At 46.0% G+C, this 57,090-nt stretch carries 59 protein-coding genes, 1 tRNA gene, 4 pseudogenes and 1 riboswitch (1 of these 65 only partly in view); of the genes and pseudogenes, 29 read left to right on the top strand and 35 right to left on the bottom strand.

The window, feature by feature from the left end; genetic code table 11:
• From pqiA to rmf, 4 genes are all read left to right on the top strand, one after another.
• Positions 1-36, top strand: partial view of a membrane integrity-associated transporter subunit PqiA gene (pqiA, locus tag OGW44_RS16015; RefSeq protein WP_019076412.1) — the end only. The gene continues 1,212 nt to the left of window position 1, outside the view; the window shows 36 of its 1,248 coding nt (coding positions 1,213-1,248); the start codon falls outside the window, past its left edge; the stop codon is at positions 34-36.
• A 4-nt stretch (positions 37-40) separates the two neighbouring features.
• Complete coding sequence (gene pqiB, locus OGW44_RS16010; RefSeq protein ID WP_003836843.1) at positions 41-1,681, top strand: intermembrane transport protein PqiB; 1,641 nt, start codon at positions 41-43, stop codon at positions 1,679-1,681.
• A complete protein-coding gene (gene pqiC / locus OGW44_RS16005) occupies positions 1,678-2,241 on the top strand; it encodes a membrane integrity-associated transporter subunit PqiC (RefSeq protein WP_016152478.1) in 564 nt (187 codons plus the stop codon). Before pqiB ends, pqiC begins: the two co-directional genes overlap by 4 nt.
• A 258-nt stretch (positions 2,242-2,499) precedes the next feature.
• A complete protein-coding gene (rmf, locus tag OGW44_RS16000; RefSeq protein ID WP_003035871.1) occupies positions 2,500-2,667 on the top strand; it encodes a ribosome modulation factor in 168 nt (55 codons plus the stop codon).
• A gap of 107 nt (positions 2,668-2,774) precedes the next feature.
• On the opposite strand, the gene fabA is transcribed toward rmf, so the two are convergent.
• Both fabA and OGW44_RS15990 read right to left on the bottom strand, forming a co-directional pair.
• A complete protein-coding gene (fabA, locus tag OGW44_RS15995) occupies positions 2,775-3,293 on the bottom strand; it encodes a bifunctional 3-hydroxydecanoyl-ACP dehydratase/trans-2-decenoyl-ACP isomerase (RefSeq protein WP_003035875.1) in 519 nt (172 codons plus the stop codon).
• A 68-nt stretch (positions 3,294-3,361) separates the two neighbouring features.
• Positions 3,362-5,122, bottom strand: a complete 1,761-nt coding sequence (locus tag OGW44_RS15990) for an AAA family ATPase (protein WP_185654330.1) — start codon at positions 5,120-5,122, stop codon at positions 3,362-3,364.
• A 185-nt stretch (positions 5,123-5,307) separates the two neighbouring features.
• Here OGW44_RS15990 and matP point away from each other — a divergent pair, with 185 nt between their 5' ends.
• Positions 5,308-5,760, top strand: a complete 453-nt coding sequence (gene matP, locus OGW44_RS15985; RefSeq protein WP_016152480.1) for a macrodomain Ter protein MatP — start codon at positions 5,308-5,310, stop codon at positions 5,758-5,760.
• 98 nt (positions 5,761-5,858) lie between these two features.
• On the opposite strand, the gene ompA is transcribed toward matP, so the two are convergent.
• Complete coding sequence (ompA, locus tag OGW44_RS15980) at positions 5,859-6,917, bottom strand: porin OmpA (RefSeq protein ID WP_016156137.1); 1,059 nt, start codon at positions 6,915-6,917, stop codon at positions 5,859-5,861.
• 357 nt (positions 6,918-7,274) lie between these two features.
• Positions 7,275-7,784 (bottom strand): SOS-induced cell division inhibitor SulA, encoded by a 510-nt coding sequence (sulA, locus tag OGW44_RS15975; RefSeq protein WP_019076414.1) that lies wholly within the window; start codon positions 7,782-7,784, stop codon positions 7,275-7,277.
• 217 nt (positions 7,785-8,001) lie between these two features.
• On the opposite strand from sulA, the gene OGW44_RS15970 reads away from it, so the two are divergent.
• The gene (locus OGW44_RS15970) at positions 8,002-8,616 is read left to right on the top strand and encodes a TfoX/Sxy family DNA transformation protein (RefSeq protein WP_047501141.1); all 615 of its coding nucleotides are present in this window, start codon (positions 8,002-8,004) and stop codon (positions 8,614-8,616) included.
• Here OGW44_RS15970 and yccS read toward each other — a convergent pair.
• Positions 8,594-10,747, bottom strand: a complete 2,154-nt coding sequence (gene yccS / locus OGW44_RS15965) for a YccS family putative transporter (protein ID WP_049283246.1) — start codon at positions 10,745-10,747, stop codon at positions 8,594-8,596. The two genes, OGW44_RS15970 and yccS, sit on opposite strands and share 23 nt — an antisense overlap.
• Positions 10,748-10,765: 18 nt before the next feature.
• Positions 10,766-11,212, bottom strand: coding sequence for a YccF domain-containing protein (locus OGW44_RS15960; protein ID WP_016152485.1), 447 nt, complete (start codon positions 11,210-11,212; stop codon positions 10,766-10,768).
• 125 nt (positions 11,213-11,337) lie between these two features.
• On the opposite strand from OGW44_RS15960, the gene helD reads away from it, so the two are divergent.
• Positions 11,338-13,392, top strand: coding sequence for a DNA helicase IV (helD, locus tag OGW44_RS15955; protein ID WP_185654331.1), 2,055 nt, complete (start codon positions 11,338-11,340; stop codon positions 13,390-13,392).
• A gap of 32 nt (positions 13,393-13,424) precedes the next feature.
• On the opposite strand, the gene mgsA is transcribed toward helD, so the two are convergent.
• Together mgsA and csgI are read right to left on the bottom strand one after the other, a co-directional pair.
• A complete protein-coding gene (gene mgsA, locus OGW44_RS15950) occupies positions 13,425-13,883 on the bottom strand; it encodes a methylglyoxal synthase (RefSeq protein ID WP_016152487.1) in 459 nt (152 codons plus the stop codon).
• A gap of 93 nt (positions 13,884-13,976) precedes the next feature.
• Positions 13,977-14,639 carry a curli synthesis inhibitor gene (csgI, locus tag OGW44_RS15945; protein ID WP_016152488.1) on the bottom strand — a complete coding sequence of 221 codons (663 nt, stop codon included), beginning with the start codon at positions 14,637-14,639 and terminating at the stop codon, positions 13,977-13,979.
• Positions 14,640-14,810: 171 nt separating this feature from the next.
• Between csgI and OGW44_RS15940 the strand changes: the two genes are divergently transcribed.
• Entirely contained in the window at positions 14,811-15,224 is a 414-nt protein-coding gene (locus OGW44_RS15940; RefSeq protein WP_016152489.1) for a CoA-binding protein, read from the top strand.
• A gap of 67 nt (positions 15,225-15,291) precedes the next feature.
• Here OGW44_RS15940 and hspQ read toward each other — a convergent pair whose 3' ends face one another.
• The gene (hspQ, locus tag OGW44_RS15935; protein ID WP_016152490.1) at positions 15,292-15,609 is read right to left on the bottom strand and encodes a heat shock protein HspQ; all 318 of its coding nucleotides are present in this window, start codon (positions 15,607-15,609) and stop codon (positions 15,292-15,294) included.
• A 57-nt stretch (positions 15,610-15,666) separates the two neighbouring features.
• Positions 15,667-16,878 carry a 23S rRNA (cytosine(1962)-C(5))-methyltransferase RlmI gene (gene rlmI, locus OGW44_RS15930; protein ID WP_047414158.1) on the bottom strand — a complete coding sequence of 404 codons (1,212 nt, stop codon included), beginning with the start codon at positions 16,876-16,878 and terminating at the stop codon, positions 15,667-15,669.
• Between the two features lie 113 nt (positions 16,879-16,991).
• Between rlmI and OGW44_RS15925 the strand changes: the two are divergent.
• Together OGW44_RS15925 and yccX are read left to right on the top strand one after the other, a co-directional pair.
• A pseudogene (locus OGW44_RS15925) lies at positions 16,992-17,138 on the top strand (AraC family transcriptional regulator); the annotation flags it as partial.
• A gap of 34 nt (positions 17,139-17,172) precedes the next feature.
• Positions 17,173-17,454, top strand: coding sequence for an acylphosphatase (gene yccX, locus OGW44_RS15920; RefSeq protein WP_016152492.1), 282 nt, complete (start codon positions 17,173-17,175; stop codon positions 17,452-17,454).
• Here yccX and tusE read toward each other — a convergent pair.
• The 6 genes from tusE to OGW44_RS15890 all read right to left on the bottom strand — a co-directional run bounded on the left by tusE (position 17,451) and on the right by OGW44_RS15890 (position 23,685).
• Entirely contained in the window at positions 17,451-17,780 is a 330-nt protein-coding gene (gene tusE / locus OGW44_RS15915; RefSeq protein ID WP_016152493.1) for a sulfurtransferase TusE, read from the bottom strand. The two genes, yccX and tusE, sit on opposite strands and share 4 nt — an antisense overlap.
• Positions 17,781-17,849: 69 nt before the next feature.
• Positions 17,850-18,401, bottom strand: a complete 552-nt coding sequence (locus OGW44_RS15910) for a LuxR C-terminal-related transcriptional regulator (RefSeq protein WP_016156140.1) — start codon at positions 18,399-18,401, stop codon at positions 17,850-17,852.
• 10 nt (positions 18,402-18,411) lie between these two features.
• Positions 18,412-19,569 carry a CblD like pilus biogenesis initiator family protein gene (locus OGW44_RS15905; protein ID WP_016156141.1) on the bottom strand — a complete coding sequence of 386 codons (1,158 nt, stop codon included), beginning with the start codon at positions 19,567-19,569 and terminating at the stop codon, positions 18,412-18,414.
• A 1-nt stretch (position 19,570) separates the two neighbouring features.
• Complete coding sequence (locus OGW44_RS15900) at positions 19,571-22,288, bottom strand: TcfC E-set like domain-containing protein (RefSeq protein ID WP_185654332.1); 2,718 nt, start codon at positions 22,286-22,288, stop codon at positions 19,571-19,573.
• 72 nt (positions 22,289-22,360) lie between these two features.
• Positions 22,361-22,867 carry a CS1 type fimbrial major subunit gene (locus tag OGW44_RS15895; protein WP_016152497.1) on the bottom strand — a complete coding sequence of 169 codons (507 nt, stop codon included), beginning with the start codon at positions 22,865-22,867 and terminating at the stop codon, positions 22,361-22,363.
• A 74-nt stretch (positions 22,868-22,941) separates the two neighbouring features.
• Positions 22,942-23,685 (bottom strand): fimbrial protein, encoded by a 744-nt coding sequence (locus tag OGW44_RS15890; protein ID WP_185654333.1) that lies wholly within the window; start codon positions 23,683-23,685, stop codon positions 22,942-22,944.
• Between the two features lie 308 nt (positions 23,686-23,993).
• Here OGW44_RS15890 and OGW44_RS15885 point away from each other — a divergent pair, with 308 nt between their 5' ends.
• Both OGW44_RS15885 and OGW44_RS15880 read left to right on the top strand, forming a co-directional pair.
• Positions 23,994-24,749, top strand: coding sequence for a winged helix-turn-helix domain-containing protein (locus OGW44_RS15885; protein ID WP_185654334.1), 756 nt, complete (start codon positions 23,994-23,996; stop codon positions 24,747-24,749).
• Complete coding sequence (locus OGW44_RS15880; protein WP_019076424.1) at positions 24,746-25,222, top strand: hypothetical protein; 477 nt, start codon at positions 24,746-24,748, stop codon at positions 25,220-25,222. The genes OGW44_RS15885 and OGW44_RS15880 overlap by 4 nt, the downstream gene beginning before the upstream one ends.
• A 56-nt stretch (positions 25,223-25,278) precedes the next feature.
• On the opposite strand, the gene yccA is transcribed toward OGW44_RS15880, so the two are convergent.
• Complete coding sequence (yccA, locus tag OGW44_RS15875) at positions 25,279-25,938, bottom strand: FtsH protease modulator YccA (RefSeq protein ID WP_016152501.1); 660 nt, start codon at positions 25,936-25,938, stop codon at positions 25,279-25,281.
• A gap of 270 nt (positions 25,939-26,208) precedes the next feature.
• Here yccA and OGW44_RS15870 point away from each other — a divergent pair, with 270 nt between their 5' ends.
• The 9 genes from OGW44_RS15870 to OGW44_RS15830 all read left to right on the top strand — a co-directional run bounded on the left by OGW44_RS15870 (position 26,209) and on the right by OGW44_RS15830 (position 32,068).
• Complete coding sequence (locus OGW44_RS15870) at positions 26,209-27,837, top strand: ABC transporter substrate-binding protein (RefSeq protein WP_185654335.1); 1,629 nt, start codon at positions 26,209-26,211, stop codon at positions 27,835-27,837.
• 142 nt (positions 27,838-27,979) lie between these two features.
• A tRNA-Ser gene (locus OGW44_RS15865) sits at positions 27,980-28,067 on the top strand.
• Between the two features lie 360 nt (positions 28,068-28,427).
• Entirely contained in the window at positions 28,428-29,273 is an 846-nt protein-coding gene (locus tag OGW44_RS15860; protein WP_185654336.1) for a DUF6387 family protein, read from the top strand.
• A 207-nt stretch (positions 29,274-29,480) separates the two neighbouring features.
• Complete coding sequence (locus OGW44_RS15855) at positions 29,481-29,699, top strand: helix-turn-helix transcriptional regulator (RefSeq protein WP_185654337.1); 219 nt, start codon at positions 29,481-29,483, stop codon at positions 29,697-29,699.
• 78 nt (positions 29,700-29,777) lie between these two features.
• Positions 29,778-30,068 carry a hypothetical protein gene (locus OGW44_RS15850; RefSeq protein ID WP_185654338.1) on the top strand — a complete coding sequence of 97 codons (291 nt, stop codon included), beginning with the start codon at positions 29,778-29,780 and terminating at the stop codon, positions 30,066-30,068.
• Positions 30,069-30,120: 52 nt separating this feature from the next.
• The gene (locus tag OGW44_RS15845; RefSeq protein WP_185654339.1) at positions 30,121-30,417 is read left to right on the top strand and encodes a hypothetical protein; all 297 of its coding nucleotides are present in this window, start codon (positions 30,121-30,123) and stop codon (positions 30,415-30,417) included.
• Between the two features lie 142 nt (positions 30,418-30,559).
• Positions 30,560-30,802 (top strand): H-NS family histone-like protein, encoded by a 243-nt coding sequence (locus OGW44_RS15840; protein ID WP_064345159.1) that lies wholly within the window; start codon positions 30,560-30,562, stop codon positions 30,800-30,802.
• Between the two features lie 49 nt (positions 30,803-30,851).
• On the top strand, positions 30,852-31,256 hold the full coding sequence (locus OGW44_RS15835; protein ID WP_185654340.1) for a thioredoxin domain-containing protein: 405 nt from the start codon (positions 30,852-30,854) through the stop codon (positions 31,254-31,256).
• 227 nt (positions 31,257-31,483) lie between these two features.
• Entirely contained in the window at positions 31,484-32,068 is a 585-nt protein-coding gene (locus tag OGW44_RS15830) for a hypothetical protein (RefSeq protein WP_260490213.1), read from the top strand.
• A gap of 193 nt (positions 32,069-32,261) precedes the next feature.
• Here OGW44_RS15830 and OGW44_RS15825 read toward each other — a convergent pair whose 3' ends face one another.
• The 3 genes from OGW44_RS15825 to OGW44_RS15815 all read right to left on the bottom strand — a co-directional run bounded on the left by OGW44_RS15825 (position 32,262) and on the right by OGW44_RS15815 (position 34,049).
• Positions 32,262-32,666, bottom strand: coding sequence for an H-NS family histone-like protein (locus OGW44_RS15825; RefSeq protein ID WP_185654342.1), 405 nt, complete (start codon positions 32,664-32,666; stop codon positions 32,262-32,264).
• Between the two features lie 160 nt (positions 32,667-32,826).
• Positions 32,827-33,294, bottom strand: coding sequence for a DUF4756 family protein (locus OGW44_RS15820; RefSeq protein ID WP_185654343.1), 468 nt, complete (start codon positions 33,292-33,294; stop codon positions 32,827-32,829).
• An 86-nt stretch (positions 33,295-33,380) separates the two neighbouring features.
• On the bottom strand, positions 33,381-34,049 hold the full coding sequence (locus OGW44_RS15815) for a DNA-binding protein (RefSeq protein WP_185654344.1): 669 nt from the start codon (positions 34,047-34,049) through the stop codon (positions 33,381-33,383).
• A gap of 1,472 nt (positions 34,050-35,521) precedes the next feature.
• On the opposite strand from OGW44_RS15815, the pseudogene OGW44_RS15805 reads away from it, so the two are divergent.
• The 3 genes and pseudogenes from OGW44_RS15805 to OGW44_RS15795 form a co-directional block, all read left to right on the top strand.
• Positions 35,522-36,361, top strand: a pseudogene (locus OGW44_RS15805) (hypothetical protein); the annotation flags it as partial.
• Between the two features lie 280 nt (positions 36,362-36,641).
• Entirely contained in the window at positions 36,642-38,078 is a 1,437-nt protein-coding gene (locus OGW44_RS15800; protein ID WP_185654345.1) for an SIR2 family protein, read from the top strand.
• A 16-nt stretch (positions 38,079-38,094) separates the two neighbouring features.
• Entirely contained in the window at positions 38,095-38,706 is a 612-nt protein-coding gene (locus OGW44_RS15795; RefSeq protein ID WP_072071808.1) for a TIR domain-containing protein, read from the top strand.
• A 41-nt stretch (positions 38,707-38,747) separates the two neighbouring features.
• Here OGW44_RS15795 and OGW44_RS15790 read toward each other — a convergent pair whose 3' ends face one another.
• Both OGW44_RS15790 and OGW44_RS15785 read right to left on the bottom strand, forming a co-directional pair.
• Positions 38,748-39,125, bottom strand: coding sequence for an SEN1984 family lipoprotein (locus OGW44_RS15790; RefSeq protein WP_185654346.1), 378 nt, complete (start codon positions 39,123-39,125; stop codon positions 38,748-38,750).
• 38 nt (positions 39,126-39,163) lie between these two features.
• Positions 39,164-39,637 (bottom strand): DUF4755 domain-containing protein, encoded by a 474-nt coding sequence (locus OGW44_RS15785; protein WP_117344139.1) that lies wholly within the window; start codon positions 39,635-39,637, stop codon positions 39,164-39,166.
• 462 nt (positions 39,638-40,099) lie between these two features.
• Between OGW44_RS15785 and OGW44_RS15780 the strand changes: the two genes are divergently transcribed.
• Together OGW44_RS15780 and OGW44_RS15775 are read left to right on the top strand one after the other, a co-directional pair.
• Positions 40,100-40,669 carry an SEN1982 family lipoprotein gene (locus OGW44_RS15780; RefSeq protein WP_185654347.1) on the top strand — a complete coding sequence of 190 codons (570 nt, stop codon included), beginning with the start codon at positions 40,100-40,102 and terminating at the stop codon, positions 40,667-40,669.
• 72 nt (positions 40,670-40,741) lie between these two features.
• Entirely contained in the window at positions 40,742-41,401 is a 660-nt protein-coding gene (locus tag OGW44_RS15775; protein ID WP_185654348.1) for a hypothetical protein, read from the top strand.
• A gap of 62 nt (positions 41,402-41,463) precedes the next feature.
• On the opposite strand, the gene OGW44_RS15770 is transcribed toward OGW44_RS15775, so the two are convergent.
• Both OGW44_RS15770 and mobQ read right to left on the bottom strand, forming a co-directional pair.
• Positions 41,464-42,141, bottom strand: a complete 678-nt coding sequence (locus OGW44_RS15770) for an abortive infection system antitoxin AbiGi family protein (protein WP_117344135.1) — start codon at positions 42,139-42,141, stop codon at positions 41,464-41,466.
• A 108-nt stretch (positions 42,142-42,249) separates the two neighbouring features.
• Positions 42,250-43,758, bottom strand: coding sequence for a MobQ family relaxase (mobQ, locus tag OGW44_RS15765; RefSeq protein ID WP_185654349.1), 1,509 nt, complete (start codon positions 43,756-43,758; stop codon positions 42,250-42,252).
• A 646-nt stretch (positions 43,759-44,404) separates the two neighbouring features.
• Here mobQ and OGW44_RS15760 point away from each other — a divergent pair.
• From OGW44_RS15760 to pilV, 3 genes and pseudogenes are all read left to right on the top strand, one after another.
• Complete coding sequence (locus tag OGW44_RS15760) at positions 44,405-44,710, top strand: conjugal transfer protein TraD (protein ID WP_185654350.1); 306 nt, start codon at positions 44,405-44,407, stop codon at positions 44,708-44,710.
• A 372-nt stretch (positions 44,711-45,082) separates the two neighbouring features.
• Positions 45,083-45,640 (top strand): type IV pilus major subunit protein BfpA, encoded by a 558-nt coding sequence (gene bfpA / locus OGW44_RS15755; RefSeq protein ID WP_185654351.1) that lies wholly within the window; start codon positions 45,083-45,085, stop codon positions 45,638-45,640.
• Positions 45,641-45,694: 54 nt separating this feature from the next.
• Positions 45,695-46,799: pseudogene (gene pilV, locus OGW44_RS15750) on the top strand (shufflon system plasmid conjugative transfer pilus tip adhesin PilV).
• A 95-nt stretch (positions 46,800-46,894) separates the two neighbouring features.
• Here pilV and OGW44_RS15745 read toward each other — a convergent pair.
• The 11 genes and pseudogenes from OGW44_RS15745 to OGW44_RS15695 all read right to left on the bottom strand — a co-directional run bounded on the left by OGW44_RS15745 (position 46,895) and on the right by OGW44_RS15695 (position 56,570).
• Positions 46,895-47,755 carry a hypothetical protein gene (locus OGW44_RS15745; RefSeq protein ID WP_024009106.1) on the bottom strand — a complete coding sequence of 287 codons (861 nt, stop codon included), beginning with the start codon at positions 47,753-47,755 and terminating at the stop codon, positions 46,895-46,897.
• Positions 47,756-48,014: 259 nt separating this feature from the next.
• A complete protein-coding gene (locus OGW44_RS15740; protein ID WP_024009105.1) occupies positions 48,015-48,392 on the bottom strand; it encodes a DUF1878 family protein in 378 nt (125 codons plus the stop codon).
• On the bottom strand, positions 48,389-48,856 hold the full coding sequence (locus tag OGW44_RS15735; RefSeq protein WP_185654352.1) for a hypothetical protein: 468 nt from the start codon (positions 48,854-48,856) through the stop codon (positions 48,389-48,391). The genes OGW44_RS15740 and OGW44_RS15735 overlap by 4 nt, the downstream gene beginning before the upstream one ends.
• A gap of 167 nt (positions 48,857-49,023) precedes the next feature.
• The gene (locus OGW44_RS15730; RefSeq protein ID WP_185654353.1) at positions 49,024-50,244 is read right to left on the bottom strand and encodes a tyrosine-type recombinase/integrase; all 1,221 of its coding nucleotides are present in this window, start codon (positions 50,242-50,244) and stop codon (positions 49,024-49,026) included.
• 326 nt (positions 50,245-50,570) lie between these two features.
• The gene (locus OGW44_RS15725) at positions 50,571-51,374 is read right to left on the bottom strand and encodes a cytochrome c1 (RefSeq protein ID WP_016156145.1); all 804 of its coding nucleotides are present in this window, start codon (positions 51,372-51,374) and stop codon (positions 50,571-50,573) included.
• A 2-nt stretch (positions 51,375-51,376) separates the two neighbouring features.
• Positions 51,377-52,537, bottom strand: a pseudogene (locus tag OGW44_RS15720) (cytochrome b).
• A gap of 1 nt (position 52,538) precedes the next feature.
• Complete coding sequence (petA, locus tag OGW44_RS15715) at positions 52,539-53,090, bottom strand: ubiquinol-cytochrome c reductase iron-sulfur subunit (RefSeq protein WP_016156147.1); 552 nt, start codon at positions 53,088-53,090, stop codon at positions 52,539-52,541.
• A gap of 27 nt (positions 53,091-53,117) precedes the next feature.
• Positions 53,118-53,558 carry a pseudoazurin gene (locus OGW44_RS15710; protein WP_016156148.1) on the bottom strand — a complete coding sequence of 147 codons (441 nt, stop codon included), beginning with the start codon at positions 53,556-53,558 and terminating at the stop codon, positions 53,118-53,120.
• 10 nt (positions 53,559-53,568) lie between these two features.
• The gene (locus OGW44_RS15705) at positions 53,569-54,384 is read right to left on the bottom strand and encodes an ABC transporter ATP-binding protein (RefSeq protein WP_016156149.1); all 816 of its coding nucleotides are present in this window, start codon (positions 54,382-54,384) and stop codon (positions 53,569-53,571) included.
• Positions 54,381-55,448 (bottom strand): FecCD family ABC transporter permease, encoded by a 1,068-nt coding sequence (locus OGW44_RS15700; RefSeq protein ID WP_016156150.1) that lies wholly within the window; start codon positions 55,446-55,448, stop codon positions 54,381-54,383. Before OGW44_RS15700 ends, OGW44_RS15705 begins: the two co-directional genes overlap by 4 nt.
• A gap of 66 nt (positions 55,449-55,514) precedes the next feature.
• On the bottom strand, positions 55,515-56,570 hold the full coding sequence (locus OGW44_RS15695; RefSeq protein WP_016152563.1) for an ABC transporter substrate-binding protein: 1,056 nt from the start codon (positions 56,568-56,570) through the stop codon (positions 55,515-55,517).
• Between the two features lie 221 nt (positions 56,571-56,791).
• A riboswitch (cobalamin riboswitch) is annotated at positions 56,792-57,015 on the bottom strand.
• Positions 57,016-57,090: the final 75 nt, after the last annotated feature.

Here is a 57,090-nt window from a genome sequence, read left to right as displayed (position 1 = left end):
TCGTGGGACCGTGAACCAGATCATGAGGAGTCCTGACAGCATGGAATCTAAAAGTGGGGAAGCCAAAGTGCAAAAGGTAAAAAATTGGTCGCCCGTGTGGATATTCCCTATAGTCACTGCCCTCATTGGCGCGTGGGTCCTGTTTTATCACTACAGTCATCAGGGGCCACAAGTCACGCTGATTACCACCAATGCCGAAGGTATTGAAGGGGGCAAAACGACGATTAAGAGCCGCAGCGTGGATGTCGGTATCGTCGAGAGCGCAACCCTGACTGATGATTTGACCCATGTGGAAATTAAAGCTCGTCTTAACTCCGGAATGGAAAAGCTGCTGCATAAAGATTCTGTCTTTTGGGTGGTGAAGCCGCAGGTTGGACGTGAAGGTATCAGTGGGCTCGGCACGCTATTGTCCGGGGCTTATATTGAACTGCAGCCTGGCAATAAAGGCAGCAAGCTGGAAAATTACCAACTGCTGGATTCACCGCCGCTGGCGCCGCCAGATGCGAAAGGGATCCGTGTGATTCTGGACAGCAAAAAAGCCGGTCAGTTGAGCCCGGGCGACCCGGTTCTGTTCCGTGGTTATCGTGTAGGTTCGGTTGAAACCAGCACATTTGATGCGCAAAAGCGTACGATTAGCTATCAGCTATTTATCAATGCGCCTAACGATCGTCTGGTGACCAGCAATGTGCGTTTCTGGAAGGACAGTGGGATCGCCGTGGATCTTACTTCGGCAGGTATGCGCGTGGAAATGGGATCTCTCTCCACGCTGTTTGGCGGTGGCGTAAGTTTTGATGTGCCAGAAGGGCTGGAACAAGGCGAACCGGTCGCACAACAGTCTGCGTTTAATCTTTATGACGACCAAAAAAGTATTCAGGATTCACTGTATACCGATCATATTGATTACCTGATGTTCTTTAAAGATTCAATTCGTGGCCTGCAGCCTGGCGCGCCACTGGAATTCCGTGGCATCCGTTTGGGTACGGTAAGCAAAGTACCTTTCTTCTCACCGAATATGCGTCAGGTCTTCAACAATGATTACCGCATTCCGGTGTTGGTACGTATCGAACCAGAACGTCTGAAGGCACAGCTGGGAGAAGATACTGATGTTGGCGCTCATCTGGCAGAATTGCTTAAACGCGGATTACGGGCATCGCTGAAAACCGGGAACCTGGTGACTGGCGCTCTGTATGTCGATCTCGACTTCTACCCGAAAGAACCGCCGATTACCGGTGTGCGCGAATTTAACGGTTATCAAATTATTCCGACCGTGAGCGGTGGTCTGGCGCAGATCCAGCAGCGACTGATGGAAGCGCTGGATAAGATTAACAATCTGCCGTTGAACCCGATGATTGAGCAGGCGACCAATACGTTGTCGGAAAGCCAGCGTACGATGAAGCATCTGCAAACCACGCTGGACAACATGAATAAGATCACGTCCAGTCAGTCGATGCAGGATCTTCCGGCGGATATGCAGAACACGCTGCGCGAACTGAACCGTAGTATGCAGGGCTTCCAGCCGGGGTCCGCCGCCTACAACAAGATGGTGGCGGATATGCAGCGTCTTGATCAGGTACTGCGAGAACTGCAACCGGTACTGAAAACGTTGAACGATAAGAGCAATGCGCTGGTATTTGAAGCGAAGGACAAAAAAGATCCAGAGCCGAAGAGGGCGAAACAATGAAAAAGTGGCTAGTGGCGATGATGGCGGTCTGGCTGACGTCATGCAGCTCCAGCGGAGAAAATAAAAGCTATTACCAGCTTCCTATCGCGCAAGGGGGCGTACAGAGCTCAGCTAACCAGGGTAACCGTCTGCTGTGGGTTGAACAGATTGCGGTCCCGGACTATCTGGCGGGTAATGGGGTGGTTTACCAGACCAGCGATGTGCAATATGTGATAGCGAATAATAATCTCTGGGCCAGCCCATTAGATCAGCAATTGCGCAATACCCTGGTTACGAACCTCAGTATGCAGTTGCCTGGCTGGGTTGTCGCTTCGCAGCCGCTGGGAAGCACTCAGGACACGTTGAACGTTACCGTGACCGGCTTCCACGGTCGGTACGATGGTAAGGTCATCGTGAGCGGTGAATGGCTGCTGAATCACCAGGGGCAGTTGATCAAGCGTCCATTCCACATTGAAGCTGTACAGACTAAAGACGGCTACGATGAGATGGTGAAGGTTCTGGCCAACGCCTGGAGCCAGGAAGCGACGGCAATGGCTCAAGAGCTGAAACGCATCCCTTAAGCTTAAATAATTGTAAATTATGCCGCCCCTGGTTCATTGCCCGGGGCGGTTTTTTTTATTTTTTTAGCCGTGGAGATAGCTGTTCTGACAGACTATTTTTGTACAAATGATTTTGCGGGTAGCTCACAAATATGACACTGGCGTGAATTTTGCGCATTGACGAGCCTGATGTTTAGGGGTATTCGTTTTAGTGTGATTGCACACTTAGTAATCACTGTTTTCTTTTCCACCAGACCCAAAAGATGAGGGAAACGAGGCATGAAGAGACAAAAACGAGATCGCCTGGAACGGGCACATCAACGTGGATATCAGGCCGGCATTGCCGGACGCTCAAAAGAAATGTGTCCCTATCAGACGCTGAATCAGAGGTCATACTGGCTGGGAGGCTGGCGAGAAGCCATGGGGGATAGGGTTTTAATGGCCTGATTCTGTCTCTTTAGATAAAAGAAACCTCCGCAGAGCGGAGGTTTCGCCTTTTTGCCCACCAGACAAGACGAATAAACGTTAATGTCTGGCGGCTACGCTGACCTGGATTAGAACGCCGAAGTGTCCTGGAACAGACCCACTTTCAGATCGTTTGCGGTATAGATTAGACGACCATCAACCAGCACTTCACCATCAGCCAGGCCCATGATCAGGCGACGATTAACGATGCGTTTGAAGTGAATGCGGTAAGTCACTTTCTTCGCAGTCGGCAGAACCTGGCCGGTGAATTTAACTTCGCCTACGCCCAGCGCGCGGCCTTTACCTTCGCCGCCCAGCCAGCCGAGATAGAATCCAACCAGCTGCCACATGGCATCCAGACCCAGGCAGCCCGGCATTACCGGATCGCCGATAAAGTGGCATCCGAAGAACCACAGGTCCGGGTTGATATCCAGTTCTGCTTCAACATAACCTTTGTCAAAGTTGCCGCCGGTTTCGGTCATCTTGATGACACGGTCCATCATCAGCATGCTTGGTGCAGGCAGTTGTGGCCCTTTTGCGCCAAACAGCTCACCGCGACCAGAGGCAAGAAGGTCTTCTTTTGTATAGGATTCGCGTTTATCTACCATGTTCTCTGTAAGCCTTATTTTATTGAAGCACGCAGGATAGCTAACACGTGTACGCTGAACAAGTCCGATCAGTTCGGAATAATCCAGTTCAGCCAACGTAGCGGCCAGGGAAAACGGTGACGACCTTCCTGCTGCGTTGCCGTAGCAATACGCTCCTGGATAGTTTGCATCAGCGTTGTCTGGCCTTCACCATCCCACACCAGATTTAATAACAGTGGCAGCGCATCGGTCACGTCGTCCACCGCCCAGATAGTGAATTTTTCTTCTTCTACGGCCTGTAGCAGAGCGGGCTGCAGGCTCAGGTGTCTGACATTCGCTGAAGGAATGATAACGCCCTGTGTGCCTGTCAGCTCACGCTGCTGACAGATGGCGAAGAAGCCTTCAATTTTCTCGTTCAGACCACCAACAGGTTGTGCCCGACCAAACTGATCGACAGAACCGGTAATGGCGATGCTTTGATTAACAGGAACGTCGGCGAGGGCGCTAATCAATGCGCAAAGTTCTGCCATGGACGCGCTGTCGCCGTCCACTTCGCTGTAGGATTGCTCAAAGGTCAGCGAGGCAGAGAAGGGGATTTGCTGTTCAAGCTGGAGTTCCGACATCAGGAACGCCTGCATAATCATCATACCCTTCGCATGAATATTTCCGCCAAGCTCGGCTTTGCGCTCAATATCCGTAAATTCGCCGTCGCCAATATGAACCACACAGCTGATACGAGAAGGCTCACCAAACGCGCGGGGGTGACCAGGAAATTCAATCACCGACAGGGCGTTGATTTGGCCAATACGCTCGCCTTCCGTCTCGATCAGGATCTGTTCCTGCAGGATCTCATCCTGCATTCGTTCGGCGAGGAAACCTTCCCGCCATTCACGCTGGGTTAGCATCAGGCTGAACTGCTCAGCGTTGCAGGTTTCGCCCTCGCATAACGGGGCCACTTCTTTGAACTGCCGGGTGATCCACAGCGGGTTAAGCGGCAATGTATCCTGTTCGCCGGTATAACGAACGGCTTCACGGATCAGCACTTGCCATGCATCAGGGGCCGGGTAGGGCAAATTGTTGCGCGTAGCGGTATGTGTTACCCACTGACACCACTGCGTCATGGTTTCGGCATCCACTATCTGCAGATTATCTTCAAACTCGCTATAAATAGCCTGCTCAGCCAGCTCCGGCTCCATGTCCTGGAAGTCTGCCAGTGATTCACGTTCACCAACTAATACCACTTTGAGTTTAAGCGGCATAGGTGGAACGGAGACAGGCAGCGGGCGAGACTCATCAAAAGCTACCCAGTCAAAACGATCGTGGCTGACAATGGCTTTCAGGCGCATCCACAGCAGCGGTTGGGCCAGTAGCGTGCGCAACGAAATAACCAGCACACCACCGTTGGCCTGATGCACAAGGCCTGGCTGTAGGGTAATTTCGCCATTGAACTGACGCAGACAGCCAAACAGTTGTTCGGCTTCAACCCAGTCAGCGCAGACTACCTGGGTTAATGTCGCAAAATTGTCTTCTGCTGTCTCAGCTGTACGATAGCGGATAGTGTGACCGGAGATATCATAATGACCTCCGGTGAGACTTCCGGCATCCGAGTGCAGAGGCCGCGCGGCCTGTGCAATAAGGTTGATGTACTCAAGCTCTTCCGGTGCTTTTACCAGCATGAACGAAGACGTCGTCCAGTGCTGAAGAAGCTGCTCCAGCGCAAATTGTAAACGTGGCTGAGTATCACTAAGTAAGGTATCGGTGTCGTCAGTGACGTGCGGCTGTGCAAATACTTCCTGATAACTATCGGTGTCAGGAACCAGATCACGCCATGCAAGTTTCGTAATGGTCAAAGTTGATGTTTTTTAGTCTGTTGTAAAAAACGAGATTATACCGTAACCATCATCACTGCACACGTGGAAAGCGCTGTGAAACGAATGCGATGACGCGCGACAGTTCACAGGCTGGATATTCTTTTCTTCAGATGCCGAAAAAGCTGATATTCTGATAAGAGTTACACGGTAACATTGAGATCGCAATGAAATATCAACAACTTGAAAACCTTGAAAGCGGCTGGAAATGGAAGTATCTGGTGAAGAAGCATCGTGAGGGGGAATTAATCACCCGTTACGTAGAGGCCAGCGCTGCCGAAGAAGCCGTTGATTTGTTGCTAACCCTCGAAAATGAACCGGTTCGGGTCAATACCTGGATTGAAGAACACATGAACTCTGCGCTGCTAAATCGTATGAAACAAACCATACGGGCGAGGCGTAAGCGGCACTTTAACGCGGAGCATCAGCATACGCGAAAGAAATCTATCGATCTGGAATTTATGGTCTGGCAGCGCTTAGCGGGGCTTGCGCAGCGGCGCGGCAAAACGCTTTCTGAAACCATTGTGCAACTGATTGAAGACGCAGAGCATAAAGAGAAGTACGCGAATAAAATGTCGACATTGAAGCAGGATTTACAGGCGCTGCTGGGAAAAGAATAACCACAGAATGGCTAAATGTGTTGTGTACAGGCGTGCTTTGATTGATAAAAAGTGAAAAAAAAACCCCGCAAAGCGGGGTTTTTTCATAAGACAATAACTTAAGCCTGAGGCTGAGTTACAACGTCTTTGATACCTTTAACTTCGATCTCAACACGACGATCCGGAGCCAGGCAGTCGATCAGTGCAGCGCGAGCTTTCACGTTGTCACAGGTGTTGCCAGTAACTGGGTTGGATTCGCCCATGCCACGTGCAGAGATTTTGTCAGAAGGAATACCTTTAGAGATCAGGTAATCAACAACGGACTGAGCACGTTTCTCGGACAGACCCTGGTTGTAAGCGTCAGAACCGATGCGGTCAGTGAAGCCCAGAACCACTACGGAACCGTCTTTCGGATCCAGGTTGCTCAGCTGGCTGTACATCTGATCCAGAGCCTGCTGGCCTTCTGGTTTCAGAGTTGCTTTGTTGAAGTTGAACAGAACGTCAGACTTCAGAGTGAAGTGTTTGGTCTGTACTTCTGGAGCCGGAGCCGGAGCAACAACTACTGGAGCTGCTTCTTCCTGCTGACCGAAACGGTAGGAAACACCAACGCTCAACAGACCGTTATCCGGACGACCGCCAACGGTGTTCGCGTCACCGATGTTGTTGGTCCACTGGTATTCCAGACGGGTAGCGATTTCAGGAGTAATTGCATACTCTACGCCACCTGCGAATACTGGGGAAACACCAGTGTCGTGGTCTTTGAAGCCTTCGTTGTTTTTAGCGTCTGCACGCCAAACCATACCACCCAGACGGGTATAAACGTCCAGATCGTCAGTGATTGGGTAACCCAGTTTAGCGGTCAGCTGAACGCCCTGAGCTTTGAAAGCGCCATTATTGTGGGTAGCATCGGTGGCGCCTTTGTACGGCATACGACCTAACCAGTCGTAACCCATTTCGAAACCAACGTACGGGTTAACCTGGTAACCACCGAATGCACCAGCACCCAGTTGGCTTTCGTGGGTAGGACCGGAGTTGTTGATCTGGTTGTTGCCAATATCATGGTACTGAGACCAGCCCAGTTTAGCACCAGTGTACCAGGTGTTATCTTTCGGAGCGGCCTGCGCCACGGTAGCGAAACCAGCCAGTGCCACTGCAATTGCGATAGCTGTCTTTTTCATTTTTTGCGCCTCGTTATCATCCAAAATTCGCCATGAATATCTCCGAAGAGAGATAACACGGTTAAATCCTTCACCCGGGGACCAGTTCAATAGTTACTCTACCGATATCTGCGGCTTATGCCGAGCACCCCTGGCGATGTAAAGTCTACAACGTAGTTGAAAACTTACAAGTGTGAAGTCCGTCAGGCATATGAAAAAAAAAGGCTTGTGTACACAATATTTAACATTTATAGATGAATAAATGTACTGAAGATTTCCTGAAAACCGCTTCAGACAGGCCTTCAGCCGGAAAACGCGTTACAGCTCAATGGCAAATTAAAACATGAAAAAAAATTCCAGGATAAATCCTAATTTTACTCAATGATACAAATTCGAGTGAATTTTTAGCCCGGAATGCTGTCTCCCCGCAAGTGACTGAGCGCGAACAGGACGCATGATAAACCCCATCGCATTACCTTCATCTGCCGCTTTTACCAGTTCGGCATGTTCATCTTCGGTTAATTCTTCCGTCAACCAGCCGATGACGACGCTGTAGTTACCTGTGCGCAGCGCACGAACCATCGATTCCAGCGTATTGCAGGGGGAGAGCTGGCTGATTTGCATGACTTTGGTCAATGGAAGCCCGGCCGACTGCACCCACTCACGGCTTAATTTTTGCTGAGGCGTCAGCCACAGCTGCCAGCGTGATTGTTGCCCTAACTGTTGCAGCAGGGGAAGCAGCAGGAGCTGCGTCATCATGGGCTGGTCCTCGCGATAGACCACTTCACTGATAAGCCCAGCGGTAGCGTTCTCTGCTGAAACGCGCGCAATGCTGCTCGATGCGGAAGAGAACGACGAAGAACGATTTGCATAACCTGAAGTGTACATAATCAATCCAGCCCTATGAGTTACTGTATGGATATACAGTAACTCTGCCATCAATAAAGATCAACCTTATTTTCGGAAACAGGTTCGCAATTTTTAGTCATCATCACGGGAAAAATAAAATTCATCTTGCCCCATACGCATAAGTTGCCTATTTTCGTCATTAACGGATCTGCTACTGCAAATTATTTGCTTACGTTATGATTTAAAAGGATTTTTTATGAAAGAAAAGTCTTATGCAAGAATCTATAAATCACAAGAATATCTGGCTTCTCTGGGAACAATTCACTACCGCTCACTGTTTGGCAGCTATAGTCTGACGGTTGGTGATACGGTCTTTGCCATGGTTGCCAGCGGTGAGTTATATCTTCGCGCCTGTGAGCAGAGCGCCCAGTACTGTGTAAAAAATTCTCCTGTCTGGCTAACATTTATCAAACGCGGACGTCCGGTTGTACTCAATTATTACCAGGTGAACGATACCCTGTGGCAGAACCAGCAGCAGTTAGTGTCGCTATCACAATTTTCACTCGATGCAGCCGTTAAGGAAAAACAGAGTCGCTTTGCACAACATCGCCTGCGGGAATTACCGAATATGACGTTTCATCTGGAGACCTTGCTAAATGAAGCAGGAATTAAGGATGAGGGGACATTGCGATCGCTGGGAGCTCAGATGTGCTGGTTGAAACTTCGGCAAAATAACCCTGCCTTAACGGTAAAAATACTCTATGCCCTTGAAGGGGCGGTTGACGGGGTGCATGAAGCCGCGCTCCCGGCGACGCGTCGCCAGGAGCTGGTGGAGTGGGTGAGTTCTCTTACGCCGGAACCGGGGTATTAGATGGCAGCACGGCAATTTGTTGCTGTAATCGCCGAATCTCCGGGAGCAGGGCAATCAGTAACCCAACTTGCTGTACGACCAGCGGCTCTTTACTGTCCGGACGTGGCTCGAGATGCTGAATTCGCTGCTTCAGATCTTCCAGCGCCTGGTATACGCGCTGCTCATCAGCAGGTTGATGATGAAGCGCATCATCTACATAGCAGACGGCATCATCCAGCAATGCCAGGACGTCAGGATTGGTTAACTGCTCGCGATGTGCGCCGAGGGCGGAAATATAGCTGGTAAACGTATGGTTAAGACACAGCAAGCGGAACGCCGTTTCGCGTGTTTGGGCCGTGACATCCGGTTCACTCGACATGTTCGACACCACCGAAGCAAGTTCCGCATCACGATTGTGCGCGTCACGGCGGGCGATACGGTATGCCAGACGATTATCACGCCCCTGATGATATTGTTCGAGAATAGCATCAAGATAACGACAGTTAGCGTCAGTGGCCCGTTCAATCACTCGCGGCAGATTCCGAAAACGCCAGTCTGGCCAGACAAAACTGACAGCAGCCCAGGCGATGGCACAGCCGATCAACGTATCGATGACGCGCGGAAGTGCAACCTCAAAACCTTCACCGAGCAGGTTAAAGCACAGCAGCACCAGCAGCGTGATAAACATGGTGGCATGCGCGTACTGGACGTTACGAAAGGCAAAAAACAACACGCCGGTGATCACCAGAAGGATCAATTGCCCTTCGAGAGAAGGTACAAACCACAGGATCGGTAACCCAATGGCGATCCCGACTAATGTGCCGATAATCCTTAGTGCCAGACGATGTCGGGTGGCGTTGTAGTTTGGCTGGCAGACAAACAGACTGGTCAACAGGATCCAGTACCCGTGGTTCATTCCGGTTATCTGGATAATGGCATAGCCGACGCAGAGCACCAGCGACATGCGAACAGCATGACGAAACAGGGCGGACTCAGGCGTGAAATTACGGCTCAGACGCAACCAGATATCACTGAACCCATGCGGGCTGTCATCGGCAAGCTGATTTTCAGACTCATTGCGCGAAAGTACCTGAGCCTGTTCGGACTCAATGGTAGCCAACTGGGCATCAATGGCCCGCAGGTTTGACAGCAAAAATCCCAACGTGTTGAGCAGGTCTGCAGGCTCACCACTCGCGCGCATGCGCTCAAGTGCAGCATCAATATGGGTGAAGACGCGCTCAAAGTGCGGATCGTGCTGATAAGGCGTGCGTAATAAAATACAGCGAGACAGTTGCGAACACGCTTGCCCCTGCATCGACATCAGGCGCTGGAAGCGAAACATCACGTCGCTGTGGCGGAAATGGTCGCGCAGCGTTTGGTACTGAATATGCGAGGAGCTTGCGCGTTCGTGAATATCCTGCGCCACAAAATAGTAATGTAGCGTGCGACGTGTTCCTCGCTGTCCGCGGTCGCCGCGCAGGCGGGTCAGCAGTGACACCTTTGTCTGGTTTAGGGTCGCCATCAGTTGCCCATTCGCAAGAGCCAAATCATACAGCGGCGCCTGGCTTTCATCTTCTATGTCGGGATCAAAAAGACGCGATTTCAGTTCCAGATAGTGCGCTAACTGTTCATAGCTACGCGCCAGATTGTCCTGCAACGGGCGAATAGGGAACAGAAGATGTCCGGTCAGGGTTAACAGGTTGTACCAAATGGCGCCCGCGAGCAGCAGGATTGGCTGCTGATACCACTGATCGTAAAGCGAGGTGCCGAGCATCGTGTAAATGGCGATCAGCAACGCGCCAAAGGCGATGGTTGCATAGCGCTGCCCTAATCCCCCCAGCAGTATAAAGCCGCTGGTGGAAAGCGTTAACCCAAGGGCAAACAGCCATGGCCATGGGAAGAGCAGTTCGACCGAGGCCGAGGCAATGAAAAAGCACACCAGCGTGATGATCAAATTGCGCAGGCGACCTGCAAGACGATCGTCCAGGTCAGTAAGCGCGGCTGCGACCATACCCAGCGTGAGCGGGATGGTCAGCTTAACGTCACCCAGCCACCAGGGCAGCGCTGTTGTGCCGCAAAGCGCGATAAAAATCCGCACGTAGTACAGCCAGGTGCTGTTCCAGGTATAGCGTTTGAGCAGAGGACTTAACATAAAGGCCATCGGTCCTGATTATTCGAAGCGACGACGCGCGTTGGCTTCACGCGCTGCGCGAGCAACTTCAACTGACACTACCCGGCGACCCACCGGCCACAGTGCAATCGCCGCGATTTTGAAATTCGCAATGCCAACCGGGATACCAATAATCGTAATGCACTGGGCAATACCGGAGACAATGTGCATCAGGCACAACCACCAGCCGAAGAAAATCAGCCAGAAAATATTGAGCACGGTGCCTCCGGTATTCAACAGGACGTTTTTGCCCGCTGGATTAAGCTCATCGACATGAATCGCTTCGTTACCGTAGGGAAACAGCGAGAGTCGGGTAATTTCCCAGCATGAGCGGGTCAGGGGGAGAGTAAAAATCAGCACAATACTGACCAGCGTAGCCAGTAACCAGGCTAAGGTGGTGGCGAATCCCCCGAGCACAAAATTTAAAATATTCAGAACAGTACGCATAAACCCTCGGTTAACTCTGGTTTTCTGTGAGTTCGGCAATTGTAACGTTTTTTTGGGCTGGAGCACGTTTTCTCTGGCGGTTACACTGATAAGCAAACCTCTTCGTGTGGATCCGCTTGAGTCTTATGGAACTGAAAGCAACTTCTCTTGGAAAACGTCTGGCACAACACCCTTACGATCGGGCCGTTATTCTCAATGCCGGGATTAAGGTTTCCGGCGATCGTCACGAGTATCTTATTCCCTTCAATCAGTTACTGGCTATTCATTGTAAACGCGGCCTGGTATGGGGTGAGCTGGAGTTTGTGCTCCCGGATGATAAGGTGGTACGTCTTCACGGTACTGAATGGGCAGAAACCCAGCGCTTCCATCACCATTTGAATTCGCTCTGGCAGCAGTGGAGTCAGGAAATGAGCGACGTCGCTGCGGGAGTTTTACAGCAGCAGTTGGAGGCGATCGCCACCCGTACCAGTGAGAATAAATGGCTGACGCGCGAACAGACGTCAGGGCTACAGCAGCAGATCCGCCGCGCCTTTGCCGCATTGCCGCTCCCGATCAACCGGCTGGAAGAATTTGAAAATTGCCGTGAGGCGTTACGTCAATGCCAGGCATGGTTGAAGGACATTGAAGCTTGTCGCTTACAGCACAACCAGGCGTATACCGATGCCATGCTGGAAGAACATGCCGAATTTTTCCAGCAAATTGAGTCCTCGCCGCTGAATCCGGCCCAGGCGCGGGCGGTGGTGAACGGCGAACAATCATTACTGGTTCTTGCGGGGGCCGGAAGCGGCAAAACATCCGTATTGGTCGCCCGTGCGGGCTGGCTACTTGCGCGAGGGGAAGCGGCGGCCGAACAAATCCTGCTGCTGGCGTTTGGACGCAAAGCGGCCCAGGAGATGGACGATCGCATCCGTGAACGTCTGCATACGGAAGAGATCACCGCGAGGACGTTTCATTCACTGGCGTTGCACATTATTTCGCAGGGGAGCAAAAAAGTCCCGACGGTTAGCAAGCTGGAAAATGATGTTGCCGCGCGTAGCAAACTTTTTATCACGACCTGGCGTCAACAGTGCAGTGAGAAAAAGGCACAGGCCAAAGGCTGGCGGCAATGGTTAGAAGAAGAGATGCAGTGGTCTGTACCCGAAGGTAACTTCTGGGATGACGAAAAATTACAGCGCCGGCTGGCTTCCCGGCTGGATCGTTGGGTTAGCCTGATGCGAATGCATGGCGGAGCGCAGGCTGATATGATCGCCAATGCTCCGGAGGAGATTCGCGATCTGTTCAGTAAACGCATTAAGCTGATGTCTCCCCTGCTCAAGGCCTGGAAGGGCGCCCTGAAGGATGAGAATGCCGTCGATTTTTCCGGGTTGATTCATCAGGCCATTGTCATTCTGGAAAAAGGCCGGTTTATCAGTCCGTGGAAACACATTCTGGTCGACGAATTTCAGGACATTTCTCCTCAGCGTGCCGCCCTGTTAGCCGCACTGCGCAAGCAAAACTCACACACTACACTGTTTGCCGTAGGGGATGACTGGCAGGCAATTTACCGGTTCAGCGGAGCACAGCTTTCGTTGACCACCGCATTCCAGCAAAACTTCGGCGAGGGCGACCGTTGTAATCTGGATACGACTTACCGTTTTAATAGCCGCATTGGTGAAGTCGCAAACCAGTTTATCCAGCAAAACCCTCATCAGCTTACGAAACCGCTCAACAGTCTGATGGCAGGCGATAAAAAAGCTGTCACGTTGCTCGATGAAAGCCAGCTGGATCTGCTACTGGATAAGCTGTCGGGATTTGTGAAGGCAGAAGAGAGAATTCTGGTGCTGGCGCGATACCATCATCTGAAACCTGCCAGTCTGGAGAAAGCAGCTACCCGTTGGCCTAAGCTACAGCTGGATTTCATGACTATCCATGCCAGTAAGGGACAGCAGGCAGATTACGTTATTGTTGTGGGGCTTCATGATGGGAATGACGGTTTTCCCGCCCCGGCCCGCGAGTCGATTATGGAAGAGGCGTTGCTTCCGGCGGTGGAGGATTTCCCGGATGCTGAAGAGAGACGCTTGCTGTATGTGGCGCTAACGCGGGCACGGCATCGGGTATGGCTGCTGTTTAATAAAGAAACACCGTCGTGCTTTGTTGATGAGCTTAAACAACTGGATGTTCCGGTAGCAAGAAAACCCTGAATAGCAGGCGGCAATTGCCGCCTGCCCGGTGTTTATTTGAGGCGCTCTGCCAGATAGCGGGCGTAATCTGGGATCAAGATGTCCGTTGCATCGTTGAAGTTTGGCGACTGGATAATAAAATCGGCGGTCGACACGTTGGTGGCAACCGGAATGTTCCATACCGTCGCCAGACGCAGCAGGGCTTTGACATCAGGATCGTGAGGTACGGCGTTAAGCGGGTCCCAGAAGAAAATCAGCACATCAATTTTCCCTTCTGAAATCAGCGCACCCACCTGCTGGTCACCCCCCATCGGACCGCTCAGCATGGCGTTGACGTCCATTCCCGTTGCGCGTTGGATTAAGTTTCCCGTCGTGCCTGTGGCGTACAGAACGTGCTTTTCCAGCAACGGCTGGTGGCGTTCCACCCAGCTCATCAACATCTTTTTACAGTGATCGTGTGCAACCAGCGCAATATGTTTACGCGCTGGCAATGTGCGAGTTGTTAATTCCATAGTACAGCTCCCAAGTTAACCTGGTTACAGAGTACTGGAAGCTCTTGATGCTGCAAGAGAAAGACAAAAAAAATGCGTATGCGAACATAAATGTCATGAAGGAGGCTGTTTCTGAGCCCATTGCAAAAAGTTACTTCGCGTTTGCGCGTCGGCCTGCTGGTACCAATATTTTAAACGCTGTTCGGTCAGCGTTTGCGACTGAGGCGGCACGCGATCCAGTTCAGATACCCCGGAAAGCAGCGAGCTGTCATCGGCCATCATCGTAGCAAACTGCGGTAATGACGCATGTTTAGCCGCTTTGTTATAGCGTTCAGTTTCCATTTCATAATTCACGATTTTTGCTGTGGATGTGATTGACAGAATATCCAGCTTGACGGGGATAGGCATGGAGTCCCCATCCAGCAATTCCACGCGTGGAGCGTCATCAAAATGCGCTGTATCCCGCTCATTGTTCAGACGCGGGAGGTGAAAATTAACCTGGCTGACGAGTTGTGTATCAAAGCTGATGACCAGCGGAGGCGAAATATACAGACGTTCTTCGTGGCTGGACAAGCGAATGGTTTTTTCTACGCGAAATACGAGCTGGTGGCGACCATTTTCCAGCTCGATACTGTCGGCGCCACGCAGTAATGAGCTGGAGACTTTTTTTCCGTCCAGCACCAAAAGGTCAATATCATTAGACAGGCGTAATGAGGTAGCAAAAACGGTTACCGGCAAACACAGGGCAATTAAGGCTGTCACAATGCCGGCTTTCATAGGTTTCTCCTGTCCAGAAAATAGCTGCAAACATGTATCTAAATTTTTCGATAATCACGTTTACTAACATATAGACATATTTTTGAGTTTAGCTCTCATACGCCAGTATGGGATGAATGGTTGCGGGGCCAGGTTTGTCGTACACTTTGTTAAACAGCCTGGAGGAAAACGATGAAAGAGACCGATATTGCTGGCATTTTGACATCTACCCGCACGATTGCATTGGTTGGCGCAAGCGATAAACCCGATCGCCCAAGCTATCGCGTGATGAAGTATTTACTCGATCAGGGCTATCACGTTATTCCCGTTTCACCGAAGGTTGCCGGGAAAATGCTGCTGGGGCAGCAGGGCTATGCAACGCTGGCGGATGTGCCAGAGAAAGTGGATATGGTCGATGTCTTCCGTAATTCTGAAGCGGCGTGGGGCGTCGCTCAGGAGGCTATCGCCATTGGCGCGAAGACGCTATGGATGCAGCTTGGCGTAATTAACGAGCAGGCGGCCGTGCTGGCGCGTGATGCGGGGCTGACGGTGGTGATGGATCGTTGCCCGGCGATTGAGATCCCGCGACTGGGACTGGCGAAGTAAAGTTTGACTGTCGCCGGATGAAACGCACAGGCCCGATAAGCGAAGCGCCATCGGGCCTGTGTTAGTATCAATTACGCAGGCGCGGAGCCTGAAGCTGTTTACGGATTGTGCGCGCCAGTTCATCCATTGATGGTTGCTCCGGATGTTCTTCCTGTAGCTCGCTACTCAGTTGCGCTTCGGCCAGATACGTATGCACTGGCAGACCATTATCGTCTTCCATCACCACGTGATACCAGGGAGCGGCGCGAAGTTCGCTGTTAACCGCCAACTCATCGGCTGACGGCTCATCAAGCGAATATTCCGGGTCGATATCCACGACCACTCCGAGGTAACCTAACAGGGAATGGCGGACCTGCTGGCCGATACCGAATTTGCTGGCAATCATAGTCACCTCCCGGGAAATAGATACCCTCTATGTAAGGGTAATATTCCACTTTTCAAGTTACATGATGCGACAGGCAAACCCTTTCAGATACAGCCCTTCCGGGTAGGTAGCGATCACCGGATGATCGGCGGCCTGACGGAACTGCTCTATAAATTGTACATCACGACCAGCATCTATTGCGGCATCAGCGATGATTTTCTGAAATAAATCGGTCGTCATCAGCCCGGAGCAGGAAAATGTCAGCAGTACGCCGCCTGGGTTCAGCAACTGAATAGCCAGCATATTGATGTCCTTATAACCGCGGCAGGCACCCATCAACTGGCTTTTGTTTTCGACAAATTTCGGCGGATCCATCACGATGACATCAAATTTCTCACCGCGATCGCGATAGGCGCGCAGCAGTTTGAACACATCATCTCGCACGAACTCGGCTTTACTCAGATCCAGCTTGTTCAGTTCCACGTTCTGGCGGGCAATATCGAGTGCTTCCTGAGAGGTGTCGACGCTGACCACCTGACGGCATCCGCCCATTAATGCTGAGACCGCAAAGCCGCCGGTATAGGAGAAACAGTTCAGGACACGCTGGTTTTCCACATAACGACGCGTCGCCAGGCGGCTATCGCGTTGATCGAGGTAATAGCCGGTTTTGTGACCGTGCTGAATATCAACCAGCAGCTTCATCCCGTGTTCTTCGATAGGCAGCAGAGCAGGCGGCAGTTCGCCCGTGACGGGCCCTTGGGTCAGCGCCATACCTTCTTTTTTACGCACGGCCACATCGCTACGGTCATAAATAGCGCAGTCCGGGAAAACAATTTGCAGAGCACTAATCAGCGCGGCGCGTTGGTATTCAGCCCCCGCGCTGAGCAACTGCAATACCAGGAAGTTGCCGAAGCGGTCAATAGTGACACCCGGCAGGCCGTCGGATTCTCCGGCGATCAGACGGTAGCTGTCCAGACCGTCCTTTTTCGCCAGCCAGTCACGCCATGTCAGCGCCTTCTGCAGACGACGGGTAAAGAAATCAATGTCGATGGATTCAGACTTATCGAAGCTCCAGACGCGCGCACGGATCTGCGACGCCGGAGAGAACGCACCGCGCGCTAACCATTTCCCCTGGTGGTCAACAATATCAACGGTTTCACCGAGGTTGGCTTTACCTTCCATACGTGCGACAGCACCGGAAAATACCCATGGATGGCGGCGAAGTAATGATTTTTCGCGCCCCTTGGCTAACACTAAACGAGGATAATGTGGAATTGTAGATTCAGTCATGCGGAGCAACCTCTCACAAACAGTGACGCGGGTTGGATGAAAGTACCAACCTGAAACCATTAAAATAAAATGGCGCGTAGAGTAGCACAGATGGTGAGGTCAATCATCAGCGTCTGGCGCTACTGCATGATGGTATGGCGGGACCTCTGCTTATCGAGCGACGGTTTAATCTCACTGAACAGGTGCGACAACTTATTCTGTTATCCCCTGCTAATCTATGGACAGATCAGGAGATTGCCGGTCATCTGTCCATCGGTACCTGTTCTTTCATTTATGTTGATAAGGAGAACCGCAATGTCGAAAGTCTGCATCATCGCCTGGGTCTATGGCCGGGTTCAGGGGGTAGGATTTCGCTACACCACCCAGCATGAAGCGCAACGGCTGGGGTTGACCGGCTATGCGAAGAATATGGATGACGGCAGCGTAGAAGTTGTCGCCTGTGGTGAAAGCGAGCGGGTGGAACAACTGATGAAGTGGTTGAAAGCCGGGGGACCGCGCAGCGCCAGGGTTGATCGGGTTCTCAGCGAACCGCACCGCCCTGGCGACGAGCTAAAGGGATTTAGTATCCGCTATTAAATACATTTCACCGGTTTCGGCAGGCCGGCAATTTTAGTTGCCTGCTTAGCTGGGCCTTTCGGAAACAGGCGATAGAGATAACGGCTGTTGCCTTTTTCTTCGCCAAACTTGTTGGCCATCGCTTTTACCAGCATGCGGATAGCGGGGGAGGTATTAAACTCCAGATAAAACTCGCGAACGAAACGCACCACTTCCCAGTGTTCGGGGGAGAGAACGATACCTTCGTTTTCGGCGATTTTCTCCGCCAGCGGCTCGCTCCATTGCGTGGTGTCTTTCAGATAGCCTTCGCTATCGGTCTCAATTTCATGGCCTGCAAAAATGAACATAGTGCTCTGTCGATAAAGTAAAAACCGCCCTTAGTTTAGCAAATAAGGGGCGGCGTGAGAAACCTCGACCTACAGAAGTAGCTGTAGCAGATTGTTGGCATTAAGCTTCTTCAGCGCGTTGCATTTATACGTCGAAACCTGTTTTTCGCTAATCTGCGTCATTTGCGCAACATGTTTTACCGATTGACCGTTAACCAGCCTGTCGAGAACATTGAACTCCATGCCAGTCAGGCAGCAATTCAGACTGCGTACCCGACGGGGCTCTTTAGCAAGCAGATACGCCGCATCCACGACGGCAATTCTGTCATCAATGATATGTAAGGTCAGCGTGGCAAAACGCTTTCGTAAATGCGTGGCCAGTGCCCAGCCTTTTTCATTGCACACCAGATAAACCGTTCCCTCCCAGCGCCTGGCCTCCAGTTGAAGCAGAATGTCGACCAGCGCCAGATGCGTCCTCGCGACGGAAAAGCGGCAACGCACAACGAGGGTGTCGCAGGCCAACAGCGAACGGTGCCACTGTAACGCGCCACTCTCAACTTGAGTGTGAGCGTTACGGCGCAGAAGGGCGTAGCGCAACCCTTCGGCATAAAAACGATTATTATCAAGAATGACGTAATTCACGGCGGCCTCTTTATAACGTACTGGGTGTGTAGATGATGCGTAGCGTGCCGGTGTAATCCCCGGCGTTTTTACTGCTGGCTGCAAACGCTGGAGTTTTCAGAACAATAGGGGCAGGTACGCACAGTACGCTCTCACGTCCGCCGGGCAGGACGACCTGACGCAGATGCTGCGGATCGTTGGTGCCTTGCCAGACCAGGGTTTTACCGTTGGCGATGGTTTCGGTTGCGCCCGTGACGGGATTAGTGACGAAAACCTGATAGTCGAGACGATCCCGCGCATCGGTCTGACTTCCGCCGCGTCGCCGGATTGAAAATGCCTCTTCCGCACGGTCCGTTGAGGGGAGTCCGTCGTCCTCAAACCGAAGATAAGTGCGGGTGCTGGTACTGTTTTTGCCGTCGTACAGGCACATATCCAGCGTGTTTTCACCCTGGATTTCACTGCCACCCGGCCGCCCCGGGAAGTTGGTCAGGTTGAGGTTAACGACAGGCGTTGAGTGCGGAAATGCCGGCAGATAAATCTGCTGATTACCCGGATCGACAACCTCAATGCGTATCGTGGCCTGCCAGCTAGCAATGGCGCGATAGCCTGGACATCCGGTATTGACGTCGTTGAAGTTCCCGCCGCAGTTGGCAGTATCCCATTCACGCAGGTTCTGCTTCAGCGTTGCGGTCCAGATACCCGGCAGAGCGAGCTTTTCCAGCTCGCTTTTCACGATATAGAAATCGAAGTAAGGTTCTCTGTTCCAGTTTGCAACAATATTTGTCCCTCCCGTGACAAAACTGGCATAGGTAAAAACTTTATTATTGATAAACATGTAGTGGTCGCCATAAATCTTAAGATCCACCGTTTTGCTGGTAAGGGCATGCGTAAAACGTAAATTGATGGCATAAGGTGTCCCTGGGTTCGCCGTGAACCAGACCGGGGCGGTCATGCAGGCGCCCACTGCGGAGTCGGTACGGGACAGACACGTCAGGGTATTACGTCCCCATTTTTGCGGATCGGCGACATCATAGCCGCTCGGTTCATGAACCCAGATATCAAAGCGCGCGGGGGGGGCCATGCGATCGAAGCTGATATCGACGCTGGTGTTTCTTCCGGCAGGGGCCGCTGCCTGGGTCTGGCCCGCCCACAGACTTAAAAAAAGTAAAATAATTAAGTGCTTGTTCACATCATTTCCCTTTTGTGACGTTGTTTGCATTCATGGCAGTTGGACCCGTTGGTACCGATCGTCCGGCGAGCATCAGCTGAGCCTGTTGCTGGACAGTATCCGGCAGGGCAGAGAAGGTTAATTCCCGGCAAGGGATCGACCCGACGTAACGCACGACGTCGCGCATACTCTTTACGTTCAGCTCGCACTGATAAAACTGCTGCTGACGCACCAGGTAGAGGTTATGCAGCAGAGCGTCGCTTTGAGCGCTAAACCCGCCGTTGCCAAGGTCGCTCCAGCCGTTAACGTTCAGTGGCACGCCGCCGATAAACGGCGAATGTTGCTCGTCAGTTAACTGGCCGAGCCAGGTGTAGCTTGCCGTGGTTTGCACGTCCCGGCGGAGCAGTTTGCCAGGCACCATAAACAACGTTCTGCTGCCTGAACCTTGTGTGATTTCACTGCTGGCACCCCGCGAGACATCCAGCGATTCGTTAATCGTCAACGTAGTCTGCTGATAGCCCGGCACGGCGAAGAGGGCGCGGCTATTGCCTGGAATGTCTGCACTGCCGCCGTTATCCAGCGACACGGCAATGCTCGGATCCTGGGAATCTTCCGGTGTGGCAACGTTAACCGCGATGGCTGAAGCAGGACGTCCGTCGCTCCAGCGGCCCAGCCACAGACCAGAGCGCGACAGCGCAAGCGTGGAGTTGTAATTGCCGCTGCTGCTCAGGGTATGGCGCCGATCCTGACGATCCCAGACATCGCTGACTGTCAGGCTCCCGTTGCCATATCGTCCGCCCTGGCGCGTGTAGGCAGAGGTATTGAGTGAATCGCTGTTAATACCTGATGCGCTCAGTCCATACTCATTCTCACCACGTGCGTCGGCATACCAGTTGTGCGCCACGTTATAGCTCAGCTGGTTTTTATCATGCTGCTGGTGCTGCCATGTCGCGCCCAGAGAGGTATAGCTTGTCGCATTGCCCTGACGGTTATGCGCCATTGACAGACTCACGCTCAGGTAGCCGCCTTTATCCCTGCCTTCGCGCGAGTCATCGTTACGCATGAAAAGGTTAATACTGCTGTTGATGTTCAGACCGCGCGTGCTGAAAGCCGTACTCAAGCCACCCTGCCAGGCCCGCGTGCGTGAGCGGGTCATATAAACCGACTCCCAGGGCAAGCCTGCATCGTGACGATCGTCACTGTCCGGGAGTTCCCGACGAGAAACGTACCGTCCTTCGTTGCGGTTATCCGAATATCCCAGGCTGGCGTACCAGGTGCCGACAGGAACGGAGAACATCACCGACAGGCTTCGGTAACAGCCATTTACGGCGTCATATCCCGCGCTTCGGGTATTGCAGTTTTCCGCTGATAACGCGTTGCGATAGAAGCTCAGTGAAAAGCCGTCGTTATAGCTGATTTGCTGAATATTACCGCGTTGTCCTTCGCTGCCGTAAAGGTAGCTAAACCGGGTCGAGAGTACGCCATCGATCGGACCCGCATTGAAACCACGACTCCAGTCGAGTGCATTTTCCAGAAAACGTTGGTTTTTCTTTATCGCTGCGCCACTGGTGAGTGCCAGCGTTGGAGTGACAGGCAGGCGGACACCCGCCTGCGCGACCGCGCTACGTTCATCGTTTTGATTGTTATTGTCGGTTTCGCCCGCCTGCAGGAACCACTCGACGCGGTCAAACGGCGTAATACCGGTGCGGGTAAACGGTATCTGCTCGGTACGTGTCAGCCGGTTATTTTCATAGACGGACAGCGTCACGGTATAGCTCCCATCGGGGAACGATCGCGTGTCCAGGGTCTGAGCCCCGGCATTGAGATAAAAACTGGCCAGCAGCTGATTGCCCCGGCGGGCGTCAATACGCGCATCATGGGAAAGCAGCACGGTGATGGGGGTACCCTTTGAATGCTGAACCGGATTGATCCATGCCCTTGTCGAGCCTGTGCGCAGGCCGCGAATTTTGCCCAGCGGCAGTTGGCTGAGGTTGATATTCCCACCAGCATTACTGAACAGATCGCGGGTATCCATCTCGCCTAACTGAATATAGTACTGACGCCAGATATCCTGGCGAAACCAGGCATTGTTGACGGTTATTTCTTGTTGCTGCTGGTGCCTTGAACGCTGCCCCAGCCAGGTCCAGTCGAGATTAAAGTAGCCGTCCTGCGTCATGGCCAGCGCGCCATTGCCCTGAACGGTGGCTGACTGGTAATCCCTGTCGGCAACAAAATTGATATTCTGTTGATGGATCAACGCATTCTCAGTGCCCTGCGTAGGCTGATACCACTGGTTTTCTGTGGTCTGTTTAGGCAGAAATTTCTTGTCCAAAAACAGGCTAATGCGCGCGTTATTCTCATCATAGATAATGGCCGCACGATGGGTATCAATGTAATCACATCCCGTTGCGGAGCCATTGCTGCTGCACGCCAGGTTGCCGTTACGGGCAAGTGGAACGGCGAGAGCTGCGGACACGGTGGCAACGAGGGCAGGAGCGTCATTAAACTGACGTTTGATAGCCGCGACCACGGTTTCGGGTGCGACAAAACTTACCGATTCAAGTGTGATATCCGTTTCAAAAAGGCCAAGCGATTCGCCATAGAGGTTAACCTCTATCCACAGGCGCTGCGTTTTCGCCAGATCTTCGAAACCTGCCGGGACGGCCATCTCGGCGCAGGCGAGTTGGATGGATGCGGGTAATAAAGCAACCAAGAGGAGAGTATTTCTGTGAAACGCCATGACCAAGCCTCGACATCATCCTGACGTCAGAGGGTGGGCACCCTCTGACGTTATCCCTTATGTACTGTGGTGTTACGCACCGCCTTCCGTGGTCGTCGCCTGCGTCAGCATCAGGCTGACAACGCCGCTGTACTGACCGGTTTTCAGAATGCCTTTGGTGGTCTGAGAAATGGTCAGTGGCAGTACCGCTGAACCGTTTTCAATGCTGCCTGGGAACAGTTCAGTTCCGGTAAATTCGGCATCGGTGGTAGACAGTGTTTTATCACCCAGAATCACCGTCATCGGTACAGTCTCGTCGCCATCCATATTGGTGAGCTTAGCTGCGCTAACGAGGCGCACTTTGACATTGCTGGTGGCGGAGTTAGACCACACCTTGGTGTTCAGGCGGTAGCTTTCCAGCCCACGACCTGGCAGGTACTGCATGTCGATGCTGGCCGGCAGTGGCGTGTTATCGGCCTGAGTCATATCCAACTGTGAGTCAACGCTGGCGTTGACGGTAATATCTTTTTGAATCGCCAGCGCGCTAAAGGACGAGGCCATCGCGGCAACAATCATCAGAGGTTTAATATAGTTACGCATTGATATCTCCATATTTACAAATGAGCACCTTGGCTCTTTAAACAAACTACGTGGGTTTTTACTGTGCCGTCGTGTTATTGCACGACGGGTAAATCAGCTTCTTCAGCGGTTTTATTCACCCAGTTGAAGTAGCGGAACTTATATTTCTGACCCTGTTTCATAGTGAGCGTTTTTAATTTCCGTTCAGTGTCCGGATAAATCGTCGCGTCTTCTTTTATCCATTTACACGATGAAATAGCATCACAAATACCAATCTCTCTGAGCGGCACACGCAATGTGCCGTTGTTTTTTAACGTTCCCCGGCGAGGGTCAATCGACAGTGAAATTACGTTTTCTTCTGGAGCAATGTGGACCAGTGCACCCCAGATCACATTGACACCTAATGTCGCCATTGCTGCAGGGGGTTCTGCCTTGCCCGGAATAATGCTGTCAGGTTGTTTTACCCCTTCAAAATAGACACGCCAGGTGGTCTCTTTTTTCGGCGTTATAAGCGATACCAGACGAACAACGCGCATCGCGCCTGCAGCCAGAGCAAATTTCTCGGGCGTAACCACCACGCCACCTTCTTTCCACGAAGCGACGTCAATTTCTTTTTCCTGGGCCGTTCCGGGATTAAGAATTTTCTTTTGCCTCACGCGAATGAACTGAATATCATCCGTTTTTGAAGCCACCTTTATTTGCGCCGCACCGGATCTGTCTACATTCAGCTCCATGGGATACACGCTCATATTGGCCATTGTCATTTCTGAGAAAAATGGCAATGACAGCGCGGCGACATAAAAGGCGGTTGTCATGCTCACTCTTTTTTTCTGTTTCACAATCAGTCTGCCTGCTCTGAGTTTAAAGGCGGCGCGTTAACACCAGGACACCGTCTGCTTTCGTATCGCTTCAGGGCAGGGAAACTTTAACCAGAACAGCGGTTTGTGAAAATTTGTATTAGTTAACTCGTTATATACAGTTTTTTATCCTGCTTTTCTGGCTTTAAGGTTGTATAGTTAAGCGAAAATACCGCGGCCAAGGATGGGAGGAAAATTCCTTCTGATGAAAAAATAAGCAGGTCAGGGGGCGGTTTTCATATCGACGTACCAGGGAATAAAAAGCATGCGGTAACAGCCGAGAATAAAAGATGTTTTTTATATGCAATAATTCGTTGTTATTTGATCCTGAAGCACATGCAATAAGTCTTGTTGGACAACCCGAGTCTGTATTAACACTTTCGGCGCCAGCCGTTCGTCTTTTACAGGAATTCATTAAACACCGAGGACGCGACTTAAGCCGGGAGGAATTGATCGCTCGCGTGTGGGAAGAATTTGGCTTTACGCCATCAGGAAATAATCTCAATAAAGCGGTAAGCGAACTGCGTAAAAGTTTCCAGTCTCTGGGAGAGGGGCACGAATTGATCGTCACTGTCCCGCGCTATGGTTTCCGTTTTGATGCTGATGTGATTTTTCAGCCTGGAGAGAAAATTCAAGCCGTTGATCCGCAACCCCCCTCAGCGCAACAAGACGTTCTGCCCCGGCGAGTATCCCTGAAAAAGTGGTTCAGAATAGGGGCATTGATTGCCGTGCCGTTGGGAGCGATCTTTTACGTTAGCCGCCCGCAGGAGATAACTGTTCCGGCGAAATTAAAGCCGGTCCAGGAAAAAATCGCGCGTTGTAGTCTCTGGGTCATCGAAGATCATGGACGGCCGTTAGTGCTATCAAAATTAGCAGAGCGACTGGAGGCCAATGACGTGGCTTGCGAGCGCGAGGAGTATGCTATTTATTTTTTCAGCGCCCGTTTTTCGCTTGCAACTGCTGATGAACTGTTTATCGGGGCCTGCCCGGTCAATAAAACACGTCTGTGCAAGACCATTCGCTATAAAAACGGGGCTGGAAAATGAAAATAAGGCTTCTTTTTGGACTGGGCGGAGCCCTGGTCGGCGGCGCGCTGGCGCTATTTTACTATTGCGGCGCGACGGGAAAAAGCGATGTGCTGGCCTGCAGCACTGAATTTAACTTTACGCGCAATGAAGGGAAAGCAAGTGAGGTGAAGGTAAATGCCCTTGCTCAGTTCTATTTTCATCGGGACGGTACAGGGTTGACCACCTATAAAGGTGCGGCAAGAGCTGGCGGGCAAAATTTTATCGTTGACAGGGATGTAGACTTTACGTGGGAGCAGCGGGACGATGACAACGTCATTGTATTGACCTACACCAAAACCTGGCTTCGCCACAATGACAATACGCCGAATGCCCAATGGGGGAGTTTCGCCTATCCGACCTCACGCTACTACCTGACGATCTCTGAACTTTCACCTGCTGTGTGGCTTATTCAGGACCGGCGCTATCCTACCTATATCTGCCGGGGTCAATAAGGTATAAAAAAAGAGAATGCCAATGGCATTCTCTTTTTTCGTATCAGTGATGCTGATTAATCGCGGCTGGCGAAGCCCAGAATGCTCAGCAGGCTGACGAAGATGTTGTACAGCGAAACGTACAGGCTGACGGTGGCACGGATGTAGTTGGTCTCACCGCCACGGATGATATTACTGGTTTCAAACAGGATTGCGCCTGAAGAAATCAGAATAAACACCGCGCTGATCGCCAGATGTAAAGCCGGCAACTGCAGGAAGATATTCGCAACCATACCAATCAGCACCACCACGATCCCTGCCATCAGCATACCGCCGAGGAAGGACATGTCTTTCCGCGTGGTCAGCACGTAGGCTGAGCAGCTGAAGAAGACCAGCGCCGTACCGCCCAGAGCCATGGCGATAACATCACCCATGCCTGCAGACAGGTATGTGTTCAGGATCGGTCCCAGAATGTAGCCCAGGAAGCCGGTGAAAGCGAAAGCTGACAGAATACCAACCGGTTTATCCGCCGTTTTATAGGTCAGGAACATCAGACCATACATACCCACCAGCGTCAGGATAAGCCCCGGAGAGGGCAACATCAGTACGGTACTGGCAGTCGCAGTGAGCGCCGAAAACGCCAGCGTCAGGCTGAGCAGGAAATAGGTATTGCGCAGCACCTTATGCGTGCTGAGTAGCGATGTACGATCGCGTGAAGAACTAATAATACGATCCATGAGTCACTCTCTTATGACAGATGTAATTAATGATGGAGGATAATGAAATCAAGGGGAATGACACAGCGGTTTTACCCATCTTTACGCATTTTAACCCGCCAGGCTTAAGCATATTATTTCAACAAAAGCTCCCGAATCAGATGTTAGCACTATATGTGTAAAAATGCCTGTTAGATATCTGCCAGGTAACTGAAAAATATTGCGTTATTCCTGTTTCTCTCTGACAGTGACAGCGGTGTCTACATAAAACAGAGCAATAAGGTAAAGGGAATGATTCAACATAAATCGAAGATATTGACGTTTACGCTGTTGACTGTCTGTTTGATGTCTATCAACGGCGCGGCGATGGCGGGAAATGTTCCCGCAGGAACAATTCTTGCAGAAAAACAGGAACTGGTCAGAAACAATGGCAGTGAGCCAGCGTCGCTGGATCCGCATAAAGTCGAAAGCAACGTTGAGTTTAATTTAATCAGCGATATGTTCGACGGACTGGTGGCGGTTAAGTCGGATGGGTCTATCGAACCCCGGCTGGCCGCGTCCTGGGAGAACAAAGACAACACCGTCTGGACCTTTCATTTACGTCCGGGCATAACCTGGTCAGATGGGTCTGCCATCACCGCACAGGATGTCGTCTGGAGCTGGCAGCGTCTGGTCTCACCGCAAACAGCTTCACCTTATTCCTCGTATCTGGGCAATATGCACGTAGCAAACGCCCTCGATATTGCCCAAGGGAAAAAAGATCCTGCCGATATCGGGGTCAAAGCCCTGGATGATAGCACGCTGGAAATTACCCTGACGCAGCCAACGGCGGCTTTTCTGGCGATGCTGGCGCATCCGTCACTGGTTCCGCTGGATAAAGTGCTGATCGGCCGCTTTGGTGATAAGTGGACCCGGCCAGAACATTTTGTCTGCAGCGGGGCGTACAAGTTATCGCAGTGGGTAGTCAATGAGCGCATCGTTGCCGTGCGTAACCCGCATTATTGGGACGATCGGCACACCGTCATTGATAAGGTCACTTATTTGCCCATCAGTTCAGAGTCCGCAGACGTTAACCGCTATAAGGCCGGCGAAATCGACATTGTGTATAGCGTCCCGGTCAATCAGTTCGCGCAGTTGAAAAAGACGATGGGCGATGAACTCCATGTCTCACCTCAGCTTTCAACCTATTACTATCAGTTCAATACGACTCGAGCGCCGTTTAATGACCCGCGCGTGCGCCGTGCGCTGAATATGGCGTTAGATAAAGACATCATCGCACAAAAGGTGATGGGGCAGGGACAACGCGCGGCGTGGGTTATCAGCCAGCCGGAAATAGGGGGAGTGCAACTGCATGCGCCGGAATATGCGGCGTGGCCGCTCGAAAAACGCATTACCGAGGCTAAGAAACTGCTGGCTGAAGCTGGTTTTGGCCCTGAGCATCCGCTTAGCCTAAATCTGCTCTATAACACCTTCGAAACGCACCAGCGTATTGCCATTGCCGCATCGTCAATGTGGAAGAAAAACCTCGGCGTAGAGGCGAAGCTGCAAAATCAGGAATGGAAAACCATGCTGGATACCATGCACACCGGTAATTTTGACGTCGTGCGCTACGCATGGATCGCCGATTATGATGATGCCTCAAGTTTCCTCAATATTTTCCGTACCGGCGATAGCGAGAATACCACCAGGTACAGCAATCCCGCTTTTGATGACGCGATGCGCAATGCGGCGAAAGCATCTTCGCTGGAGGAGCGAGGCAAATACTACCAGCAGGCTGAAGACCTTTTAGGAGAGGATGTGCCAGCGATTCCGGTTTACCACTATGTCCGCACGCATCTTGTGAAGCCGTGGGTGGGAGGATTTGCGCCAGATAACCGGGGAAATTACTACACCAAAGATATGTTCATCAAAAAACATTAAGCGCTGTAGCCAGTATTTGTGCTGAATAAACGGTCAATCTGTTGTTATTTCAGTCGATTAACAATATTTTGGCTGTTTTTCAGGCAAACGAACGCATTGGTGCTTTACAGGTCCGTTCGGGATGTTTATAGTGCGCCTCATTGGAAGCGTGGCCGAGCGGTTGAAGGCACCGGTCTTGAAAACCGGCGACCCGAAAGGGTTCTAGAGTTCGAATCTCTACGCTTCCGCCAAATTTGTAATAAAATCAATAACTTAAGACATGGTTTTGATTTTATGGTGCATAAAGTGGTACAAAAAAAGCCCGTTTATACGGGCTTTTTTTACATCTAAAATCCGTCCTTTCTCACTAAAAATCCTTTCAGATACTTATCCCTCAGGTGAGGGCAAATCCATTTCGAACCGTGCTCTGTGAAGAAATCAGGGAACAATCCTCCCCGCGTTAAGTCCTCTAACATACTCCGAGCAGGTAAAGCGACATATCAGCATGGCACCCTGTAGCCCAAACATGTCGCGCTGATGGTTTACTGGACAACCGATTGTTCTGTCGGTTAAAACAGCTAAAGAGAGCGTAATGGATGGCAGGAGGATGGATGAAAAGAAGTGAAATCAGGAAAGCACTGGAAGCATGGTTTGATGTCGAGCGCTATGAGGCGATAGAGAAGCTAAGCCTTCAACAGTTTTATGTGGAGATTGAGCGGCGTATCTTGGCCTACAGGATGTTGTTGAGCCGGAATACCATACCAACCTTCAACAGACTACTACTGGATGATTACCGCAATAAAATTTTGCGAGGCGAAATCTTCTTCAGTGGTGATACCGCGACCCTTGGACATGAGCTTGCCAGAACCTATGCAGTAAACCCTACGACACGAAGCCACGCGCAATTTTATGCGAAAACGCTGGCATTAACCGAAGCCACTCCCGACCTTTCCGCGTTAAGCGAATCCGAATTTCTGTCCGAGTATCTAAAACAAACATCGCTGAAAAACCTTGCCCGAATCACTGTCGATATTCATCTGGAAGAGGCATCAACTGAAGAGATCATTGAACATCTGAAAGTGTTAATCCCCCAATGGAAGAGGAAGCTAAAGATGAAAGCTCCTGCGGAACGGGAGTATCGTTTTGGTAAAAGCACGTTCAGAAAAATTATTGAATATCGACTTATCCCGATGATGGACTTGATTTTCTGGGGTGAGGACAATGGCGTCAAAATCCCGCTTTCACTGATTTCTTCGCTGCTTCACGAAGACAGCGACAACGATCGTGATGAAGGAATGCTAAAGGCAACGGACTACCCGCTGGCAATGGCTTTTCTGACTGATACAAGCTATCTAAAATCGCTTGAAGATTACATCATGCAAAACAACCACTTAAAAGACTCACCTGTGGATAAGCATGTTGAGGACGATAAGAAGAAGAAAAAAACAGCCAAGTAAAAAGGGTTACGTTCGCCGTGAGCGAACGTGATCGTATCCAGCATTAACGAATCTTTTTTCGTTCACCTCCCTTCATATTTTTCAAAAAACTCTTTTATGAACGCCCCTAAAACGTCATAAGCGAATTCGCTATTATTGTTCTCGTCGCAACAACATAGAGAAAAACGAAATCTTATAGAGATTACGTTAAACAATAGAGGACAAACAATGAAAGAAAATAATGAAAACAACGTAAAACGATTTATCCGTGTTCCAGATGTTCTAAACCGAGTGGGATTCAGTCGCACTACCTTATATGAACGTATCAAGGAAGGAAACTTTCCAGACAGAGTAAAAATAGGACCAAGGTGCGTAGCCTTTGTCGAGAGCGAGATAGATGAATGGATTGAAGCCACTATTCGTAACTCTCGTCAAAACGCAGCATAAAACATAAATACAATTTCCGGGCGAAGGGATGTTTTCGCTCAGGGACTCTTATTATCTTAAATAATGAAAGGACAATATATGAAAATAGAACTTAATACGACAGAGCAGTTTATGAGTGAAGCAGCGGATTCGTATAATCGTTATATGAATAAACGACTACGAAACCAGCCTGTGCATTTCTACCACCTACTGAAAAATAAGGAGGGTATGAACGAAGTGATTGAAAATATTATCGAGAAAACAAAGAGCAGTTTTTATGGGACTGAAGGTGAACAAAAAGCGGAACGGATCTCCGGGAGTGTTAACTATGTGAAAGTAAAACAGCATCTTCGTCGGCTTTGGTTTGTCTATAAGTGTGTATACCGCTGATGCTTTTACAAATATTTTGCTACTTCAATATTAAACTAAAGAGGAAATAAAAATGAATACATTTAAAAATAAATCTACTGAAATCTTTTATGTTGTGTCGTTGCACATCTATGCCAATCTTTTTAACTCAGAAGATAAAACGACCAGTAATATGATTATAACGCATGTAATGGATCATGAGTTTGTCTGTAAGCTAATCGATCTGGCGATGAGAAATGCTGAGAAACATCTTCTGAAAAAAGCATGGAAAAAGAACGCTGCTGAAAAACTGTCTGAGGTGGATTTTAAAGAGGTTAAGCAGGCATTAGCCAAAATGCACTACACTGTTCTGGCGGAATCCCTATGCTGACAAGTACTTATTTATATAGGCCCCGTCATGGGGCTGATAACAAACCTGATTTGGAAGCTAAATAATGATAGTAAATAAGTTCTAATAAAAGAATGTGTTCTCAATGTTAGGTAGTAAAAATACTATATCCAAGGAGCCAAAAATGATCGATGAGTTTCATGTTATGTATATGTATAAGAAAATCCAAGCAGAAGCCGCAACAACAGATATGAAAACACTTGAACAGCTTTTGAAGAAGTTCAGCAGCGTGGTTAACGAACGTCGTGAAGAATACTATCAGGAGATTGGTGAGAAAAAAGCGCGTAAGTTGAAAATGAAAAGAGCACAAAGATTGCTTGAGAAAATGGCATGTGACGGGGTTTCGCCAGAAGATCTCATTGACTGATAAGTGTTCTGTATAATAACGTATCTATATCAAAAACATGGAGGTGGTTATGGGCTGGGAGCTTCACATAGTAAGAACGGAACATTGGTTCGATAGCGCAAGTGCTCCAATCAGTAGTGAAGAATGGCTCCAGCTTGTTAATGATGATAAAGAACTCTCCATAGATAACAAGAATGGTGATTTTTTTGCTACATGGAGTGGGCATTGTGAACTCTATGAACCTTGGCTTGACTGGAGTGATGGAAGGATTTCAACAAAACATCCTGACGAAGCCCTTTACTGTAAAATGTTGCAGATAGCTGAGAAGCTACATGCGGTAGTTGTTGATGAGGATGATCACAAATATTCACTACCAAGTGACCTTATGAATCCGTCATGGCTGAATTCATCACCAACCTACAAAAAACAATCCTTATGGGGAAAGTTAATTTCAAAAGTAAAAACTATATTTTAATTGTTGTTTAGCCAGATTCTATCTGGTGCACAAATAATTAAGAATGATGCTAGGGAACTAAGATGATTATAAATGACATTTTTAAAATATCTGAAACAATCACATCCCCATTTCACTATATATTCAAGAGGAAACTTTCATGTTACTTATATCAGAAGAATATTATTAAAATTCTCGGTGATGTCAATCATGTCAAACTACGAGGGTGGTATAATCCATGTGATTTGATGAATGCCAGAGAATTTAGAGGAATGATTAATTCGCTTTTTCAACACAGTGATTATCATTTTTCCACTATGGATATAGCTGCTGCAATTAATATTGCAACAGGTCATTATTCTGATAATGAATTTAACAAGTTCAGCCATGAGATTATTGATTTCTCATATCACATATCACATGAAATAAAGCAATCAATAATTAAAAATAAAGTAATTCGAGATGGTTTGGTTGATTATGGGAAAAACATTAGCTTAATTGATATCAAATCAGAACGGACAGCAATTGAATGCCTATTTAAGGATAAAAAAGAGTTGTTTCGACATTACTTTTCCACGTTCAATGATACTATCTATAATCATAGCATTCAGATTTGGCATCAAGGCAATGATAATACGTGGATTGACTGGACCGAAAAAAATTCTATACGCATAAACATTAACCCCTATAAAATTCGAGAGGGTTTCTTTTTAATCGGATTTGACTATCGTGATGTCACAAATGATAAAAGGTTGAATGTTGCCAGTAATAAAGATGGATATGAATACTTTAATAAATGCTTGAAAAATAGTTCACGTGTATGGGTGCAGTAAACAAACAACAATTGGCAAGGAGCAAGAGATGAGACGATTCTAATTTTCATTAATGAATCATCACTATTCTGTAGCCATTTGTTTTGGATGGGGTAATTTCAACTTTCTGTTCGAAGCCATCTCAATTGTTGCATGTTAATTACTGATAGGGCGAAAGTAAAACCGCCAAATTATATTGACGGTCTTAGAGTGATCAGAGCGCAAAGTCTTCCAGCGTTTTACCAGATTCGATAGCAGCAGCGATTGCTTTAGGAGTACGCCCCTGACCCGTCCAAGTCTGTTCATTACCATTTTCATCTGTATATTTGTATTTGGCAGGGCGAGGAGCACGAGTCGATTTGGCTTTAGGCTGAGATGATCCAACAGCAGCAAGAAGTTCAGCCGGGTCAATACCATCTTCTAACAGTTTCTGACGGAAGGCTTCAAGCTTAGCCTGACGTTCTTCTTGTTCTTTACGGACAGCACTTTCTTCCTCACGACGATCTTCAACGACAGCAGAGAGTTTTTCCAGCATCTCTTCCAGAGTTGCCAGATCTGTTTCACGAGCATGTGCGCGAAGTGTACGAATATTGTTCAGTGCTTTGAGAGCTTCACTCATAGTATGTCATCCGGTGTTTTAAAATGGGCGTTTAATAAAAATAATGTATGCGCTGTTGTTGAACAATCAAAAGCATACCTGTTATTAAATAATATAGTAAATATTGTCGGTTAAGCAATACAATAAATCTCATTTTACACGGATAACATAGGACAGTTCTTTAACGAGACATTTTCCTGCGCTTTTGGCTTGATGGTTCGAACTCTGGCGAGATATGAGCGAGTTGCTCAAGGCTTTGTTCAATTGAACGCTGGAACTCCAGAGCGACTCCTGTACGCTGTTTTATGACTAAGGCAATTATTTCTTCATCGCTTTTCTCAAGGAGATTTCTTCTATATAGGCTATACGTTTCAAGCTTATCAATGTTTTTAGAGGCAAAAGCGGAAGCTTGGTTAACAGGGTTAAGCTCATCGATAAATTTATCAAGCATAGATTTTTTCTTCCTGTCCAGACGGCGTAGTTCGGTATGCGCAGATTTGAACTTTTGGGCTTTAATCAAAGGAACATTATCAGAACGTAGTCTACGATATTCATTTCTGTATTCTTCTATCGAAATGTGATTTTTTAGTTCTTTGATTGTATCTAAATACTGGATTAGATCACTGTTATCTGTTTTTACTTTTCTCATATAAAACCTCGTTAATAAAAATAGTGGATATATTTATATTACGAGATGTAGTGTAAGTGTCAAATTACAGTGAAATATTTTATCGATTATTCTGTCTCTTCAAATAGGTATTTGGGCATTTCATCAGGGTGCTGTAGCTTTAAATCTTCATCATCCGTAGATGGTTCACTATTTCTATCCATATTATTGCTTTCATCAGTATCTGATCGAAAAGTATAAACGTTCTCAAACCTTTCTTTCTCATCAACAACAAATCCCTGTGCCTTTTTGACATTCGGGCGTTGTTTTGCGTTGATAGAATGCGCTTGTCCTTTAAGGAATATATTGGAGTTCATAAAGAGATCTCCGTCTTTATCAATAATGATCCCTTTCTTTTTGAGCTTTTTAAAAACAAGAGACATATTTGATTTTTTTATGTCTAAGTCGCGGCATAGCTTTGCCTGCGAGATATGAAAGCAGTTTCCAAACTCCATGATGTTTAAGATCCTTGCGATGACTTTCAGTTCGTTCTTTGAAATATCAAGCTCTGCGAGTTGCTGGAAATTTTTCGTGAACATATGCACATAATCAACATCTTTCTTGATGGATTTGATGTTTTCTTTTCTTGAATAGATATTGGTAGTATCTTTATGTGTGCTGTGATAATGCTCGAATATCTGTACTTTCTGTTCAGAGGTGAAATGGTGATCATCAATATACTGCTTTAGTTCAAAAGGTGATAAGTCGTTAAGGGATTTAAAATCTATTTGTGCCATTGTATTTTTTCCTTTTATTGTTGTTTTAATTAATACATAACAGATTAAACACTACCGTCAATAACAAAGTCAAAAATAAGTGGAGAAAGTTTTAAAATAGTGGAGGGCTATCCATTGAGTATGATGAATAAAAAGACTATTACTTTCTGGCTGGAATAAGTTTACTGAGAGTGGAATGTCCGCCAGTTATTAAATAATAGTTTCAATACGGAACTATGGTTATAGTTTTTGCTAACCATGGTTATAGGAAACTATAACCAGAGTTATAGATATCGATAACCATAGTTATAGGAACCTATAACCTTTTTTCTGTAATCTATTGTTTTATATGAGAAATAACGGCTGTAATATAGTAATAAGTTTAATAGAGTAAAAGGGAATGTGTGCCTGTTGAATGGCACCTGCTGTTTTATGAATGACGCTGGAGGTTTTAATTAATGAAAATGAGTGGCATTAAAACTTGTTTTAATTTTTATGTTCAGAAACGTTTTGCGATGGAGTTTATTTGTGCCTTATGAAAATGGCACCAATGGTGTAATCTGTTTTATTTTTCATATTATGTCATTACAGCGAAGTGATTGTTTTCTACAATCACGAACTGCTGCTTTTATTGTGAGAGATTAATAAATTTTCCTTTTACTTTGTATGCGTCTTCGACACGATCTTTTTTGGATAAATCCAATATTAACAGGGGCAAGCCCTGTCAGCAGAGTGATTGTCACCAGCAATCACAAAGCGCTGCTACCAAGGATATAGTTTTCCTATGCGTTTAAGAGCAAATGCTATATATAGAAGGTGAGATCTCATGTGCGAATGTAGGATCCGAAAACTGATCCGTTCGAACATTTATCTTTATGTTGAGTACTTTGTTTTTATTGATTATATATTAAAAACATTATAATGGTTTGTATCAGTGTAAGGGCATAGCCGTGCGTCAGCACATTGATGATTTTTTCAAAAGAAGTTATAAATAATAAGTAAAATGTCATTTAAGAAATTAAAATTTGATTTTTACTATGGATCGAAAGTATTAAACGGAAATAATAAAAGGAAATGTTATGATAAGAATAATAAAAATAAAAGTATTTATTCCCACAGATTTAATCGAAAAGGTTAATAGAAACTACACACCTGTTTTTCAGGATTAAGAGAAAGCTATATACAGTGATGAAACTTTAACAGTCTTGGCTGGTTCCGGTGATATCAGAATACATAACTCGTTGGGATATCCCGTTGCTGAATATAAAAATGTAAACCTCAGTTTAGGGATTGAACCCTTAAATCCCTTGATAAGAAGAGATCTAAGTCTTGGATATGTGGTAGTCTTAAGAAACACGGAAAATCGTCAGGACATAAACAACACGTTAGATAAATCCTTACCAAGTGCATTAAGCATCTTTAAAAACCATATCTGTTCATATGAAGCTGGTAATAGTAAGATGCGATAAGAAGTGATGTTTCGGCAAAGTTTTTATTTTCTTATCCGTTTCTTCCGTCATACGGCCTTGATTGAAGAAGGTGCAACACTGACAAGTATCTTCTTGGCTATAGAGCCATGGAAGGCGTTGTTAGCAGCTTATCTGGACAGAGATGTTGGTGCTTATATAGATGAGGTAAGAAAACCGTCCGGGCCAACGACATGGGATATTGAATGGATCGGAATTGACCGTCGAAGCTCTGTTTATCGCGCTTACAAGCGTCAGGATATGGAAGAAGGGGAAGATTTTTCGACCTATTTTAATCGCGAACGATTCCCGACTGATGAGTTTGACATAGAAAGTAGCTGTGATGCTTCAGGCTTCATCAAAGGGGATAAAGATCGCTGGAGTATCAGCGGTGATGTTCATGAGATAAAGAATCTGCCAGTAATCCTCTATAGCAAACAGACATTGATGACTTCAGCGAAGGACGGATTGTTGAAGAAGTACGTATCAGGGGTGAAGAGTTCCAAGCATAGCTGCTTTGTTTATGGCGAAACCTCGTTTTCTTTCAGTGAGGTAATGGAAGCTATCTTCATCAGTGGGCTGTTCTTCTATGCGCCAAGAGACGCCGCCAGTAGTCTTGATGAACTGAAAGCGAATGTGGCTGAGTTGGAAGAAGAACTGGCCGAGGTATCAAAAACGGAGCTGGTAGCCAACGAAACAGATAAAGAACCTACTATAGTCGTAGCTGAAGGTGCTTTTGATTCGGTTGCTGCTCATATGGAGTCAGAAGCTGAAGAGTGGCAATCCGTTAAGAAGCTGTGCCAGCGAGAAGGTGAGCTACCCATGCGTATTGGTAACATTAAAACTGCTGTGCCTCCAGCTTTGTAGTTTTTTAAGAAAATAAATGTTGTAAATATGTATCTATATTTTTTATAATGTAAAAGTGCTGGGTGAAATATCATCTCCGTGAATGCGATGGGATGAATGATTTTTATATGTAATTTGATCAATGCCATTTGGAATGGTTTTAGTTGTCGACGGCTGTTTTTATATCCAGTATGATTTTATACGTATCCAGCAAAATGTTTTTAGATGCTGTTTCATGAACTCCGGTTGAAAGGTTTATTCTCTGCTTTTGGGAATAATAGTTAAAATGGAGATAAGTGTAATGACGTTTAGTAATGAAATTGAAGTTTTCATAAAAGATTTTGTTAAAGATCTGGAAAATGATTGTGCTGCTATTTTTTCTGGCGCAGGGATGTCTAAAAGTCAAGGTTATGTCGATTGGAAAGAATTACTTAGCGATATAGCAGAAGAGCTTAGTTTAGACATTAATAAAGAAGACGATCTAATATCGCTTGCTCAATTTCATGTTAATGAAAAGAAAGGGGCTACAAAACTCACGAGGAAGATAATCGAAGAGTTTTCTGAGCAAGCAGAACCATCAGAAGTTCATAATATAATTGCACGTTTACCAATTAAGACATTTTGGACAACAAACTATGACACTTTAATTGAAGATAGTCTACGGAAAGTTTACAAGATTGCAGATATAAAAAGAAACATAGATGATTTAAATACAACCCGACCTAAGCGAGATGCGATAGTATATAAAATGCATGGTGATATTTCGTCTCCCTCCAAGGCTATTTTATATAAAGAGCAGTATGAAAAATACTACAGAACACACGCCTCATTTATTACCGCACTTAGCGGGGATTTAATATCAAAAACTTTTCTATTTATAGGATTTAGTTTTACCGATCCAAATCTTGATTATATTTTGAGTCGTTTGTATACTCATTCTGGGGATAAGAGAGTACATTATTGTTTTATGAAGAATGAGGCTAATAATTCGCTAGATGATGAAGAAACAGTTGCGTACAAGATCAGAAAACAAAAGCTGCGAATTGATGATCTCAAGAGATTTGGCATACAAGTATTATTAATAGATGAATATTCTGACATCCCTATAATTCTAGCTAAGATAGAACAGTCATTTAAAAAGAAAACGATATTTATTTCAGGTAGTGCAGAAAAATATGGGGGGCTTGAAAGGCCGAAAGCATTAGACTTTATTCATACATTATCATATGAGATTATAAAGAATAATTATAGGATAGTGAATGGATTTGGATGGGGCGTCGGAAGTTCTGTGATAAATGGTGCGTTGGATGCCATTTATAGTAGGCCAGATAAATTATCAGAAGAACAGCTTATAGTTAGACCATTTCCTCAAACTGTCAGTAAGGGGAAAGATATTCAAGAACTTTGGGAGGAGTATAGACAGAGAATGATTCCTCTTGGTGGTATTGCATTGTTTATTTTTGGAAATAAACAAGAGGAAAATAATGATATAGTAAATGCTAGGGGAGTATTTAGAGAGTTTGAGATTGCTGTTCAACATGGTCTTGTACCAATTCCTTTACCCAATACCGGGTATATGTCTGAATATATATTTAAACAAATATCACAAGATCCTAAGAAATATTATGGAAGTAATGAATGGATATATAATGATTTGTCTGAGCTTACTGAAAAAGATTTTTCGGTAAAAAAAACAATAGAAGCTGTAATAAAAATCATAAACAAACTGAATAAATAATATATTAGGTGAAGTTATGGCTCATGAAACATTTATATCATATAAATATAGTGAAGCACAGGATTTAAGAGACAAAATTGTCAAGGCATTAGGTGATGACGCTGTTTACTATAAAGGGGAGACATCGGAGTCTCCTGATATAAGTAATACAACAGTAGATAATATAAAGAACAATCTTAAAAATATGATATTCGGGACATCTGTTTTAATTGTAATTATTTCCCCGAATATGATTAAAAGTAAATGGATTGACTGGGAAATTGAATATTCATTGAAAGAATACAAGAGAGGTGGAACTACCTCCCGAACTAATGGCATTGTTGGTGTGATAATGAAGGTTAATAATAGTTATGACTGGTTAGTATCTTCTTCAATCAATCCTGATGGATGTTCATCAAGAACTATTGATACAACTAAACTATATGACATTATTAATAATAATAGATTTAATCTGACGTCAGAAGATAAATATTGTTGCCCAGAATGCAAATCATATGATCAATTGACAGGCTCATATATTTCATTGATAGAAGAAGACCGGTTTTTAGCAGATCTATCTTCATACATTGAAAATGCTTATGATAAATCTAAAAAATTAAGTTCCTACAATTTATCTAAACAAAAATAGATAATAATGAAAAGGGCCACAGATATTTGTGGCCTATATTATTAATCCATCAAACCGCGTGAAGTTTTACTGGCTGTCTGACTAAAATTATAACGTTCCACAACATCACCCTTAAACCAAATATCCAGCGATTTAATATGTGCTGTACTGCTACTGGTCAGTAGAGCGAGGCCGGGAATATAGTTAGATAGCTGGCTTTCTCCTGTCATGCTGGAGTAGCTCCACATCTCTTGCCCATCGTTCGTGGCGTGTGTCTGTGGTTCTCCGAACGCGGTAATGATCTGTTGTTGGGTAGTTTTTCCTTTGACAATTTTTAGCTTTACCGTCTGCTGATTTTCATCTGTAAGGGATTTATTACCGTGTACGGTACAACTGGCAAGTGGAAGAATAACCAATACAGCAATAAGCATCTTTTTCATTTTAGGCCCATAGGTAGATAATAATTAAAGATAACGGATTAAAAAACATATTGTTTAAAGACAAGAAGCCAGCGTTCGCACAGTTCTTGGTTTGAAGTGGTTTTATTCTTTAAGGGAACATTAATTTTCCACATGGGATTTTTAATATCATCGGTTAAGATATTAATACCTGAGCGTTGATTAGCTAAAAGCTGTTCTCTTCCGTTAGCGATAGCAGCATTATTCATACCTCTCAATGTTCCATTGCCGTAAAACTTTCCACCCTCTGAAAGCGTATAATTGATCTCTCTGATATTGTCATAAGAATATGTCTTGTCTCTTTCTTTATCGAAAAAACGAATGGTGCGCTGTTTGGTATCTATGACGATCCCGGTTCTCTGACATTCATAAGATAAAACATCGCCATCCAGAACTTCTGTAAAGCTGTTGTAGTGCTTTTTCTTCTGTATATCTACTGCGGTCATGATAACGACGAAGAGCACTACTAAAAATACGATACCTGCTGCTTCCACTCTTACTTCCTCCATGTAAATGAGTTAAAGGGGCTTGGCCTGTTCACAGAACTCTAAGGAGTTTCTACCTCTTATGGCGCTGCGACTAAGGCTCTTGTCCCCGTCTCTCAAGCCTATCAGACTGTAAAAATATGATCGATTTAAAAGATCAATAATTGATTATTGATAGATTTTAGCGATTAAAAATGCGTTATCGATCGGTAATCAATTGTTATAAACGATCAAATTTTTAATTATGATAGATAAAAACTATCATAAGATTGTTTTTGATCGTTTTAAACGATATGACGAGCCTCAAAAAGAATTGAATCCTATCAATTGGTTAGGCGGTGGCTTTGATCACTTTCGGCAGCGAGGAACTGACGTTGAGGGGCATTACTTCACAAAGCTTAACCTTGCTGGCCTTCTCTGGGTATAGGGCCAGATTGCCTTGGATTGACTGCGATTAATAAGGAAGACTATATGCGTAAATTTTGGTTGGTAGCTGGTGCCGCAGTTTTGATAGCTGGTTGTGGCGAAGAGAGTGGTTTCGAAAAAGCCATTAATGAAAAAATCAGCAAAGACGGTGTTTGTTATGGTTTTAGTAAAGAGAACAACGCTAAAGTATTTGATGATTTTAAACTCGGTACTCCTGTAAGGGTCAATATTTACAGCAAAGATGATGAAGATCCTATTTTAATCGGTTTGAAAAATTCCGGCTTGCTGAACATTTCATACGAACAGGAAATGTTTAAAAGAGTCGTAATATTAGAAACAACAGATAAAGGTCGTAAGACAAATTTTTGGGATAGAAATAATGGGACCTGCATCGGTCATCGAACTGTTGCTGAAATCACGAACTGGACCGAACCAAGTGATAATAACGGTCAAAAAGTCACTCAGGTCTCGTATTCATGGAAATTGTCTGGTATTCCGGGTTGGATTGATAAACAAGCATTCATTGCCGCAGGTATTAATGGCATTGATAAACCAAAAGAAAGTGAGATTATTTTAGTTAAAACACAGAAAGGCTGGAAGGCCAGAGGATTATAAAATCCTATAGACTTAACAAGGTAAATAAGTCATTTACCTTGTTAATATTAACTTTAATGCGAGATTATGATTATGGGTTCATGGGCTGGTATGATTATAATGGGATTAGTGATGAACATCTCATCTATAGTTCCTGCTTTATTTTTAAAAATAGAGAAAAGAGTAAAAATATCAATTTTAATACGAATCTATTTGCTATCTGTTTTCTTGATACTGACACTTATTACATTGACGACCAATATTATTGGCGAATATTCAACATTTCCTGTTTGGCTACCAATAGCATCAGTCGTATTTTTCATGATTTCGTTAACGGCATATATTAAATATATTCGTCAATATATATCAAAATGGAAAAGGAGAACTATTGTCCTTCTTTCATTCTTTATTGTATATGCGATCAGGTTTAATGCCTTGTCTATTAATACAGGCGCAGGGTATGAGATAACATCATTTGGAGTTGTATGGACGTCAATATTTTTATTTGCATGTTTACTCGCTTACATTGGAACATCAGATACGAAGAGCTTAGATGCCGCCTATTATTCATTGACCACAAGGACATCTGAGCCACGTAGGGATAAAAGCTATGCCCCTCAAGTAGAGATCGATTATGATGTTGCGATTAAAGGTCGTTCTGTATTAAACGAGCCTAATTTAAGCCTTGTAGAACAGCAGCGTTATAGAGAAGCATTGCAAAATAAAGAAGATGAGTCGTGTTCGAACTGGTAAAATCAGTTCCGCTTTGAAATGAACCACCTCTTTCGGGGTGGTTATTGGTTTATGCTTTCATGTTAATTTTCAACAGAAGTCCAATTTGATTCTTTCACTTTATCTATTAATTGAGGAAAATCATGTGTAAATTGAGTAAGATACTCTCTTTTTATATAGATAGTATCTATATCAGTTATTTTAAATCCTAAAGGATACGATTTTATTCTTGTATTGTATTTATTATAGTATCTGTCATAAGTTGACCGATTTTCAGATATACGATTTCCATCTATTTGCTTTATGGTTGGAACAAAACGCCATTCTTTTTCTCTTGTAAAGTCGAAGTTTTTGTCTTTTAATTTAGAATTATTACCAACAGCATTTTTAGTAAAGCACTTCAGCTTCATGATCGCCAGTTTCATTTTTGGTGGTAAGAGATCATTTCTCCTTCTTTCATTTAATAATACTTCAAGTCCTTCTGCTGCAGGAGAGTTATTCTGCATATAAATAACAGGGCTGATGTTATTCTTTTTGGCCCATTCCCATTTAAATTGGATGCCAAAATGACCATATGTTATTGGTGTATTAATTAGCTCATCTTCATTATAGTTACTAAAGGATACCATCGGATGTGCTGCGGAGGATGCTATGATCCCTCTCGTATTTGAAAAAGTTTCCTTACAATATTTCAATAATAAATGTTGTGATTTTAATATTGATGAAATTTTGTCGTAATCTGATGTGAAATGGATGAGCATTCTACTGACTCCTATATTTGTATTTCATTTGAAGCTATGGTCAGTCTATTGTCTCAGGTAGAATACTGAGTTGTATAGGACCAGATGTGCTTTGGTCTATGAATTTTATTAATCCTTGTATCCCGGTAGCTTCAGTTTAGGTCTTAGATTCAATCGCCTTTGTTCTTGTGGTATGGATGGGGTGAGATCCATGTTTCTATCAACATCCACCTGTTGTTCTTGCTTCGGACGACTTGGGAAACGAACGGTTTCGCTACCATCTGATCCGTTGCCAGAGAATCCAGATTGTGTTGGTTTTTGACCACTGTTAAATTTGGCGCGTTTTTCAAACTCAGTACGTGAAACACGGATCCCCAACACTTCATCAAACACATAATTTTCAGCAATACGCTTATCATGGTCAGCATCAGTGGTATCGGGTTTCCTTTTGGCCCATACAAATCTCTCTTTGAAGAAGCTCACCACCAGTAGCGTGAAACGCTTAAAGATACCATCCTGACGCGGCTTAACCTGTTTTCTATTGCTTATGGGAGCGCGGTTCTTCGCTCTGGTGTTTCGAGAAGAAGGTGTTTTCAGTTTAGTGGATTTATTCGGTTCAGGAGCAACTAGAACGGGTGTTCCTTCTCCTGCCATACCAACCTTACTCATCTTATTAGGGTTACGGTAAGATTTTACTGCTGGTCTCCTGCTTGTAGCTGGTGTTGCCACAATCGGTTGCTGCTCTTCTATTGTCGAGTAGTCAGGAATAATAATTTCTTCGGGTTCAGCAAGATGTGTAATCGTAAAGCTTCTGACATCAACCACGATCTCCAGTGGTAGCTCACTGAATGTGTTGTAGACCTTCTTCGCTTCCTCTATTTGCTGATCACGTAAAGCTTGTTCTGTAGCTCGCTGTTCCTGTGACTCGGTGTTATTCCACTTGGCACGATGAACTCGTTGCATTGCTGGACGGTTTGTTTCGGTTGCTTTGGCAAGCCAGAAGGCTTTTTCTTCAGCGCTGAATGCTTCTTCTGCTTGGGCAAGGGCATCAGCACATTGAATTCTGAGAGAACGGTGATCGATACGTTCTTCACGGCCTGCGGTCTCAAGGTAGCTGTTTGACATCGTGGCCCACGACTCACGCCATTGGAGCATCATCTTCTTATCATTCCAGCTCCTGTCTTTTTTACCAAAGCCAGTAGCGGTGATAGTTTTCAGCGTCAACATAACATGTGCATGAGGATTATTACTGTCTAAATCATGGAACGCGATATCAGCTATCATCCCCTTATCGACAAAGTTTTTCTGACAATATTCGGCAACTAATTTTTTCTTGTCATCATTGTTGAGTTCTACAGGAATAGCGACATCAAAATAACGGGCTGTTTGTCCGTTGTTCTGGCGTTCCACTCTTTCAACTTCATTCCATAACGCTGAGGAACTTTCAACAATATGAGCAGGAGCGGAAACAGGAGCCAATATAATATGACCATGAAGATCTGAGCGATGACTAAAATCGTATGTTTCACCAATGCGATCATCTGTAATACGTGTACGGGCATGGTAGGCAGCTTTCGCAACGGAAGTCATGCCTTCGCTTCGTTTTACTATTTTAAAATCCAGATGAAAAATCGCCATTAAAAATATAACCTCAAATAAAAATGCTGCTGTTAGTTTTTCGCCAGAAAAACTTCGGGGTTGACGTTGACCTTGGTTTTGCTTTTAGCCTGCGGCAGCAACCGTCGGTAGACCCCACACACTGCGTAGCAGTGTATAGGTGGGCATTGTCTTTAAAAAAATAAGCCAATGTAAAAACTCCCCCTTAGTTAATTAATACGAAATAAAATGATAGCTGTAAAACAATACGCCGGATTAAACGGCGCGAACTGGATTAAAGGTGTAGGTTTCACGTCTGAAGAACAAACTGAGTAAAGAAAAGGCCCGTAAGGGCAAAAGAAGTATTAATTGTTCCCGCCGTAAGGCGGGATAGCTAAAATTGAAGAGAAAAGCTAATAAAACAGAGAGTGTTATGTGTTGCACAATTCACAGGTTAAGACCTGAAAAAAGAGTTTAAAATTGATAGGTGAAAATAAAATAACAAAAGTACAAAAATAAGTAACGCGGAGAGTGCCAGATGTTTTTGGGTAGTGAATACTATCACATGCGTTGCACAATTTTATTTACGTATGCTCCAAATTTATTTCTTCTGACAAAAGCGGTGTAAATTTGACGTTATTTATCTTTGTGATAATTAAAATAAGATATAACAATCGAAGGAGGTAGTATGGATAATGAAAGCAAAAGATCAAGAACAGAAAAAACATTAAAGCAAAAAGTGGCATTTGCTCAACTTGAACTTAACCGTTTAAAGGCAATGGAAAAATCGGAGCAAAAGAAAGTTGAAACAAGACTCAAGATTATTCTTGGCGCGGAAGTAGCTAAGGCTATGAATTGCAGTATCGAACAGGTGGATAAAGAACTTGTTATGGGGATTTTACTTTCAGCGTCTGAGTTGAATGATATTGAAAGAATCAAATATATAAAAGCAGGGAGATGGTTTCTTGCTCAAATGGATGGAAGACAGAAATAAAAAAGATTAAATAAATTTCATGACAGGGGTTGATATCTAATTAATATCTGTTATCTATATAAAAGAACAGAACGCTAAGTAATCTTTTTATTAATACATATTTTTTCCTTTTAACTCATGCGTTCTGTTCTACACGATAATTGTTTAATCTTTATTTTGTTTTATGATTATTATCACTATGATTAAGTGATGATATATAAGAAGTGAAAATAGATGTTGTTTTTAAATCTCCCAAAAGGCAAAGAGCGATCTTTGCCTTTTTCAATTCATCCGTCTATCAGATAGAGTTAAATATATCTTACGCCATCTATTGCCAGATATGAGCAAAGCGTTATAACAGGAGGTATTATTACAATAAAAAAGGAGATAATAATGGTTTTATTAAATAACAAAAGAAAAAGCAAGAAAGGTTTCTCATTACTCGAATTATTACTTGTTCTGGGAATTATTGCAGCATTAGTGGTTGCGGCTTTTATTGTGTATCCCAAGGTTCAGGCTTCACAAAGAGCGCAAGCGGAAAGTAATAATATTGCCACCATACAGGCAGGTGTCAAAGCACTCTATACATCAGCATCCAGTTTTACCGGACTAACGAACACCGTTGCTGTTCAGGCAAAAATCTTCCCTGACAATATGTTGAGTGGAACAGGTAATACAGCAAAGCCCATTAACGCATTCAAAGGGAATGTCACGCTGGCGGCTGCGGCTACAGGGCCATCATCAGCGGCTGGCTCTTCTTTTACCATTACCTATAGCAATGTGCCAGCAGCGGAGTGTGTGAAGATTGCGACCGCAGCAGCAGGTAATTTTTATATTGCTACGGTCGGAACGAAGGTGGTTAAAGCTGCCGGTGGAACGCTGGATGTTGCGGCAACCGCTTCAGCATGTTCTAACGCTACAAGTAATACATTGGTATTCACATCTATTTAATGAAAAGGGCGCTAGCCCTTTTCTGGTCATATTTTTAAAATGGGAGAGATAATTATGATAAAGAAAAAAGGATTTACCTTATTAGAGGTTATCATCGTGTTGGGTGTTGGTGGTCTTATTGCTTTTATGAAGTTTCAGGATATGAGAAATAATCAGGAAACGGTTATGGCGGAAAATGTCGGAACACAAATAAAACAGCTTGGTGAGGCGGTTAACCGTTGCCCGTAGGCTATACCGGAACCAACGCGCAAAAATCCACGTATATGGGTTGTTGGCCTACCGCGTGGGCTATAACTCTTCTATGTATTCTGTTTACCTGCGTCGTGATGGAACATTGCCTATGACCGGGGATCTGAACCTTGGCGGTAAGAGCATCAAAAATATCCAAGACATAACGGCATCGGGAACAACCAGCACCGGTAGTTTGAAAACAACAGGAAACGCTGCTATCGGATCAGATCTTGCTGTTGGTGGAACCTCAACGCTTAACGGGCAGGTGAACATCAACAATAACCTGAAAGTAAAATCTGATACCTATCTCAACACACTTTCTACAACCGGGCTGGCTAAGTTCGGAGGACGTATAGCAACCAACGGACTCAATCCAAACGATCTACCGTCAGGATGGGCTGGAGGTGTTCGCACTTATGATTTGTATGCGTCTGGAACGGTCGGGGCCGGAACCGGGAAAACGGTTAATGCTTATATGAACAGCGCAGGTAATATTTTTGCGTCAGGCAATCTTACAGCCGGAACGATAAAATCCAATGGAACAATTGAATCAGCCGGGAGGATAAAGGTCGGTGAGTATCTTCATTTGAACGGTCAGGCAACGCTGAATGCGAAATGTACGCCTAATGGTTTAGTGGGCCGAGACAGCTCAGGTAAGGTTTTATCCTGTATCAGTGGTAAGTGGCAAACAGCAAGTGGTAATGGTTTAAAAGGTATTTTTATTACGATTACAGACCAAGTATCAGGATATAAATGTGTGATACCAAATAGCGATACGGGTGGATGTTCTTGTTCAGGATCACCATATAGCTCGAAGTACGGTTATTTATCTGGAACATTAATCGCTCAATATGATGAACAACGTTGTAGTGGTGGTAAGAGTGATCACCGTTATAGTAATTACAGAAGGTTATATGCATGTCAATAACATGAGCGGTTTTCTTTTGGATGAAGTAAATCTACGCGCTTTGAAAATAATAAAAGCAGGCAATAAATGGCCTGCTTTTATGCTGGGTAGAATAATTATTTTAAATAATTAAGTTTGCTATTTATATATATATTTGTTTTTATTAATTCTTCTGAGATTGTATCAATTTTTATTTCATTGTCTTCGGGTATAGTTAATAAAATTAACGACTTTATTTTTATTAATAATTTTTCATGATTTGAATTCTTAATATTATATGCTTCATGAATAACATTCAATAATTCATTTCTAAAAAATTCAATATTGGCCATATTGTTGTTCTGATTGATGCTGTTTTGAAATTTTTTTATAACTTCAAAAACTTTAATGTGGAGATAAAAATCAATAATCCTCTGCATCTCTTCTTCTGGTGTGAGAATAGGAAAATTATACTCCTCACAAATTTTATGATAATCATCAAATTTCTCATTATCAATAAGCCATGTTTTTCTTTTTTCTATTTTATCCTTTGATGATTTTATCTCATAAAATATTCTATTTATAATCAGAAAAATAATGGCTATAGTAAATAGAATAATAACTCCAATATGCATAGAATAGTAAAAAAGTAATGTAATGAATGAAATAACAGGCAGAAATAATGCAGTGTTAATTAATAAATTTCCGGTCAAACTATATGAGTGTATATCAAAAATGAGTTCCCTTTCATCGCTTGCGAATAAGTAAAAAAGAGAAAAACAAGTGTTTAGTAAAGTTGATATTGCGAAACCTAAGGTAGCCCACCACAATGGTGAATTATTGGAAATATTATCAGGCCCAGCACTAAAAAGGCCAATAAAAAAGGTAAAGCAAGCTCCAGTAAGTATTGAGTGAAAATATGAAAACCATTTTATGCTTTCTCCTGTATGATAACCTTTTTTATATGCGCACCAAGCCATTCGTTTTTTATTATACATATGCCCATCCTTAAATTAATTTACTAACACAGCTTTACTAATTGATTGTAATATAGATTCGGCGTTTTATAAAATGGTGTATATAAATTTCTCTGTCACATATGATATGAATCAATATCATATTGGCTATCTGTCTGTGTACTGAGTTATATTTATAGTTAATAAAAATTAAGAGTTTTATATTTTTAAGTTTTAATGTATTTAAAATCCGTTGTTGTATCCCTCCGGTAGCAATCTAAGTCTGCTACCGGAGGGGTGATCATTTATTGTGGCGAGTAATTTGATGGAACTCAACAGGAGTGTTAGGTTCGAAACTCATCGCATACTGATAACAAACATCCGTCCACTGGTGGTTGTTGTAAAATGCAAGGACAATTTGTTTTACTGTTTGGTATCCAATGCTGAATTCGTCTTTTAATTCATTTTCAAAATCATACCATTCTACTTCTTCATCACTGTTTATCTTCTCGTCATATTTTTCAAATATATCATGGGCGCGATTAATATCTTTTTCATCCCAATCCATTGACAAAATTAGTGACTCAACAGGATGATTGTGGTAATCGATAGACTCCCCAAGAATTCTAATATGGTATTTTAATTTTTCGATTTCTTTAGAGATTTCATTTAAGTTCATGCTTTCCCCTCCATTTTGTAAATTGTAGAATTCATCGCAGATATCGCATCTTGAATCTTTGCTTGTAGATCATGAACATCTTGCGGGTTTGGAGTGCCTGAATGCCAACCTGTTTCGTAAGAGTTAAGTTTTTTTTGTGCCTCAACGAGAAGTTGGCGGATATCAGCATCTGGGCCTTTTGCGTCAAGAGTTCCTAAAGCAATATCGAAATACTCTTTTGTTTTGTGAATCAGATCACTGGGTTTCGTTCCCCTCTGAATACCTTGCAAGGATGTAGGAAGGCGTCTTATTTCGTCTTGTGCTCGCTTCAAACGCTCAGATACGTTTGTTAAGTTGATCTTCCTGACATCGAATTTTAATTGGTTTTTATAGTTACGGGCTTCTTTAGACTGCCAAATGGTTATGCCTGCTCCGCCCAAGGTAACTACTGTACCGATCAATGTAATCATGCTGTCTGTTGTCAAAGGATACTCCCATTTCCCCACAAGAGTTAGAATTGAACCACTTTGTGCGCTTATATTCAGGTTTTCTCTTTGTAAATAAAAATATTATCTCTGTATTATCTTATGAAAACATGATTTTGCAAAACAAGAATACTGTTTGTACCATTCATTCTGAACACAATCGGAGACTATGCTGTGCAATACCCCGACCAATCATCCATCAACGCCACCCGTTTAGGCCATAACGTCCCACGCTGATACGCTGCCTCGGCCTTATCTGCCAACTGGTGCGCCAACGCATGTTCAATAACCTCACGTTGATAGTCCGTTGCTTCACCAGCCCACTCACGGAAAGTAGAACGGAAACCATGCTGAGTTAAGCCACTATGGCCCATTCGTTTCAATACAGCCAATAATGACATATCAGAAAGGGTTTCAGCGCGAGGGGCGGGGAATACATGATTGTTATCTTCTAATCGTGGTAAATCTTTTAACAGAGCAACAGCAGCATCAGATAGGGGAACCCGATGTTCTTTTGCTGCTTTCATACGACTGGCGGGAATCGTCCATGTTTTTCCTTTCAGATCGATCTCTGACCACTCTGCGCCACGAACTTCACCAGAGCGAGAAGCCGTCAGAATAGAAAACTCCAATGCGCGGGCTGAGATTCCTTTACGTTTGCGCAATTCAGACATAAAAGAGCTGATTTCTTTATAAGGTAATGACGCATGGTGTTTTTGCTCTTGTACTTTGCTTGGTAAGGGGAGGAGGGGTTTAAGCATTCCTTTCCATGCAGCTGGGTTATCACCTTCAAAATACTCTTTAGCCTTTGCGTAATCGATGATGGCTTCAATACGACCACGAAGACGGCTAGCCGTCTCATTCTTGGTTAACCAAATCGGCTCTAGTATTGCCAGAAGATCAACTTTTGTGATTTCACCAATCACTTTTTGCCCAATGAACGGGTAGGCATAGGTTTCCAGTGTCGATCGCCACTGCGCCACATGCTTTTTATTCTTAAGCTCGCTATTTTTGATTTCTATCACGGCTTCAGCGCATTCACGAAATGTCATTTGCTTACGTGCCAGAGCTTCTTGAGCCGCTTTTCGAGCGTGTTTTTCTGCAAGGGGATCAATGCCATTACGGATCTGCTTACGGAGTTCACGCGCCTTATCGCGCGCTTCTGACAACGAAATTTCGGGATAGGGGCCTAACCCCATGTTAAGGCGGCGGGGAACTGTTTTACCTGCTTTATTGATGCGGGTTCCCATTACAATACGCAAGCCCCACACGCGTGAGCGTCCGATAATCCGAAGGTATAGGCCATCAGCGCCACCAACGTAATATTCTGCATCGGCCTTAAGTTTAGAAACAGCCAGTGCAGACAGTTCTTTAGCTTTCTTTGGCATAAGTAGGATTTCATCGTGGTGCATTAGGTGGTGCATAAAATGACAGATTTTAGACCGTTTAGCAATACATTACCGAACACTAAATAATGACAACATATTGTTTTATATCTAAAAATTAGTGTTTATTTAGAGTTAGACGGACACTAACATGGCGGACTACGCTTCCGCCAAACATAAACCCCGAGCTATTTAATAGCTCGGGGTTTTTTCGTTTTGTGCAGTTTATGTCATGCCATCTTTCTCCAGCCTTAGTCGCGCAAGGGCAACTCAGCGCTGCTGCCCGGCGGAAAGCTGACGAACTGAATCATCTTCATATCTGGCAATGCCTACATGAGCGAACGTCTTTTCATTCGTCGTAATATCCATAGCAGCCCCAGCATAAAGGTCAGGTAGCCCATAACGTAATATCCATGCTGTCTTCGTTCTGCGAGCGTTGGGTCGGCCGCCCATGCCAGAAAGGCGGTAACATCCCTGGCATATTGCTCCTCCGTTTCAGCTTGTAGCGACGCCGGGCGCCATTGAATCTCTCCGCTGGTCAGCGGTTTCGGCATGTTAATCACGCCACCGGGAAAATAGCGATTAGCCTTCAGTTCGGGATCGGCAGGTTGATAACCGGTTAGCAGTGCGTAGACGTAATCTGCTCCCTGGTCCGTGTAGGGCTGAAAAGCATCCAACAGAAATTGCGGGAATCCGCGATCGTATGAGCGGGCACGCACGATATAGCTCAGGTCAACGGGAGAAGCGCCATTGTTAAGGTATCGTGCTTCCTGCTCGTTTAGATACGGCGAGATGAAGCTGTCATTTAGCGTCCCGTCTCGCTCACCAATCTGGCCGTCATCCTGAAGCTCAGGAAACTGATAGCCGCTGGCGATACTTCTTGCTTCTTCAGCCGTGAGTTCCGGACCGCCGGGCCTGGTCAACGACCGAAAGCTAAGGTGCTTTATGCCGTGACAGGCGCGACACTTCTCTTCATAAACCTGCAGGCCACGCCGAAGCTGCGCTTTATCATACTGGCCATTGATACCGCTGAAGCTCCATTCCTGCCGTTCAGGCGTGGCTTCCTGCGCATAGGAGGAACCCAGTCCCAACAGAGAAAAGGACAGAATGCTGATTTTCAATAGTTGTTTCATCATCAATCCTGCTTTTCCAGAAAACGACGGCAAGGTAATACGATTAAAAACCAGGCAAACCAAATCAGAGTCGAAAGCTGCGATGCGGCACGGATCCAGCCCTCTTCGTTACGGAAACCGTCAATAAGATCGGGGCCAACCAGTGCTTTCGACCCTAACCAGCCTAAAAAGCAGGCATTAATGACCCACAGCCAGAATCCGCATTTAACCAGTTTGCTGTAATGGCGAAAACGAGCCCGGGAAGTATCAAGCCAGGGAAGGAAATAGAAAATCAGTACCGAGCTGCACATTGCGGCTAAGCCAACGAATTAATTTGGGAAGCAACGCAAAATGGAGAAGAAGGGAAGAAAATACCATTCCGGCGCAACAATCGCGGGTGTAACTGTTGGATCCGCAGGAATAAAATTATCGGCGCTGCTCAGATAGTGCGGCGCGAAGAATAAGAACCAGGCGAAGATCATCAAAAAAAGGATGATTTTGATGACATCAAGATCGGTAATTTTGTAATCGAACAGCAGGCTCCTGGACTCTTTCTCGCTAAACCTCTTTTTCATCGCCTGCGCAAACGCCGACTGTACGGTGCGAATATGAAAAACCGTTGCTCCGACAATCACAAAGGGAAGAATAAAGTGGAGAACAAAAAAGCGGCCAAGCATCGGCGTTCCCGGAGTATGGCTGCCGACTAAATATGCGTAAAGGGTATCACCCACCAGCGGAATGGCCTGGGCAAAGCGGGTAATTACCGTGGCCGCCCAGTAGCTTTTTTGCCCCCAGATAAGGCTATAACCAAGAAATGCGGTCATCATCAGCAGGATATACAGCGTAACGCTAATCATCCACATTGTCGTCCAGGGCTTGCGGTAAACGCTGTAGTACATGCCACGAAAAATATGCAGATAACAGGCAAAGAAAAAGAGCGACGCGCCAATAGCATGCATGTTGCGTAACAGTTCTCCATGGCGAACCGCACGCATAATATGAATAATGGAGTCAAATGCCAGCTCGGCCGTCGGCACGTAAAACATTGCCAGCACAATACCCGTAAGGATCTGCACACCGAGTATAACCAGCAGGATGGCGCCGATTGCGAATACCCAGAGTCCGGCAATCGAGCGAGGAAACGGGATACGCCAGCGAAGCGAATAGACGCGCTCACTCCTCATTTCAGGCTTCCTTCGTGCCGATACGCACGGCCTGACCATCCGAATGAATAACGTAGTCCGGGATTGCCAGGTTGGTCGTCGCGGGGCCGCGCGTCACGCGCCCGGAGGTATCAAACTCTGAGCCGTGGCACGGACAGATCCAACCCACCCCTCCTGGTCGGGCGTTGGGTACGCACCCGGCATGTGGACAATACCCTTGAACCACCAGCCATTGAGGATGAGTAGCAGAGACCCTCTCGCTGTCCGGTTGTGGGTCGATAAGCGTATGCCAGTCGGCACTTCTGGCAGTAATAATCTCATCCTGGGTGCGATGGTGAATAAGAATCAGCTTTCCCTGCCATACGCGTCTGACGGTTTGTCCAGCAGCAACCCCCGCAAGAGAGACATCAATCGGTTCATTTTCCGCAAGAGTCTTCTCATCCGGGCCCAGGGCCGCAACCAGCGGCCAGACTGCAGCAGCGACGCCTGCCGCACCGACGAATTTTGTCAGTTTACACAGGCATTCCCGGCGCTGTTCCTGGATTTCGCCATCTGCAAGTTTATTCTCTGTCACCTCGTATTTCTCCCTGAGTATCGCGGATTAACGTTTGTCGATACGCGCGTAAATTTCCTGAAAGCGCTTATCAGCAATACCCGGCGCTTTGAATGCCCGATAGCTTGCTGGTAACTTGGCATCTCCAACCTTTATCAGCATCACCATGCCCTGAGCGTAATGTGGTGTACATTTGATGCCGTAAAATCCGGCATTGTCATAAGTTACTTCGATCTCTTCATCTATTTTTCCCATAAAACCGGGATAGTTAGCCGGAGACAATTCAGCGATTGAAGCCGCGTTGTGACTCTTATGTTTACGGATAAACTTCACCGTATCCCCGGGCTGGATCTCCAGATAATCCGGCTCATAGACCATTGGTCCCGCAGACCCACGATTTTTCATCAAAACGTCGTGAGTTTGTGCGAAGGTTGAAGAGGCGAGGGCGAGTAAACATAAAATTTTCAGACTCTGTTTGAGATATTTCATCGATTCTTCCTTAAAATTCATCAGGTCTTTGATAACGGATAAAACAGTTTTCAGCGCCTGTTTCATGTTCAACAATGGCGTCGATACCAAACCAGGCATGGAGGTTTTCACGGGTAAACACGGCGCAAGGAGTCCCCTGCATCGCCATATGCCCGGATGTCATGACGATGATGCGATCGCAGAACATCGCGGCATGATTGAGGTCGTGCAGAGCGGCAATGACCGTGAGCTTTTCACGTTTAACCAGACTAAGCAGGCCAATCTGATGTTGAATGTCGAGATGGTTGGTGGGTTCATCCATCAGTAACAACTGCGGCTGCTGCGCCAGCGCCCGGGCGATATGCAGGCGCTGTTTTTCTCCCCCGGAAAAGGTATGCCAGCATCGGTGCTGTAATTCACGGAGATCGACCTTCTCCAGCATAGTTTGCACGATATCGTCATCTTTGGCGGACCAGGGCGAGAGCAGGCTAAGCCAGGGCGTGCGCCCCAGAGAAACGGCTTGTAAAGCGGTAAGACGCTCGCTGGTTTCTGCCTGTTGTTCGACCAACGCCACCCGCTGCGCAAGGTGACGCCGCGAATAATGCTGGAGCGCCTTTTGCTGCAGGGTGATACGCCCGGAAGTTGGCTTCAGCAAACCGGCCAGCAGTGAAATCAGTGACGTTTTGCCCGAGCCGTTGGGACCGATGATGCCGACAAACTCGCCGGGCGTTACGCTGAGTGAAATATCTTCAACAATCGTCTTACCTTTTACCTTCCAGTACAAATTACAGGCTTCAATAACGGCTTGCGCAGAGGTAACGAGTGGCTGTACGAGATTCACCGTCATTTGTTCTGGTTTCCTCTAATCAGAATGATTGAAAACGCAGGAGCGCCAACCAGAGCCGTGATCACGCCTATTGGGAGTACCTGACCGGGTAGTAACGTGCGGGAAATAACATCAGCGATAATGAGGAAAATAGCTCCGGTAAGCGCACTAACCGGCAGCAGTCGATGATGCTGGTTGCCGACCAGCAGACGAGCAGCATGAGGGATCACCAGACCGACAAAGCCGATCGCACCCACAATGGAGACCATAATCGCCGTCATGCCGGTGACGGCGGCAATCAGTACTGCACGGGTACGTTTTACCGGAATGCCCAGCGATGCCGCAGACTCCGCGCCAAAGGAGAAAGCGTCAAGATGGCGGGCATAACAGAAGCACAGCGCGATACCGACCAGAGCGGTAGGAATGGCTAAGACTACATCGGGCCAGCGTACACCGCTCAAATTGCCCAACAGCCAGAACATAATACCGCGTGCTTGCTCGGCGTTTGCTGAGCGGGTGATGATAAGCGATGTAATCGCATTGAAAAGCTGGGAGCTGGCGATCCCGGCAAGGATGATTTGGGTTGTTACACCCCCACCTTGTCTACCGCCAGCGGCCATCGCCAATAGCGCAACGAACAGAAATGCCGTCAGCGCACCAATGAAAGCGCCCAATGACATACTGATGATGCCAGCCCCAAGTCCAGTGAGAGCAATCAGCACCGCTCCGGTGGACGCTCCGGCAGAAATCCCCAGTAGATAGGGTTCGGCGAGCGCATTGCGTAGCAGCGACTGTAACACTACGCCGGAAACAGCCAGGCACGCGCCGCAACTGGCCGAGACCAGCGCTCGGGTCAGGCGGTAGTTCCAGACGATCCCTGCATCCAGCGCATCGACAGGATAGTGTGTATCAAAAAGATGATTTGCCAGCGTGCTGAGAACATGCTGCCAGGGGATAAGCGTTTCGCCGATGGAAATCCCCGCCAGCAGTACGCCACACATTAGCGCACTGACCCAAACGGCATGCCCACTGACTCTCACCGCAAGCTGACCAACAGCGCGACGCATCCTGCGTGAATCACTCATGATTATCTGCGTTCCTGAGTAACGGAGATGCGCTACACCGTGCGAGGATATAGCGCAAAACGTAGATTAATGAGCAGCCTGCGGATGTGCTAAGCCATATTCAACAAGGGCATCAGCCAGTTTTTCCACACCATCAATAGTTCTGATCCCGGCATTCATGGTCTGTACGTCAATGACCGGTAGATGGTTTTCCTTGACGGCAGGAACCAGTTTGGCGACAGGATCGGACTTGAGGTATTCCATCTTGACCTTCCAGTCATCCGCCGGGAAGCGGCGACGGCTCATCTCACCGAGCACAATGAGTGAAGGATTCGCTTTTGCGATGGTTTCCCAACCCACCGTTGGCCACTCTTCAGCAGAATCAATCACATTCTTCACTCCCAGCGTTTGGGCGATCCATGCCGCCGGACCAAACTTCCCGGCAACGTAAGGGTCAAGCTGGAGGTCGGCGCTTGAGAACCAGAACACGGCGGAAACATTCTCATCCATTCCGGTAATTTTGTTTTTCGCTGCGGCTTCACGTGCTTTAAGGCTGGCAATCAGCGCCTCGCCTTTATCCTGAACATCGAAGATTTTCGCCAGATCGGCGACTTCCTGATACACCATGGCAATATCAAACATGCCCTTACGGACACCATCACCACCATCTTCGTTATCTTTCGCACAGTCAGCTGGCGCGGTGTAAACGGGAATTTTTAGTTCACTAAACTGTTCGTAAGAGGCAACCGTGCCAGCAGGGCCGATTTGCCACTCAAACTGACTGGCGATCAGATCCGGTTTTTTCGCCACGATCCCTTCAAAGCTTGGAATATTTTGCGCGATAACGGCGACTTTTTCATTTGCTGTTTTATAAGCTTCCAGTACCGGGCCAAACCACAGCGAAGTACCCACGACGCGATCGGCCAGCCCCAGTGAATAGAGAATCTCGGTACTGTTCTGACCCACCGTCGCCACGCGCGTTGGTGCCTGATTGAAGGTAATATCGCGGCCACAGTTTTTAATCGTCAGAGGATATTCGGTTTTTGCTGCCTCGGAAAAACCGGAAGTAAGCAGGAGAGCAGTCGTGCCAAAAATAGCCAGAAGCGTTTTTTTAGAGAAGTAAAAGGTAGAATTAGCGTGCATTATCATCGTCCCGTTGATGCCAGAATCTTAAGGTCTGGTCATGGCTTATTTCATTCCATATATCGGGAGGAGACATGAAGATAGATGACATTGAATCGTGAAATTTAAGAATGAAGATATGCAAAAAATGCAAATAAGCTTTACTCAGCCAAAATCTTATTCATAAATACACTACCGCTTGCGTCAAATAATTCATCCCATGGACCATCCCGTCCACTCAATGGCATACACCTTTGACAGCAGGTCTCCTGACTCACGGTAATCAGAATATCGGCCTTCCCATAAAGATGAACTTTACAGTGACCTGTGGTTTATGAGCCACACAGGGATATTCTGCATCCGCCTACAGTTGCGGGGGCAGTTATGGAATTGAATTGAATAATTCTCACCATATTCCTATTCATATACAAAAATGTAATGAAATGCTGTCGAAAGCGACTCTAGCGGCAATTGTTAACAAGGTCAACCATAAAGGGCAAGAGATAAAAGGTAGTGGTGTAGAAAAAAATACCCATTTAAT

The sequence above is a fragment of the Citrobacter sp. Cb023 genome (assembly GCF_030336805.1).
GTDB classification, from domain to species: domain Bacteria; phylum Pseudomonadota; class Gammaproteobacteria; order Enterobacterales; family Enterobacteriaceae; genus Citrobacter; species Citrobacter braakii.
Note: the sequence above shows the minus strand (reverse complement) of the source record. Positions and strands in the feature narration are given on the sequence as shown.

Coding starts and splice junctions, on each gene's coding strand:
- rmf (WP_003035871.1), top strand. CDS start 2,500: ATGAAGAGACAAAAACGAGATCGCCTGGAACGGGCACATCAACGTGGA.
- OGW44_RS15770 (WP_117344135.1), bottom strand. CDS start 42,141: ATGCTCATCCATTTCACATCAGATTACGACAAAATTTCATCAATATTA.
- OGW44_RS15730 (WP_185654353.1), bottom strand. CDS start 50,244: ATGCCAAAGAAAGCTAAAGAACTGTCTGCACTGGCTGTTTCTAAACTT.
- csgI (WP_016152488.1), bottom strand. CDS start 14,639: ATGAAAGCCGGCATTGTGACAGCCTTAATTGCCCTGTGTTTGCCGGTA.
- OGW44_RS15855 (WP_185654337.1), top strand. CDS start 29,481: ATGAAAGAAAATAATGAAAACAACGTAAAACGATTTATCCGTGTTCCA.
- OGW44_RS15900 (WP_185654332.1), bottom strand. CDS start 22,288: ATGGCGTTTCACAGAAATACTCTCCTCTTGGTTGCTTTATTACCCGCA.
- OGW44_RS15800 (WP_185654345.1), top strand. CDS start 36,642: ATGACGTTTAGTAATGAAATTGAAGTTTTCATAAAAGATTTTGTTAAA.
- OGW44_RS15860 (WP_185654336.1), top strand. CDS start 28,428: ATGAAAAGAAGTGAAATCAGGAAAGCACTGGAAGCATGGTTTGATGTC.
- OGW44_RS15895 (WP_016152497.1), bottom strand. CDS start 22,867: ATGCGTAACTATATTAAACCTCTGATGATTGTTGCCGCGATGGCCTCG.
- mgsA (WP_016152487.1), bottom strand. CDS start 13,883: ATGGAATTAACAACTCGCACATTGCCAGCGCGTAAACATATTGCGCTG.
- rlmI (WP_047414158.1), bottom strand. CDS start 16,878: ATGACTGAATCTACAATTCCACATTATCCTCGTTTAGTGTTAGCCAAG.
- OGW44_RS15970 (WP_047501141.1), top strand. CDS start 8,002: ATGAAAGAAAAGTCTTATGCAAGAATCTATAAATCACAAGAATATCTG.
- OGW44_RS15820 (WP_185654343.1), bottom strand. CDS start 33,294: ATGAGAAAAGTAAAAACAGATAACAGTGATCTAATCCAGTATTTAGAT.
- OGW44_RS15835 (WP_185654340.1), top strand. CDS start 30,852: ATGGGCTGGGAGCTTCACATAGTAAGAACGGAACATTGGTTCGATAGC.
- OGW44_RS15885 (WP_185654334.1), top strand. CDS start 23,994: ATGTTTTTTATATGCAATAATTCGTTGTTATTTGATCCTGAAGCACAT.
- OGW44_RS15705 (WP_016156149.1), bottom strand. CDS start 54,384: ATGACGGTGAATCTCGTACAGCCACTCGTTACCTCTGCGCAAGCCGTT.
- pqiC (WP_016152478.1), top strand. CDS start 1,678: ATGAAAAAGTGGCTAGTGGCGATGATGGCGGTCTGGCTGACGTCATGC.
- tusE (WP_016152493.1), bottom strand. CDS start 17,780: ATGTTCATTTTTGCAGGCCATGAAATTGAGACCGATAGCGAAGGCTAT.
- OGW44_RS15940 (WP_016152489.1), top strand. CDS start 14,811: ATGAAAGAGACCGATATTGCTGGCATTTTGACATCTACCCGCACGATT.
- hspQ (WP_016152490.1), bottom strand. CDS start 15,609: ATGATTGCCAGCAAATTCGGTATCGGCCAGCAGGTCCGCCATTCCCTG.
- OGW44_RS15745 (WP_024009106.1), bottom strand. CDS start 47,755: ATGTATAATAAAAAACGAATGGCTTGGTGCGCATATAAAAAAGGTTAT.
- yccS (WP_049283246.1), bottom strand. CDS start 10,747: ATGTTAAGTCCTCTGCTCAAACGCTATACCTGGAACAGCACCTGGCTG.
- fabA (WP_003035875.1), bottom strand. CDS start 3,293: ATGGTAGATAAACGCGAATCCTATACAAAAGAAGACCTTCTTGCCTCT.
- OGW44_RS15850 (WP_185654338.1), top strand. CDS start 29,778: ATGAAAATAGAACTTAATACGACAGAGCAGTTTATGAGTGAAGCAGCG.
- OGW44_RS15880 (WP_019076424.1), top strand. CDS start 24,746: ATGAAAATAAGGCTTCTTTTTGGACTGGGCGGAGCCCTGGTCGGCGGC.
- OGW44_RS15725 (WP_016156145.1), bottom strand. CDS start 51,374: ATGAAACAACTATTGAAAATCAGCATTCTGTCCTTTTCTCTGTTGGGA.
- sulA (WP_019076414.1), bottom strand. CDS start 7,784: ATGTACACTTCAGGTTATGCAAATCGTTCTTCGTCGTTCTCTTCCGCA.
- OGW44_RS15700 (WP_016156150.1), bottom strand. CDS start 55,448: ATGAGTGATTCACGCAGGATGCGTCGCGCTGTTGGTCAGCTTGCGGTG.
- helD (WP_185654331.1), top strand. CDS start 11,338: ATGGAACTGAAAGCAACTTCTCTTGGAAAACGTCTGGCACAACACCCT.
- OGW44_RS15790 (WP_185654346.1), bottom strand. CDS start 39,125: ATGAAAAAGATGCTTATTGCTGTATTGGTTATTCTTCCACTTGCCAGT.
- OGW44_RS15815 (WP_185654344.1), bottom strand. CDS start 34,049: ATGGCACAAATAGATTTTAAATCCCTTAACGACTTATCACCTTTTGAA.
- OGW44_RS15775 (WP_185654348.1), top strand. CDS start 40,742: ATGGGTTCATGGGCTGGTATGATTATAATGGGATTAGTGATGAACATC.
- matP (WP_016152480.1), top strand. CDS start 5,308: ATGAAATATCAACAACTTGAAAACCTTGAAAGCGGCTGGAAATGGAAG.
- ompA (WP_016156137.1), bottom strand. CDS start 6,917: ATGAAAAAGACAGCTATCGCAATTGCAGTGGCACTGGCTGGTTTCGCT.
- OGW44_RS15845 (WP_185654339.1), top strand. CDS start 30,121: ATGAATACATTTAAAAATAAATCTACTGAAATCTTTTATGTTGTGTCG.
- OGW44_RS15960 (WP_016152485.1), bottom strand. CDS start 11,212: ATGCGTACTGTTCTGAATATTTTAAATTTTGTGCTCGGGGGATTCGCC.
- mobQ (WP_185654349.1), bottom strand. CDS start 43,758: ATGGCGATTTTTCATCTGGATTTTAAAATAGTAAAACGAAGCGAAGGC.
- OGW44_RS15870 (WP_185654335.1), top strand. CDS start 26,209: ATGATTCAACATAAATCGAAGATATTGACGTTTACGCTGTTGACTGTC.
- OGW44_RS15760 (WP_185654350.1), top strand. CDS start 44,405: ATGGATAATGAAAGCAAAAGATCAAGAACAGAAAAAACATTAAAGCAA.
- OGW44_RS15830 (WP_260490213.1), top strand. CDS start 31,484: ATGAATGCCAGAGAATTTAGAGGAATGATTAATTCGCTTTTTCAACAC.
- OGW44_RS15780 (WP_185654347.1), top strand. CDS start 40,100: ATGCGTAAATTTTGGTTGGTAGCTGGTGCCGCAGTTTTGATAGCTGGT.
- OGW44_RS15795 (WP_072071808.1), top strand. CDS start 38,095: ATGGCTCATGAAACATTTATATCATATAAATATAGTGAAGCACAGGAT.
- OGW44_RS15710 (WP_016156148.1), bottom strand. CDS start 53,558: ATGAAATATCTCAAACAGAGTCTGAAAATTTTATGTTTACTCGCCCTC.
- yccX (WP_016152492.1), top strand. CDS start 17,173: ATGTCGAAAGTCTGCATCATCGCCTGGGTCTATGGCCGGGTTCAGGGG.
- OGW44_RS15695 (WP_016152563.1), bottom strand. CDS start 56,570: ATGCACGCTAATTCTACCTTTTACTTCTCTAAAAAAACGCTTCTGGCT.
- OGW44_RS15825 (WP_185654342.1), bottom strand. CDS start 32,666: ATGAGTGAAGCTCTCAAAGCACTGAACAATATTCGTACACTTCGCGCA.
- OGW44_RS15740 (WP_024009105.1), bottom strand. CDS start 48,392: ATGAACTTAAATGAAATCTCTAAAGAAATCGAAAAATTAAAATACCAT.
- bfpA (WP_185654351.1), top strand. CDS start 45,083: ATGGTTTTATTAAATAACAAAAGAAAAAGCAAGAAAGGTTTCTCATTA.
- yccA (WP_016152501.1), bottom strand. CDS start 25,938: ATGGATCGTATTATTAGTTCTTCACGCGATCGTACATCGCTACTCAGC.
- OGW44_RS15840 (WP_064345159.1), top strand. CDS start 30,560: ATGATCGATGAGTTTCATGTTATGTATATGTATAAGAAAATCCAAGCA.
- pqiB (WP_003836843.1), top strand. CDS start 41: ATGGAATCTAAAAGTGGGGAAGCCAAAGTGCAAAAGGTAAAAAATTGG.